The 56322-nt window shown below is 72.7% G+C and carries 51 protein-coding genes (1 of these 51 only partly in view); 26 read left to right on the top strand and 25 right to left on the bottom strand.

All coding sequences use genetic code 11. The features are described from left to right. Positions 1 to 230 precede the first annotated feature (230 nt). The 5 genes from EBN88_RS01530 to EBN88_RS01550 all read left to right on the top strand — a co-directional run bounded on the left by EBN88_RS01530 (position 231) and on the right by EBN88_RS01550 (position 8188). Complete coding sequence (locus EBN88_RS01530; protein WP_122181948.1) at positions 231 to 1826, top strand: sugar ABC transporter ATP-binding protein; 1596 nt, start codon at positions 231 to 233, stop codon at positions 1824 to 1826. Next, a complete protein-coding gene (locus tag EBN88_RS01535; RefSeq protein ID WP_122181949.1) occupies positions 1823 to 2857 on the top strand; it encodes an ABC transporter permease in 1035 nt (344 codons plus the stop codon). The genes EBN88_RS01530 and EBN88_RS01535 overlap by 4 nt, the downstream gene beginning before the upstream one ends. Next, positions 2847 to 3929 carry an ABC transporter permease gene (locus EBN88_RS01540; protein ID WP_122181950.1) on the top strand — a complete coding sequence of 361 codons (1083 nt, stop codon included), beginning with the start codon at positions 2847 to 2849 and terminating at the stop codon, positions 3927 to 3929. The genes EBN88_RS01535 and EBN88_RS01540 overlap by 11 nt, the downstream gene beginning before the upstream one ends. Next, complete coding sequence (gene rhaS, locus EBN88_RS01545) at positions 3926 to 5026, top strand: rhamnose ABC transporter substrate-binding protein (RefSeq protein ID WP_122181951.1); 1101 nt, start codon at positions 3926 to 3928, stop codon at positions 5024 to 5026. The genes EBN88_RS01540 and rhaS overlap by 4 nt, the downstream gene beginning before the upstream one ends. Positions 5027 to 5167: 141 nt before the next feature. After that, the gene (locus tag EBN88_RS01550) at positions 5168 to 8188 is read left to right on the top strand and encodes a CHAT domain-containing protein (protein WP_122181952.1); all 3021 of its coding nucleotides are present in this window, start codon (positions 5168 to 5170) and stop codon (positions 8186 to 8188) included. Here the strand turns inward: EBN88_RS01550 and EBN88_RS01555 are convergent, their stop codons facing one another. The 4 genes from EBN88_RS01555 to EBN88_RS01570 form a co-directional block, all read right to left on the bottom strand. Beyond that, on the bottom strand, positions 8189 to 8647 hold the full coding sequence (locus tag EBN88_RS01555; RefSeq protein ID WP_147472618.1) for an NUDIX hydrolase: 459 nt from the start codon (positions 8645 to 8647) through the stop codon (positions 8189 to 8191). A 61-nt stretch (positions 8648 to 8708) separates the two neighbouring features. Beyond that, positions 8709 to 9056, bottom strand: a complete 348-nt coding sequence (locus EBN88_RS01560) for a DUF7848 domain-containing protein (RefSeq protein WP_122181954.1) — start codon at positions 9054 to 9056, stop codon at positions 8709 to 8711. After that, positions 9053 to 9373, bottom strand: coding sequence for a hypothetical protein (locus tag EBN88_RS01565; protein WP_122181955.1), 321 nt, complete (start codon positions 9371 to 9373; stop codon positions 9053 to 9055). Before EBN88_RS01565 ends, EBN88_RS01560 begins: the two co-directional genes overlap by 4 nt. After that, positions 9373 to 9798 carry an ATP-binding protein gene (locus EBN88_RS01570; RefSeq protein ID WP_122181956.1) on the bottom strand — a complete coding sequence of 142 codons (426 nt, stop codon included), beginning with the start codon at positions 9796 to 9798 and terminating at the stop codon, positions 9373 to 9375. The genes EBN88_RS01565 and EBN88_RS01570 overlap by 1 nt, the downstream gene beginning before the upstream one ends. 187 nt (positions 9799 to 9985) lie before the next feature. Here EBN88_RS01570 and EBN88_RS01575 point away from each other — a divergent pair, with 187 nt between their 5' ends. From EBN88_RS01575 to EBN88_RS01590, 4 genes are all read left to right on the top strand, one after another. Further along, positions 9986 to 10816 (top strand): helix-turn-helix domain-containing protein, encoded by an 831-nt coding sequence (locus EBN88_RS01575; protein WP_233580377.1) that lies wholly within the window; start codon positions 9986 to 9988, stop codon positions 10814 to 10816. Next, positions 10813 to 11016, top strand: coding sequence for a DUF397 domain-containing protein (locus EBN88_RS01580; RefSeq protein WP_122181958.1), 204 nt, complete (start codon positions 10813 to 10815; stop codon positions 11014 to 11016). The genes EBN88_RS01575 and EBN88_RS01580 overlap by 4 nt, the downstream gene beginning before the upstream one ends. A gap of 164 nt (positions 11017 to 11180) precedes the next feature. Continuing rightward, positions 11181 to 11405, top strand: coding sequence for a DUF397 domain-containing protein (locus EBN88_RS01585; protein WP_122181959.1), 225 nt, complete (start codon positions 11181 to 11183; stop codon positions 11403 to 11405). Between the two features lie 165 nt (positions 11406 to 11570). Continuing rightward, positions 11571 to 11774 carry a DUF397 domain-containing protein gene (locus tag EBN88_RS01590; protein WP_122181960.1) on the top strand — a complete coding sequence of 68 codons (204 nt, stop codon included), beginning with the start codon at positions 11571 to 11573 and terminating at the stop codon, positions 11772 to 11774. Positions 11775 to 13179: 1405 nt separating this feature from the next. Here EBN88_RS01590 and tgmC read toward each other — a convergent pair. From tgmC to yczE, 5 genes are all read right to left on the bottom strand, one after another. Further along, positions 13180 to 14301, bottom strand: coding sequence for an ATP-grasp peptide maturase system methyltransferase (gene tgmC, locus EBN88_RS01600; protein WP_122181961.1), 1122 nt, complete (start codon positions 14299 to 14301; stop codon positions 13180 to 13182). Further along, positions 14298 to 15281, bottom strand: a complete 984-nt coding sequence (gene tgmB, locus EBN88_RS01605) for an ATP-grasp ribosomal peptide maturase (protein WP_122181962.1) — start codon at positions 15279 to 15281, stop codon at positions 14298 to 14300. Before tgmB ends, tgmC begins: the two co-directional genes overlap by 4 nt. 13 nt (positions 15282 to 15294) lie before the next feature. After that, positions 15295 to 15516, bottom strand: a complete 222-nt coding sequence (locus EBN88_RS01610; protein ID WP_122182025.1) for a putative ATP-grasp-modified RiPP — start codon at positions 15514 to 15516, stop codon at positions 15295 to 15297. Positions 15517 to 16775: 1259 nt separating this feature from the next. Continuing rightward, complete coding sequence (locus EBN88_RS01615; RefSeq protein ID WP_122181963.1) at positions 16776 to 17342, bottom strand: NADPH-dependent FMN reductase; 567 nt, start codon at positions 17340 to 17342, stop codon at positions 16776 to 16778. A gap of 88 nt (positions 17343 to 17430) precedes the next feature. After that, complete coding sequence (yczE, locus tag EBN88_RS01620; protein ID WP_233580379.1) at positions 17431 to 18048, bottom strand: membrane protein YczE; 618 nt, start codon at positions 18046 to 18048, stop codon at positions 17431 to 17433. Between the two features lie 46 nt (positions 18049 to 18094). Between yczE and EBN88_RS01625 the strand changes: the two genes are divergently transcribed. Both EBN88_RS01625 and EBN88_RS01630 read left to right on the top strand, forming a co-directional pair. Further along, positions 18095 to 18622, top strand: coding sequence for a MarR family winged helix-turn-helix transcriptional regulator (locus EBN88_RS01625; protein ID WP_233580380.1), 528 nt, complete (start codon positions 18095 to 18097; stop codon positions 18620 to 18622). Between the two features lie 56 nt (positions 18623 to 18678). Then, complete coding sequence (locus tag EBN88_RS01630; RefSeq protein WP_122181965.1) at positions 18679 to 19509, top strand: methyltransferase domain-containing protein; 831 nt, start codon at positions 18679 to 18681, stop codon at positions 19507 to 19509. A gap of 69 nt (positions 19510 to 19578) precedes the next feature. Here the strand turns inward: EBN88_RS01630 and EBN88_RS01635 are convergent, their stop codons facing one another. Next, positions 19579 to 20595 (bottom strand): zinc-binding dehydrogenase, encoded by a 1017-nt coding sequence (locus tag EBN88_RS01635; protein ID WP_122181966.1) that lies wholly within the window; start codon positions 20593 to 20595, stop codon positions 19579 to 19581. A 46-nt stretch (positions 20596 to 20641) separates the two neighbouring features. Beyond that, on the bottom strand, positions 20642 to 20989 hold the full coding sequence (locus tag EBN88_RS01640) for a MerR family transcriptional regulator (protein WP_122181967.1): 348 nt from the start codon (positions 20987 to 20989) through the stop codon (positions 20642 to 20644). A 308-nt stretch (positions 20990 to 21297) separates the two neighbouring features. Here EBN88_RS01640 and EBN88_RS01645 point away from each other — a divergent pair, with 308 nt between their 5' ends. Continuing rightward, positions 21298 to 21846, top strand: coding sequence for a hypothetical protein (locus EBN88_RS01645; RefSeq protein ID WP_122181968.1), 549 nt, complete (start codon positions 21298 to 21300; stop codon positions 21844 to 21846). A gap of 102 nt (positions 21847 to 21948) precedes the next feature. Beyond that, a complete protein-coding gene (locus tag EBN88_RS01650) occupies positions 21949 to 23022 on the top strand; it encodes a sodium:calcium antiporter (protein WP_407703362.1) in 1074 nt (357 codons plus the stop codon). 96 nt (positions 23023 to 23118) lie between these two features. Here EBN88_RS01650 and EBN88_RS01655 read toward each other — a convergent pair whose 3' ends face one another. Further along, positions 23119 to 24114 carry a multicopper oxidase domain-containing protein gene (locus tag EBN88_RS01655; protein ID WP_122181969.1) on the bottom strand — a complete coding sequence of 332 codons (996 nt, stop codon included), beginning with the start codon at positions 24112 to 24114 and terminating at the stop codon, positions 23119 to 23121. 223 nt (positions 24115 to 24337) lie between these two features. On the opposite strand from EBN88_RS01655, the gene EBN88_RS01660 reads away from it, so the two are divergent. The 3 genes from EBN88_RS01660 (at position 24338) to EBN88_RS30360 (ending at position 30028) form a co-directional block, all read left to right on the top strand. Next, the gene (locus tag EBN88_RS01660) at positions 24338 to 26737 is read left to right on the top strand and encodes a ThuA domain-containing protein (RefSeq protein ID WP_122181970.1); all 2400 of its coding nucleotides are present in this window, start codon (positions 24338 to 24340) and stop codon (positions 26735 to 26737) included. A gap of 43 nt (positions 26738 to 26780) precedes the next feature. Next, positions 26781 to 27932, top strand: a complete 1152-nt coding sequence (locus tag EBN88_RS01665; RefSeq protein ID WP_122181971.1) for a cupredoxin domain-containing protein — start codon at positions 26781 to 26783, stop codon at positions 27930 to 27932. Positions 27933 to 28168: 236 nt separating this feature from the next. Next, on the top strand, positions 28169 to 30028 hold the full coding sequence (locus EBN88_RS30360; RefSeq protein ID WP_158621300.1) for a serine/threonine-protein kinase: 1860 nt from the start codon (positions 28169 to 28171) through the stop codon (positions 30026 to 30028). 26 nt (positions 30029 to 30054) lie between these two features. Here EBN88_RS30360 and EBN88_RS01675 read toward each other — a convergent pair whose 3' ends face one another. Further along, on the bottom strand, positions 30055 to 30921 hold the full coding sequence (locus EBN88_RS01675) for a peptidoglycan-binding protein (protein WP_122181972.1): 867 nt from the start codon (positions 30919 to 30921) through the stop codon (positions 30055 to 30057). A gap of 336 nt (positions 30922 to 31257) precedes the next feature. Here EBN88_RS01675 and EBN88_RS01680 point away from each other — a divergent pair, with 336 nt between their 5' ends. The 6 genes from EBN88_RS01680 (at position 31258) to EBN88_RS01705 (ending at position 38114) form a co-directional block, all read left to right on the top strand. Beyond that, a complete protein-coding gene (locus tag EBN88_RS01680) occupies positions 31258 to 31983 on the top strand; it encodes a WXG100-like domain-containing protein (protein ID WP_122181973.1) in 726 nt (241 codons plus the stop codon). Between the two features lie 3 nt (positions 31984 to 31986). After that, positions 31987 to 32763 (top strand): nucleic acid/nucleotide deaminase domain-containing protein, encoded by a 777-nt coding sequence (locus EBN88_RS01685; RefSeq protein WP_147472619.1) that lies wholly within the window; start codon positions 31987 to 31989, stop codon positions 32761 to 32763. A 38-nt stretch (positions 32764 to 32801) separates the two neighbouring features. Continuing rightward, positions 32802 to 33677 carry a nucleic acid/nucleotide deaminase domain-containing protein gene (locus EBN88_RS01690; protein ID WP_122181975.1) on the top strand — a complete coding sequence of 292 codons (876 nt, stop codon included), beginning with the start codon at positions 32802 to 32804 and terminating at the stop codon, positions 33675 to 33677. A gap of 10 nt (positions 33678 to 33687) precedes the next feature. After that, on the top strand, positions 33688 to 34233 hold the full coding sequence (locus tag EBN88_RS01695) for an SUKH-4 family immunity protein (protein ID WP_122181976.1): 546 nt from the start codon (positions 33688 to 33690) through the stop codon (positions 34231 to 34233). Positions 34234 to 34287: 54 nt separating this feature from the next. Next, entirely contained in the window at positions 34288 to 36501 is a 2214-nt protein-coding gene (locus tag EBN88_RS01700; RefSeq protein WP_147472620.1) for an ATP-binding protein, read from the top strand. Between the two features lie 176 nt (positions 36502 to 36677). Further along, entirely contained in the window at positions 36678 to 38114 is a 1437-nt protein-coding gene (locus EBN88_RS01705; RefSeq protein WP_147472621.1) for a chromosomal replication initiator protein DnaA, read from the top strand. Positions 38115 to 38155: 41 nt separating this feature from the next. On the opposite strand, the gene EBN88_RS01710 is transcribed toward EBN88_RS01705, so the two are convergent. Genes EBN88_RS01710 through EBN88_RS01730 form a run of 5 tightly spaced genes read right to left on the bottom strand, consistent with a single transcriptional unit; the run spans position 38156 to position 43670 of the window. Further along, on the bottom strand, positions 38156 to 39373 hold the full coding sequence (locus tag EBN88_RS01710; protein ID WP_122181979.1) for a CehA/McbA family metallohydrolase: 1218 nt from the start codon (positions 39371 to 39373) through the stop codon (positions 38156 to 38158). Beyond that, positions 39370 to 40470, bottom strand: coding sequence for an ABC transporter ATP-binding protein (locus tag EBN88_RS01715; RefSeq protein WP_122181980.1), 1101 nt, complete (start codon positions 40468 to 40470; stop codon positions 39370 to 39372). The genes EBN88_RS01710 and EBN88_RS01715 overlap by 4 nt, the downstream gene beginning before the upstream one ends. Continuing rightward, on the bottom strand, positions 40470 to 41363 hold the full coding sequence (locus EBN88_RS01720; protein ID WP_122181981.1) for a carbohydrate ABC transporter permease: 894 nt from the start codon (positions 41361 to 41363) through the stop codon (positions 40470 to 40472). Before EBN88_RS01720 ends, EBN88_RS01715 begins: the two co-directional genes overlap by 1 nt. Next, positions 41363 to 42310: a carbohydrate ABC transporter permease gene (locus EBN88_RS01725; RefSeq protein ID WP_122181982.1), complete on the bottom strand. Its 948-nt coding sequence runs from the start codon at positions 42308 to 42310 to the stop codon at positions 41363 to 41365. The genes EBN88_RS01720 and EBN88_RS01725 overlap by 1 nt, the downstream gene beginning before the upstream one ends. Beyond that, positions 42291 to 43670, bottom strand: a complete 1380-nt coding sequence (locus tag EBN88_RS01730; RefSeq protein WP_122181983.1) for an extracellular solute-binding protein — start codon at positions 43668 to 43670, stop codon at positions 42291 to 42293. The genes EBN88_RS01725 and EBN88_RS01730 overlap by 20 nt, the downstream gene beginning before the upstream one ends. 296 nt (positions 43671 to 43966) lie before the next feature. Here EBN88_RS01730 and EBN88_RS01735 point away from each other — a divergent pair, with 296 nt between their 5' ends. After that, the gene (locus EBN88_RS01735; RefSeq protein WP_122181984.1) at positions 43967 to 45196 is read left to right on the top strand and encodes a cytochrome P450 family protein; all 1230 of its coding nucleotides are present in this window, start codon (positions 43967 to 43969) and stop codon (positions 45194 to 45196) included. A gap of 73 nt (positions 45197 to 45269) precedes the next feature. On the opposite strand, the gene EBN88_RS01740 is transcribed toward EBN88_RS01735, so the two are convergent. The 5 genes from EBN88_RS01740 to EBN88_RS01760 form a co-directional block, all read right to left on the bottom strand. Next, the gene (locus EBN88_RS01740) at positions 45270 to 46154 is read right to left on the bottom strand and encodes an ABC transporter ATP-binding protein (RefSeq protein ID WP_122181985.1); all 885 of its coding nucleotides are present in this window, start codon (positions 46152 to 46154) and stop codon (positions 45270 to 45272) included. Continuing rightward, positions 46133 to 47194 carry a FecCD family ABC transporter permease gene (locus EBN88_RS01745; RefSeq protein WP_122181986.1) on the bottom strand — a complete coding sequence of 354 codons (1062 nt, stop codon included), beginning with the start codon at positions 47192 to 47194 and terminating at the stop codon, positions 46133 to 46135. Before EBN88_RS01745 ends, EBN88_RS01740 begins: the two co-directional genes overlap by 22 nt. After that, positions 47191 to 48249, bottom strand: coding sequence for a FecCD family ABC transporter permease (locus EBN88_RS01750; protein WP_122181987.1), 1059 nt, complete (start codon positions 48247 to 48249; stop codon positions 47191 to 47193). Before EBN88_RS01750 ends, EBN88_RS01745 begins: the two co-directional genes overlap by 4 nt. A gap of 43 nt (positions 48250 to 48292) precedes the next feature. After that, entirely contained in the window at positions 48293 to 49351 is a 1059-nt protein-coding gene (locus EBN88_RS01755) for an iron-siderophore ABC transporter substrate-binding protein (protein ID WP_122181988.1), read from the bottom strand. A gap of 237 nt (positions 49352 to 49588) precedes the next feature. Beyond that, complete coding sequence (locus EBN88_RS01760) at positions 49589 to 51160, bottom strand: MDR family MFS transporter (protein WP_122182028.1); 1572 nt, start codon at positions 51158 to 51160, stop codon at positions 49589 to 49591. 157 nt (positions 51161 to 51317) lie between these two features. On the opposite strand from EBN88_RS01760, the gene EBN88_RS01765 reads away from it, so the two are divergent. Together EBN88_RS01765 and EBN88_RS01770 are read left to right on the top strand one after the other, a co-directional pair. Next, positions 51318 to 51905, top strand: coding sequence for a TetR/AcrR family transcriptional regulator (locus EBN88_RS01765; protein WP_122181989.1), 588 nt, complete (start codon positions 51318 to 51320; stop codon positions 51903 to 51905). Between the two features lie 771 nt (positions 51906 to 52676). After that, positions 52677 to 54167, top strand: coding sequence for a glycoside hydrolase family 76 protein (locus EBN88_RS01770; protein WP_122181990.1), 1491 nt, complete (start codon positions 52677 to 52679; stop codon positions 54165 to 54167). A 219-nt stretch (positions 54168 to 54386) separates the two neighbouring features. Here the strand turns inward: EBN88_RS01770 and EBN88_RS01775 are convergent, their stop codons facing one another. Continuing rightward, positions 54387 to 55049 (bottom strand): lytic polysaccharide monooxygenase auxiliary activity family 9 protein, encoded by a 663-nt coding sequence (locus EBN88_RS01775; protein ID WP_122181991.1) that lies wholly within the window; start codon positions 55047 to 55049, stop codon positions 54387 to 54389. 262 nt (positions 55050 to 55311) lie between these two features. Further along, positions 55312 to 55746, bottom strand: a complete 435-nt coding sequence (locus EBN88_RS01780; protein ID WP_122181992.1) for a cold-shock protein — start codon at positions 55744 to 55746, stop codon at positions 55312 to 55314. A gap of 329 nt (positions 55747 to 56075) precedes the next feature. Here EBN88_RS01780 and EBN88_RS01785 point away from each other — a divergent pair, with 329 nt between their 5' ends. Beyond that, positions 56076 to 56322: the 5' portion of a glycoside hydrolase family 5 protein gene (locus EBN88_RS01785; RefSeq protein WP_122181993.1), read on the top strand. The gene runs 860 nt beyond the window's last position; the window shows 247 of its 1107 coding nt (coding positions 1-247); the start codon lies at positions 56076 to 56078; its stop codon lies off the right edge, out of view.

Raw genomic sequence — 56322 nt, forward strand, 5'->3', positions numbered from 1 at the left:
CGCCCGGCGAGCCGCCCCGCCCCCGCCCGGCGGGCCGCTCTGACCTGCCCGGTGAATGGACACCCGCCGGCCGGGGAAGGCATGGGTACCAACCTTCCCAGACCTGCTCCGGGGCCCCAACCGCCCCCACGACCCGCGCCCCTTCCCGCACGCAGTCCCCCACACCACCCACCCCACGGTCCAAGTCGTGTCATGCGCACGGCATGAATCGATTCACGAGTGGAGGGTCCATGGCCGCCTCCCGCCCCGCCGACCCGGACGACGCCCCCGTGGTCGCCCTGCGCGACGTGTGGAAGAGCTTCGGCGCCGTCGCCGCCCTGCGCGGCGCGCACCTGGCGCTGCGCGCCGGTGAGGCGCACGCCCTCGTCGGCGAGAACGGCGCCGGCAAGTCCACGCTGATCAGGGTGCTCGCCGGGGTGCACCGCCCCGACCGGGGCGTCGTCGAACTCGACGGCGCGCCCGTCGAGTTCAGGAACCCGCAGGACGCGCGGGCCGCGGGGCTCGCCGTGATCCACCAGGAGCCGGGCCTCTTCCCCGACCTGACCGTCGCGGAGAACGTCTTCGTCGGCCGGCAGCCGCGCGGCCGGTTCGGCCGGATCGACGAGCGCGCGATGCGCGCCGAGGCCGGCGCCGTGCTCGCCCGCCTCGGCGTGCCGCTCGACCCGCGCCGCCCCGCGCGCGGCCTGTCGATCGCCGACCAGCAGATCGTCGAGATCGCCAAGGCCGTCTCCCTGAAGGCGCGCGTGCTGGTGATGGACGAGCCGACGGCCGCGCTGTCGGGGCCCGAGGTGGAGCGGCTCTTCTCGGTGGTCGAGGCGCTGCGCGCCCAGGGCGCCGCCGTGCTGTTCGTCTCCCACCGCTTCGCCGAGGTCACGGCGCTGTGCCAACGGGTCACCGTGCTGCGCGACGGCGCCCATGTCTCCACCGCTCCGCTCGCCGAGACCACCGTGGACCGGCTGGTCGAGCAGATGGTGGGCCGCGAGCCCGACGCGCTCCTCGTCCGGCGGGACTCCCCGGACGTCCCGGACGCCCCGGGACAACACCCGCCCGGGGCCCCGGCGTTGGAGGTGAAGGGCCTGAGCCGCGCCGGCGTCTACCGGGACGTCGGGTTCGAGGTCAGGGCCGGCGAGATCGTCGCGCTCGCCGGGCTGGTGGGCGCCGGCCGCTCCGAGGTGGCGCGCGGCATCTTCGGCGTGGACCCGCGCGACGGCGGAACGGTCACGGTCGCCGGCCGGGTGCTGCCGCCGGGCCGGCCCCGGGCCGCGATGGCCGCCGGGCTGGCCCTCGTTCCCGAGGACCGGCGCCAACAGGGCCTGGTGCTGGCGCTGTCCGTCCAGCGCAACGCGACGCTGCCGCGCGCCCGCCAGCTCTCCCGCTTCGGCTTCCTCGTCGGCGGCGCGGAGCGGCGCGCCGCCCGCGAGTGGGCGGAGCGGCTGCGCACCCGCTACGGCGACCTGGACGATCCCGTGGGCACGCTCTCCGGCGGCAACCAGCAGAAGGTGGTCCTCGCCAAGTGGCTGGCCACCGGACCCCGGGTGCTGATCGTGGACGAGCCGACCCGGGGCATCGACATCGGCACCAAGGCCGAGGTGCACCGGCTGATCGCCCAACTCGCCGCCGACGGCGTGGCGATCCTGCTGATCTCCTCCGAGCTGCCGGAGGTGCTCGGGATGGCCGACCGGGTGCTGGTGATGCGCGAGGGCCGGCTGGTCGCGGAGCTGCCGCGCGCCGAGGCGACCGAGGAACGGGTGATCCGCGCAGCGACCGGTCACGAGACGCCGGCCGGTCCGTCCCGGGCGGCGCCCCGTGGGGAGGTGACCGCGTGACCGTCGCCGGGAGGCCGCCGGAGCGCGAACGCGGCGGCGCCGCGCTGCTGGACGCGGTGCTGCGCTTCCGCGCGCTGGGCCTGCTGGTCGCCCTGGTGCTGCTGGTCGCGGTCACCTGGCTGGCCAACTCCCGTTTCCTGTCCGCCCAGTCGATCCGCGACATCCTGCTGGCGACAGCGCTGACGCTGCTGCTGGCCTGCGGGATGACGATGGTGGTCGTCGGCCGGGGCATCGACCTGTCGGTGGCCTCGGTGCTCGGCCTGTCCGCGTTCGGCACGGCGACGGTGCTCGCCGACCACCCCGGGCTGCCCGTTCCGCTCGCCGCCCTGGTCGGGCTGGCCATCGGCGCGGCCTGCGGCACGGTCAACGGGCTGGTCATCGCCTACGGCCGGGTGCCCGCGCTGGTGGCGACGCTCGGCACGCTCTATGTCTTCCGTGGCCTGGTCTACTTCCTCGCCGGCGGCTCCCGGATCAGCGCCGGCGAACTCCCGCGCGGCTTCCTGGACTTCGGCACCGCGCGGGTGCTGGGCGTGCCCTGGCTCTTCCTGATCGCGGTGGCGGTGCTGCTGGCCGTCGGGGAGTTCCTGCGCCGCCACCGGGCCGGCCGCGACCTGTACGCGATCGGCTCCCACGAGGAGGCCGCCCGGCTCGCCGGGCTGCCCATCCCCTCGCGGCTGCTGCTGGCCTATGTGGTCTCCGGCACCCTCGCCGGGCTCGGCGGCGTGCTCTACGCGGCCCGCTACGGAACGGTCGACGCCTCCGCCGGCTACGGGATGGAGCTGGACATCGTGGCGGCCGTGGTGGTCGGCGGCGTCGCGATCTTCGGCGGCAGTGGCAGCGTCTACGGCGCCGCGCTGGGCGCACTGCTGCTGACCGTGATCAACAACGCGCTGCCGGTGCTGGGCGTCGACCCGTTCTGGCAACGGGCCGTCGTCGGCGCGCTGATCATCGCGGCCATCGCCCTGGACCGGCTGGTCGCGCTGCGCGTCGCGGCCTCGCTCCGCGGAAGGGACGACGCCCATGTCCACTGAGAACGCCGCGCGTTGGCCCCGCCTCCCCCGACGCCTCGCCGGCTGGGACGCGGCGGTCGTCGCGCTCACCGTGCTCACCCTGCTCGTCGCCTCCGGCGCGGTCGACGAGTTCGGCACGACGCGCAACGCGACGTTCCTGATCCTCGACCTGGCGCCCGTGCTGCTGCTGGCGCTGCCGATGACGCTGATCGTGGTCAGCGGCGAGATCGACCTGTCGGTGGCCAGCACGGTCGGCCTGACCAGCGCGCTGATGGGTGAACTCTGGGCCGGGGGGCTGCCGTTGGAGACCATTGTGCCGCTGGCGGTGCTGGCCGGCGCGGTGCTCGGCGCGTTCAACGGGCTGCTGGTGACCGTGCTCGGCCTGCCCTCGCTGGCCGTCACCATCGGCACGCTCGCCCTCTACCGTGGCCTGGCCTATGTCCTCCTCGGCGACACGGCCGTCGCCGACTTCGCGCGGGACTACACCCGTTGGGCCAACGGCTCGCTGGGCGGCGGCTGGGTGCCCAACGTCGTCCCGCCGATCCTGCTGCTGGTGGTGGCGTTCGCGCTCGCCCTGCACGCCACGCCCGTGGGCCGGGCGATCTTCGCGATGGGCGCCAACGACACGGCCGCCGCGTTCGCCGGCATCCCGGTGGAGCGCACCAAGTTCTTGCTCTATGTGGTCTCCGGCGCGGTCGCCGGGCTGGTCGGCGTCTACTGGACGCTGCGCTACTCCACCGCCCGCGCCGACAACGCGGAGGGCCTCGAACTCACCGTCGTCGCCGCCGTGTTGCTCGGCGGGGTCTCCATCTACGGCGGGCGCGGCACGCTGCTGGGCGTGGTCGCCGGCGTCGTGCTGCTGACCTCGCTCCAGAACGCGCTCCGCCTGGCGAAGGTCTCGGCCGACGCGCTCACCGTCATCACCGGCACGCTCCTGATCCTCTCCGTGCTGCTGCCCAACGTCTCCGCCGCGCTGGGCGCCCGCCTCCGCCGCCGCACGCCCGCACCGCCGCCGTCGCCGTCGCCCCCAACGCCCGCCGCCCGCACCGCCGTTCCGCTTCCCGAGCCGACACGAAGGGATGGCCGACCATGACCCGCACCCCAGCCCCGACCACGAAACCGGGCAGAACCCGTGCCCGCCGCGCCGCGCTCGCCCTCGGCCTGGCCCTCACCCTCGCCGCCTGCGGCGGCACCACCCGGGACAGCGAGGAGGAACGCGACGACGCCCCCGCCGGCGACGCCACCGCCGACCCGGACGCCGCCTACGCGACCGACCTGAGCGTCGCGATGCTGCCCAAGTCCGTCAACAACCCCTACTTCGAGGCCAGCAGCGAGGGCGCCGAACGCGTCGTCGACGAACTCGCCGGCTCCTACGAGTACACCGGCCCCTCCGACGCCTCCGCCTCCTCCCAGCTGTCCTATGTCAACACGCTCAGCCAACAGGCCACCGACGTCGTGCTGTTGTCCGCCAACGACCCCAACGCGCTCTGCTCCGCGCTGGAACAGGCCCGCGCGCTGGAGACGACGGTCGTGACGTTCGACTCCGACGTGGCGCCCGAGTGCCGCGACGTCTTCGTCAGCCAGGTGGACGGCGCCGAGGTCGGCGGCGCGCTGCTGGAGATGACGGCCGAACAGATCGGCGGCGAGGGCGAGATCGCGATCCTGTCGGCCACCGCCAACGCCACCAACCAGAACGCCTGGATCGACACCATGGAGGCCGAGCTGGCGGAGAACCCCGACTACGCCGACATCGAACTGGTCGCCGTCGCCTACGGGGACGACGAGGACGAGAAGTCGTTCCGCGAGACACAGGGCCTCCTGGCGGCCCACCCCGACCTGGCGGCGATCGTCTCCCCCACCACCGTCGGCATCGCGGCGGCCGCCCGTTACCTCCAGGGCTCCGAGTACCGGGGCGAGGTGGCCCTGACCGGGCTGGGCACGCCCAACCAGATGCGGGAGTTCGTCGCCGACGGCACGGTCACGGAGTTCGCCCTCTGGGACCCGACCGCGCTCGGCGAACTCGCCGCCTACGCCGGCGCGGCCGTCGCCTCCGGCATCATCACCGGCGCGGAGGGCGAGACCTTCACGGCCGGCGAACTGGGCGAGTACACCGTCGGCCCCGACGGCGTGGTCACCCTGGGCCCGCCGACCCGCTTCAACGCCGACAACATCGACGACTACGACTTCTGAGACGGGGGCGGGTGAGCTGGGGCCGGCCGGTCAACTTCCGGTGCCCGCCCGGCCGTTGCCCGGTCGACGCAGGCCGGGCGACGGGCGCCTGGGGCACCATCGAGGAACGGAGACGGGCGGGAACGGGGAACGGGGGCGCGGGTGGCGGAGGACGACGCGGAGCTGGCGCGGGCGGTGCGGGAGGTGCTGCGCTGGGCCTCGGACGACGTTCCGCGTTTCCGCCGGCTGCTGGGCTGGCTCTGCGCCACGGCCTACGATCCGGCCGTTCCCCGCGCCCGCGCCGCCGACGAGGCGAGTGACCTCGGGCTGGACTCGCCCGAACTCGTCGCGTTCCACGCACTGTTGACCGACCTCCGCTGCGGCGAGCCGGAGCCCCGCGCACTGGCCGCCCGGCTCCGGCTCGCCGCACGGGCGGCCTCCCGCGCATCCACTTCGGAGCGGGCCCGCGCCGCCCGCCTGCACGCCGCCCTGCTGCTGCGCGCCAACCTGGCGGCGCCCGGCACCATGGACTTCGACGAGATCGACGAGGAGGCCGTGGCCGAGCCGGACCCCGCCGCCGGCGAGGGCGGGTTCACCTGGCGAAGCCCGCTCGACGTGGAGCAGTACCTCGTCTTCCAGCTCGACATGACCCGACTCACCCAGACCGGTGACCTGAAGCGCCTGGAGCTGGGCATCGCCCGACTGCGGGCGTTGCTGGACGGCCTGCCCGAGAACGACGAACGCACCCCGGAAACCCGCCGCGTCCTCACCGCCCTGCTCACCGGTTGGCTGGAGGCGGCGGCGCAGCTGGGCGGCAGCCTGCGGCTCGGCGACGATGTGCTGGCACTCGCACGGGAGTTGGACGCCAACGGCCCCGGCCGCTCGGTCGAGGTGCCGCCGGCGCTGGCCACCATCCAGCGGGAGCGGGCCCGGGCCCAACGTGAGGGCGACCTCGACACCATGCGGCGCCTGGTCGGCGAACTCACCGAGTTGCTGGCCGCGTTGCCCACCGATCACGAGCTGCGTTTCGCGGTCCTGGGTGCCCTGGCCGCGCAGGAGCACGAACTGGCCGCCCGCGAGGGTGACCGCGAGATGACCGCCGCAGCGGCGCGCCACTACCGGGAGTTGGCCGAGACCGACCGGCGCCGGGTGCCCGCCACGCTCGCCGCGTTCCTCCCCATGCTGCGGGCCAACGCCTTCGCCTGCCTGGTCTCGCTGGCACCCGTCCGCGAGGCGGTCTCCCACGCGTTGACGGCCGCGCGCGAGGCCCTGGTCGCCCCGCATCCCCACCCGAGCAGCGAGGCCCTACTCCTGCACACCCTGGGCCGCGCGCTGCTGCACGCCGCCCGGCACCTCGACGACCGTGCGGTGCTGGAGCGTTCGATCAGTGTCCTGGCCCGATGCCGCGACCTGCTGGTCGAGGGGCGCTGCCCGCCCCACAGCGGCGAGGTGCTCGTGCAGCTGTCGGAGGCGCTGTGGCTGCGCGGCCAGTGGGGCGGCGACCGGGCCGACCGGGACCTGACCAACGCCCGAACCGTTCGCCGCGAGGCGTTGGGTGTCCTGGCTGACGACGTGCTGCTCCAGTCCGGCGCCGAGCACGGGCTGTCCGTGGCCCGCGCCGGTGCGACCCACGCGCTGTGGCTGGCGCGCGAGGCGGGGAGCGAGCCGGCCCAGGCGGTGTACGCGTTGGAGATGGGCCGGGCCCTGGTGCTGCGCGCCGCCTCCGTGGCGCGCGACGTGCCCGAGCGGTTGGAGGCGCGCGGGGAACGGGAGTTGGCGGCGCGGTGGCGCGCCGAGGCCGGGGCCGGCCCGCTGCCGGGGGCGGCGGCCGACGCGTTCCTCACGCCGGGCCTGCGCCGGCTGGCGCTGGACGCGCTGCGGGAACGGGTTCCGGGCGAGTTGCTGCGGCCGCCGGAGCCGAAGGCACTGGCCGCAGGGCTGACGGCGGCCGGCGTGGACGCGCTGGTGTATCTCGTTCCCGGGCGGCGCCCCGGCGTCCCCGGCGTCGCGTTGATCGTCCGCCCCGGCGGCGCCGCATCGCTGACGCTCCCGGAACTGGTCATGGACGAGTCGATCCCCGAACGGCTGGACGACCGCACCCCGCTGGACCGTTACCTCGACGCGGCGGCGAACCGCTCCCGCACGGGCGGCGATCCCCGCGTGCACTCCAGCTGGCGGGCCGCGTGGGAGGGCCACTGGCGGGTGGAGCTGCGCGGGCTGTGCGACTGGGCCGGGCCCGCCGTGATGGCCCCCGTCCTGAACGCCGTCGGCCGGCCTCCCGGCCGCGCGCCCCGCGTCGTGCTCGTGCCCTGCGGCCCGCTCGGCGCCGTTCCCTGGCACGCGGCCCGCGTCGGGAACGAGCACGGTGCGTATCGGTACGCCTGCCAGTCCGCCGTGATCAGCTACGCGTCCTCCGGCGCCGAGTTCCTGCGCGCCGCGCGGCGCGAGCGGCTGCCCGCCGAGGCCGGGCAGCTGCTGGTCGCCGACCCCCACCTCACCCTCGTCTGGGCCGAGATCGAGACGGCGGCGCTGCGCGCCCGCTACCCACGGGCGCTGCGCTACGGCTCGTTTCTTTCCCTCACCGACGCCGGCGACGCGGCCGGCACGCCCGAGGAGGTGCTGGCCGCGCTGCCCGGCGGCGCGGCGCCGGCCGCGATCGTGCACCTGGCGTGTCACGCGATGGCCGGGGTGCACCCGGCGCGTTCCGCGCTGCGGCTCGCCGCGCCCGAAAACGGCCCGGGCGACGGCGAGTTGACCGTGGCCGACATCCTGGACCGCGCCGGCGCGGCGCCCGGAACGACGGCCGGCCCGCTGGTCGTGCTCAGCGCCTGCGAGACGGACCTGAGCACCCGCGACCACGACGAGGCGTTGACGTTGGCCACCGCGCTGGTCAGCCGGGGCGCGACCGATGTCATCGGCTCGCGCTGGGCCATCCAAGACGGGGCGGCCGCCGTGATGATGGCCGTCTTCCACGACGCCCTCACCCGGGGCGGCCAGGCCCCGCCCGACGCGCTGCGCGCCGCCCAGCTCTGGATGCTCGCCCCCGACCGGACCCCGCCCCCCGGCCTCCCGCGCGACCTGGCCCGCGAGGCGGCGCGCCGCGACCTCGACGCGTTGCACCTGTGGGCGGCGTTCACCCACCAGGGCAACCCGGCGGGCGGCGAAGCGGCGTCGCTCGGCTGATCAGCTGAAGGCGGCCTCGGGCCGGTCGGCGTTGACCAACAGCGGCAGCCGGCGGCGCTGCCCGGCGGCGATGATCGCGTACTGGTACAACGCCGGCGGCTCGTGCAACTCCCGCATCGGCACCCAACTCGCCCCCTCCACCGGGTCGTTGTCCGGCACCTCCGGCAACACCCCACCGTCCAGCACATAGGAGAACCCGTTCAACTCCCCCTCCTCGTCCGTGGTCGGGGTGACGGCCAGCACCTCGGCGAGGGAACGGTCGCATCCGGTCCGCTTCATCAGCAGCTCCCGCGCGGCCAGGATCACGCACCGCCCCTGCGGCACCGTGCCGTGCGGCAGCACCCACCCGTCATCCATCCCCTCCCGCTTCCCCCGCACCATCAACACGTGGTTCGACGCCGTGGTCGCCAACACGTGAAAGGTGAACGGAACCGAGGAACGGACAATCGTCGTACGCATGAAGAACCCTTGTCTCGTGTAGGTGAGTTGACTTGCTTGACTTGCTTGGTTGGTTGGTTGGTCAGTAGGTGAGCGCCGGGAGGAAGCCGGCCAGGGCGGTCAGCAGGCACATCAGTCCGACGAACGCCGGCCCCAACACCCCGCCGGACTCCGGGGGTTGCTCCGGACCGGTCTCGTGCGGGCGGGGCACCACCCGCCAGTGCCGCTCCGTCCGCGCCAGAAACAACGTGTGCTCCGGGTACTCGGCCGTGTGTTGGATCGACCACACCGCCACCGGCAGCTCGTCGTCGTCGAACAGCGGCGAACGCGCCTCGCAGCTCATGCACTCCGCCCCGTAGATGCCCTCGGGCACCCCCGGCCCCCGCTCCTTGACCAGCACCCAGTCCGCGCCCCGAACGATCTCGGTCATCCCCCGCCCTGCCCCTTCGTCTCCGTTGGTTGATAGACATCGGCCAGCCGCCGCAGCCGCCGCCCGAACACCGTCCGCGCTTTGCGGTACCGGGCCTTCCACCCCGACTCCGCGAAGTCCCAGACCATCGCGTGCAGTTGATCCAGACACCCCCCACAGGCGTAGAGCGGAGCGTGCGCCCCCACCGTGGAGACCGCCCCGATCCACACCACGGCCGTCACCTGGTGACCGCAGAAGAACCAACACGGCCCGACCACCCAGGAGTTGGCCCCCCGCCGGCCCGGCAGCGGAAGCATGAACTCCCACTCGCCGCCCATCAGGTGGCCCGCCGCCCGGCGACCGGGAACCGGAACCAGACCGACTTCCCCTCCCCCGCCGGCGAGTAGCCCCACTCCTCGGCCATCTGGCCCAGCAGCCACAGCCCGCGCCCGCTCTCCGAACTCCAGTCGGGAACGGCCGCCTTGGGCACGTGGGACGAGCGGTCATTCACGGAGACGCGGATACGTTCACCCTCGCGGGTGATTTTCAGCCGGCATCTCGGGTCGTGAGCGACGTGTTTGACGACGTTGCAGAGCAATTCACTGACTCCGAGCCGCGCCAGCTCCACTGCCTCAGCGTCACCACCGAGTCGGCTCACGACGGCGCCGGCGATCGCCCGCCAACGCTCGAAATCACGCGCCCGAGCCGTTAACTGCCAGCTGTAGACGCCCAGTTCAGCAGCGGGTTGTGGAACGATGATCATGGGCACCTCCCGGAGCCTGCGCGGTTCGCGCATGAGGGTGGGCAGACAACGGCAACGCCCCGTGACCAAGCGAGCGCTCCGTGTCGTGAGACACAATGACGCAGAGACACCCCATCGCGCAATCCTGCCTCAGCGTGAAATTGCATCTTCCTCAAACGGGCCGTCAGTTCATGGCACACTGCCGTGCATGATGACTGCGAGCCCGGTGGTTCGGCGCCGCCGACTGGGACAGGAACTGAAGCAGCTGCGCGAGGACGCGAAGCTGACCGCCGCCGAGGTAGCACGGCAGGTGAAGTTCTCGCCTTCGAAGATGTCCCGCCTGGAGGCGGGACGCGGCGCTCCGGCAGTGGCCGACGTGACCACGATCCTCGACTTCTTCGAGGTGCAGGGTGAACGGCGGGACCAGTTGTTGAAGCTGACCCGCGAGGCCCGCAAGAAGGGGTGGTGGCAGCTCTACAGCGACATCCCGTACTCGACGTACATCGGTCTCGAAGCCGAGGCGAAGATGATCCTGACCTACCAGCCCGTCGTTCCCGGCCTGTTCCAGACCAGCCGCTACGCCGAGGCCATCAACCGTTCCACCGTCCCGGGCATGAGCGATGACGCGGCCGAGCAGCAGCACGATGTGCGCTTGCAGCGCCAGGAGTTGCTCAACCTGGCCAACCCGGTCCAGGTGCGGGCCGTGATCGACGAGTCGGCGATCGCCCGGGTGGTCGGCGGCCCCGAGGTGATGAAGGAACAGCTCGGCCGGCTGCTGGAACTGGCCGCCCAACCCAACATCCTGCTCCAGGTGATCCCCTTCTCCAACGGGGCCCATCCGGGGACACTGGTAGGGCCGTTCGTTATCCTCCAGTTCGATCATCAGGAGGACGCGAACGTGGTGTATGTCGAGTCCAACAGCGACCCGTACGTCCGCAACACCGAGCGCTACGAGTTGATGTTCGACAACCTGCGTGCCAACGCGGTCAGCGTCCCCGAGTCGCTGGCACTCATCAAGAACAGGATGTCCGAGCTATGAACAGCGAATTGGGCCGGGTCTCCGACCTCGCCCACGCCGCATGGCGCAAGCCCCGCCGGAGCCAGGGCAACGGGGAGTGCGTCGAGGTCGCCGACGGCTTCCCCGGCGCGGTCCCCGTCCGCGACAGCAAGAACCCGGGGCCCGCACTCGTCCTGCCCACCCCGGCCTGGACGACCTTCATCGACCACCTCAAGCACTGAAGCACCCCCGGCACCACCCACCCCCCTCCCGAACCCCGCCGCCCCAACAGGCGCCGGGGTTCGCCCCTTTCGCCCGCCGTGCGCCCTCCCCGGACGTGCCTGCGGATGAGATCCTGCACGCGGCGGAGACACTTCACCACGGCGCGACACCGAGGAGGACGGCCATGCAGAAACCCGAGTTGTACGCGACCGATCCCAGCACCCTCGTCTGGCAGAAGAGCAGCCTGACCGCCAACAATGGTCAGTGCTTCGAGCTGGCCCCGCTGCCCGACGGCGGTGTCGCGTTGCGCGACTCGAAGAACCCCGACCGCCCGCACCTCTGCTTCACCGCAGGCGAGTGGGCCGCCTTCAAGGGCGGCATCGCCAAGGGCGACTTCGACAACCTCTGACCGACCCGAGACAGCCGGCCCGACCAGCCGGCCTCTCCCCCTCCCGAACCCCGCCGCCCCAACAGGCGCCGGGGTTCGCCCCTTCTCCGGCGCCGGCCATCCGGGGACACTGGTGAGGCGCGCGTCCGCCAGCCTGACACTCGTCACGAACAGGAAGGCCGAGCCATGACCATCGCATCGGGTCGGATCACCGACCTCGCCCACGCCGCATGGCGCAAGCCCCGCCGGAGCCAGGGCAACGGGGAGTGCGTCGAGGTCGCCGACGGCTTCCCCGGCGCGGTCCCCGTCCGCGACAGCAAGAACCCGGGCCCCGCACTCGTCCTGCCCACCCCGGCCTGGACGACCTTCATCGACCACCTCAAGCACTGAAGGCCAGCGCCGAATAGTCGGGCACGCCGAGGAGGGGATGGGCTTTTGTCCACGATGCCGGTTTCCGCGAAAGTAAGTAAAACCGCCCTCCCCGCTGAGGAGACCGCAGGTCAGCTTCTCTGCTCCCCGCGTACGCAGGGATGGTCCCGCCTCAACAGCCAGCACCCCGAAGCTCCCAAGGTGGTCCCCGCGCGCTCGGGGTGAGTGCGGGTGGCGTGTGTGTCCGGTCTGTCTGCGGGCCGGTGGCCGGTGCGGGGCAGCCCGTTGCTCGGTTGGTTCGTTGACGAAACGCGTTGTGCGGGGTTGGGGTTGTGGCGCGGACCACGACGTGCGGCCTACATGGCGGGTGGATCGGCCGGGTGCGGGCGTAACGAATGACTGTGAGGGGCTGGCTGGGAGGGGGAGGGGCGTCTTCCGGAGGGTCGATTCGTTGTCGTCGGGGGTGGTCGGGAGTGGCGACCGTGCCCTCCGGGCGCAGGGACCGCGCCGAGTTCGAGGGCCGGTTGGCCACTGGGGGCGTGCGTGGCGCGCACCGGCTTCGCCGGCCTGCCCCGGCGGATGGCCCGTCTCGGAGTGTGGCCGAGCGTCGGGCGTCTCACGGGGACGGTGCCGGTTGGTCGCTGAAGGGTGCGGTGAGTGGTGGGGTGGGGTCAACGACCACGCTGCCGCGCGAACAACGCCTCCCGTCGTCATAGCCCGTGCCCCGTCGACTCCCGAAACGGGCGCCGGGGGTGGGGGACTCTTTTTCTAGGTGCCCGTTTGGAAGTGAACAGTTCGTTCAACACCCCCAGCCCGCACGGCCTTTGCTCGGACGCCGTCATCCGCAGGGCACCCGGCTGTGCTACCGCCCCGGGTCTGACAGCACAGCACGGCGGGCCTCGGTCTGGGGTCATGTCTATCGGGGCCGACGTACAGCCACATACGGTCGGCAGGTGGGCGCCCGCCCCTCTGCCACCGCGTGACGCGCTCGGTGATCTCGTCCCACAAGCGTGCCGAGCCGCCGCCCTGCCGGACCATCCACCGTTCCCCGTCTCGAAGGGCGCGCCCAAGGCCGGCATCGCCAAGGCGACTTCGACAACCTCCGACAGCCCCAAGACCACCGCCCCAACCACCCATCAGCACTCCTCGCCCCAAAAGACCCAGAGGGCCGCCCCCTTCACGCGGAACACCCCCGCCCGAACACTCCACCTCGGTATGGTGGCCGGCGTCGAGCAGTGCGGAACATCAAGGAGGGGATGGGCTTTTGTCCACGATGCCGGTTTCCGCGAAAGTAAGTAAAAACCGCCCTCCCCACCGATAAAACCCCAGGTCAGCTTCTCTGCTCCCCGCGCACGCGGGGATGGTCCTCTCGGCCAAGGCACCGCCCGGGCCTGACGTCACAGCACAGCGCAGGTCCGGCCCGATGTCACGGCCAGGTGAGGCGTTGTCCGTCGGGGCCGACGTGCAGGCGCATACGGTCGGCGGGCGGGCAGCCGTCCCGCTGCCATCGCGTGACGCGTTCAGTGATCTCGTCCCACAGGCGTGCCGTGCCGCCCTGCCGGACGAACCACCGTTCCCCGTCCCGGAAAACGACCGCCCACGCCTCGGCGTCCACGTCGATCACGACGTGTTCCGCCCGGCCGTCACGTTCCAGCGTGAGTCGCTGTGCGCGCGGTACCGCGAACTGCGCCACGAAACGAGCGGTCCAGTCGTCGAGCACATCCGCGCCCAGCTCTGCGGGCACCGCGTCACCCCCGCCCAGGTTCGGCAAGATGCCCAGCGGGGCCGGAAGGTGAGGGCGGGCCAACATGAACGAGACCCCTCCGCCAAGGACCGGACCGCTTGCCGTTCCGTCGTCGGCGACGGTGAGCCGTACGAGTTCGGAGGCGTGCATCCATCCGCCCACGGTGACCAGGATCTCCCCGCCGGGGCGGGTCTGCGTGAGCCAGTCGGCCGGCACGGTGTGGACGCCGCATGTGGCGATCACGCGGTCGTACGGACCGCCGTCCCCGTCGCCCGCCAGGCCGTCACCGACCACGCGGGTGGGCCAGTAGCCGGCACCCGCGAGCGCGATCCCGGCACGGGCGGACACCTCGGCGTCAACCTCGACGGTGGTTACGTTGTCCTCGCCAACGACCCGACACAGCAGGGCGGTTGAGTAACCCGTGCCCGTGCCGACCTCCAGCACACGCGTCCCTTCCGTCACCCGCAGGTCTTCGAGCATCCGCACGACCAGACTCGGCAGAGTGGACGAGGACGAGGGCGCCGCCGCGATGCGCCCCTCCACCTGATCGGGGAAGACGCCACCGGCCACCTGCGTCACGAAGGTGTCGTCCTCGTAGATCCGCGCGAGCCCTTCTGCCGAGTCGCCTGCCGCAGGCCGGTACCAACCGTCTTCCTCGTACTCGAACCAACCGCGCGAAAGGAACGCTTCGCGGGGTACGGACAACACGGCCGCTTCCCATGCCGGACTGCGCAAAGCACCGGTCTTTGACAGGCGTCGCGCGAGGTCCGCTCGTAGGTGCTCCGAGGGCAGGGGTTCACTCATGCCGACTCGTCTCCGTTCTCCAACAGGTCTGCGATGGCGGTGGTGATCGGCAGCCCGGCAGCGTCTTCGAGCCACGCCCACTGGCCGTTGGGATTGCACTCCAGGAACCACCATCCGCCGTCGGCGGTCACAGCGAAGTCGAAGGCGCCGAAGTTCAGCCCGAAGGCGGCCAGGAACCGTACGAGCGCCCGCTGTATCTCCTCCGGACAGGCAACCGGTTCATAGGTGAGGCTCTGGTACTCGGCTCTCCAGTCCACGACCCCGGGCGGCGCGGTGATGCGGGCACTGAACGCCTGCTTGCCCACGGCGACCACGCGAACATCCGCCACCTTGTTCACCTGCGCTTGGAACAGGTGAGCGCTGTGGCTCACCGCACTGTCAACCTCGTCCGATTCGACTGGGGCGGCCCAGATTCCGGCGGGCTCGCCTTCAACCTCGTATGCCCCCGCGTGCAACGGCTTGTAGATGGTCGGCTGTGCAGCGCAGAACACCCTGGCCTCCGTCGGATCGTTGGTGATCAGCGTGGCGGGAACGGTGAACCCGGCCCGGAGCGCCACAGACAACTGCGTGGGCTTGTACTCCGCTCGCGCGATGGCCTGAGGGTGACTCAGGTACAGGCATCCCGGCAGCGCGCCCAGCACGCCACCCAGACCGCGCCAGTTCTCCCGCGCGGCGAACCGGACTGCCTGCTCGCCACTACCCGTCGAGTACGGACTGGGCCGGCGGTGGTACAGAGCACGGACGGCGGACAGATCCGCTGTACGCGCCCCCGTCGACAACCACCCATCCCAACCCTCCACAGACGTCTCCCCGGATGCACCCCGACCCGCAATGCGCGCGGCGAGCAGCACGGTCGCCGGGAAATCGCGTCCCGGGTCGAACCGGAGAACGGGCACCCGGCGCCGGTTCAGTTCCGCGATGACCAGATCAGCGGTCGCATCCTCGGCCTCCGTGCAAACCAACACCGGGCGTCCGTCCATGGGCTCTGACCTCCTAATCCTGTGTCGCGTCGTGGCCGGAGTCACCATCCATCTTGCCGTCCTTACCGACCTGGGTGGGCGGGTAGGTGTTCACGCTCGTGCCGTGCTTGCCGAGTTCGGCTGGCGTCATCACTCCGTCTTCCCCCACCCATCGGCCCGTCTGGGTGGTCGGATCGATGCCCGCGTACCGCCACAGCGAGTGAGAACCGTTGCGCAGCGGAGCCATGCGGCGCATCCCCCACGGGATCGGTGCGACGGTCTCGGTGCGTGTGAACCTCGTCTGCACATCTCCTCCTCGTTCACTTCGTACGGGGCGCCACCCAACCGGAGCAGGCGCCCCAACTCGACGGCATCCATGCCCTCGACAGGAGCCGTTGCATACCCAATGCAACACGGAGTGGCGAGATATCAGGCATCATGGCAAAAATCAGCAGGAAGATATCTGTTGGGCAATTGGAACTCGCCATTCCAACGGACCCGATGCGGAGCCAGGCGCCTGCGGCGGAGAAGGTGAATTCGCCGGGGCACCCGAACCAGCCATTTTGCGCCGCCCCGTCCGTGAACCAGTAATCCTTTGACCGCGTACAGCAGGCGCAGCTGGCCTCCGTTGCGCGATCTCTGGTTCGTGGCAGACCAGCGGGCTGCGCCCATGACCGGCATGGTTATGGCGACTTCGACAACCTCCGACAGCCCCAAGACCACCGCCCCGACCAGCCAGCGCTCTTAAACCGCCCTCCCCACCGATAAAACCCCAGGTCAGCTTCGCGATCCCCGCGCACGCGGGGGTGGTCCCCGGGCGCCGTAGACGCTGAGCTTTTCCTGGGCGTGATCCCGCGCACGCGGGGATGGTTCTTTGGCGGAGGCGGTGCCCGGGTCTGATGCCGCAGTTCGCCGGGTGTCAGGCTTGGGTCAGGCTCAGGTGGGGCGTTGTCCGGCGGGGGGCGCGGGGGACTCCCGCCTCCGGGCGCGTTCGCTGCGGGAGTCGGCGGGGCGCGGACTACCAGGACGGCAGGCGTTGTTCGCGCGGCAGCGTGGTCGTTGAGCGAACGCAACACCCACCGGCCCGCCCCACACACGACCGGCACCGTCCCCGCGAGAAGCCCGACGATCCGCCACATCCGGGACAGGCCACGCGCCGCAGCAGGCCGGCGAAGCCGGTGCGCGCTACGCACGCCCCCAGCGGCCGGCCGGCCCGCAAAGAACGCCGCAGTCCCTTCGCCCGGAGGGCACGCACCGCCACTCCCCACCACCCCGACGGCAACGAACTCACCTTCCGGGAGACGCCCCTCCCCCTCCCAGCCAGCCCATCACAGTCATTCGTTACGCCCGCACCCGGCCGATCGTTCGCCACGTAGGCCCGGCGTCGTGGTCCGCGCCCGAGCCTCAACCACCATGCCCACACCACTCGTCAACAAACCAAACGACCAGTCGGGCTGCCCCGCACCGGCCACCGGCCCGCAGCCAGACCGGTCACAACCCACTACCCGCACCCACCTACCGCCGCCCCGACCCCGCCACCGCCACCGTCGTCACCTCGTCCAGCAGCCCGTCCAGCGCCGCCGCGATCCCCGGCGTGGGGCGGAACCCGGTCTCCTTGTCGACAAGTTCCTCGATGCCCGGCAGCGCCACCGGCTCGCCGGTGAGGCGCATCCCCAACCGTTCCAGCACCGGCCGCAGCGCCTCGGCGGCCGGGGCGCCGCCGGAGGCACCCGCGCTGTAGCTGACCAGCGCGACCGGCTTGTCGCGCCACTCCGCGTAGAGAAAGTCCAGCGCGTTCTTCAACGCGGCGCCGTAGCCGCCGTTGTACATCGGCAGCACGATGAGGAACGCGTCGGAGGCGTCGATCAACGCGCTCCAGTTGCGGGTGTGTTGGTGGCGGTAGCGGCCGGTCGACGGATGCTCGGGCTCGTCGAGGAACGGGAGGCCGACCTCGGCCAGGTCCACCAGGCCCACCTCGCCGAACGGCTCCCGTTCCGAGGCCCGGCGGAGCAGCCAGGAGCCGACGGGGAGGCCGTTGGAGCCGGGGCGGTTGCTGCCGACGATGATGCTGAGTCGAGGCACGGTGTGGTTCTGCTTTCTCTGAAGTCTCTCCGGCGGGGCGGGCGGCCGGGCCGAAGACCGGCGCACCGTTGCACACGGTATGCGAACGCTAGACCCGGAGTGATGAGCCTGCCGCCGCCCGGGGTGCCGGCGGCGGCAGGCTCAGCCAGGTGAGGGCGAGCTGGGTCAGCGGGCCGATGGTCAGCGCGTAGAGCACCGTGCCCAGGCCGACCGGGCCGCCCAGCAGCCAGCCGACGGCGAGCACGCCCAGTTCGATCCCCGTGCGGGCCCGGCGGATCGACAGGCCGCGCCGGGCGAGTCCGGTCATCAGGCCGTCGCGCGGGCCCGGGCCCAGGCCGGCCCCGACGTAGAGGCCGGTGGCGACGGCGCCGGTGCCGACGCCGGTCGCCAGCACCGCCCAGCGCAGCGGCAACGCGTCGAGCGTCGGCACCAGTTCGAGCGTGATTTCGGCGGCGATGCCGACCAGCAGCACGTTGCCGACGGTGCCGACGCCCGGCCGTTCCCGCAGCGGTATCCAGGCCAGCAGCACCAGCACGCCGACCAGCGTGACGACCAGGCCGAGCGGGGCGCCGGTGCGTTCGGCGAGGCCCTGGTGCAGGACGTCCCAGGACGGCAGGCCCAACTCCGCGCGGACCAGCAGGCCGAGCGAGCAGCCGAAGAGCGCGAGCCCGAGCAGCAGGGTGGCCAGTCGACGCGGGAGGGACACGGGTTTATATGACACGTCATGCACAGGGAGAACGTACCATGCCTGCATGACGCGTCAAGAAAACCAGGGGGAGACGGTCGCCACGGGCGAGGGCCCGCGTTGGCTCAGCCCGGAGGAGGACCGCGCCTGGCGCGGCTGGCGACGGATGCGGCTGCTGCTCACGGCCCGGATCTCCGCCGACCTCGCCGCCGACAGCGGGCTCTCCGACCCGGACTACGACGTGCTCTCCAAGCTCTCCGAGGCCGGCGGCGAGCTGCGGGTCACCGAGCTGGCCGGCTCGATGCTCTGGTCGCAGAGCCGGATCTCGCACCATCTGGTGCGGATGGCGCGGCGCGGCCTCGTCACCCGGGACAGCTGCGCCGAGGACCGCAGGGGAACGGTCGCCCGCCTCACCGACGAGGGCCGGGCGGCGATCGAACGGGCGGCGCCGGACCATGTGGCCTCCGTGCGCCGCCATCTGATCGACCGCCTCACCCCGGCCCAGCTCGCCGCGCTGGCCGAGATCGCCGAGGCGGTGACCGAGCCGCTGCTCGCCGACGGTCGGGAGGAGGCACCGGCAGACGACAACGGATGAGGCGCCGGGCGATCGCGCTTGACCTCAGGTCGACCTGAACTCGCACCCTTGCGGGCATGAACCACACGACAGACGCCCACACGCCCAACGATCACCCGGCCAACGATCACGCGCCCACCACGAACGGTCACCCGGAACGGCCCCCCGCGCTGCTCGCCCGGCTGGACGCCGCCGACCGGCTGCCGGGAGCGGCCGAACTGCGGTCCTGGTCCTACGCGTTGCTGGCCCCGGACAGGCAACGGGCCGCCGCCACCGTCGTGGACGTCGGCTGCGGCGGCGGGCGGGCGGTCGCGGAGCTGGGGGAACGCGGGGTGCCGGCGGTCGGCGTGGACCCGGACGAGCGGATGATCGCGGCGGCGCGGGCCCGTTTCCCCGGCGCCGACCTGCGGATCGGCGACGCCTACGCGCTGCCGCTCCCGGACCGCTCGGCCGGCGGCTACCGGGCGGAGAAGGTGTTCCACGAACTGGCCGAGCCGGAACGGGCGTTGGCCGAGGCCCGCCGGGTGCTGGCGCCCGGCGGGCGGATCGTGCTGCTGGGCCAGGACTGGGACACCCTTGTCATCGACTCCGACCACCCGGCGCTGACCCGCACCCTGGTGCACGCGCGCGCGGACCGGGTGACCGAGCCGCGCGCGGCGCGCCGTTCCCGTGCGCTGCTGCTGGACGCGGGGTTCGCGGACGTTCGCCTCGCGGTGCGCACCCTGGTGCTCACCGGCCCTGACGCGCTGCCGGTGCTGCTCCCGCTGGCGCGGGCGGCGGCCGAAACCGGCGCGGTCACCGCCGAGGAGGCGGACGCCTGGACCGCCGACCAGCGCCGCCGCGCGGAACGGGACCGCCTGCTGCTGGCCCTCCCGATCCTGGTCGCCTCGGGCACGGCCCCCGCCTGAACGGCCGGGCGGCCCCCGGGCGGGAACGGGCCGGCCCGGCGCCGGCCCGGCGGCCCGGGAAGCGCGACCTCAGCGCCAGGGGTCGAGGGCGTGCTTGCCCCGGGTGGTGCCGGCCGCCAACGCGCGGAGCAGCGCCGGGCCTTCGGCCAGCGGGTGGACCTCGGGGGCGCCGGGCGGGTAGACGCCCCGGTCGATGAGCGCGCGCAGCTCGGTGAGGAGCGCGCGATAGGTCGCGGGCGCCTCCCGCGCGAGGGTGCCGATGTGCAGGCCCCTGATCTGGACCGGGTGGCGGAAGACGAGGTCGTGGGTGCTGACGCTCGCGTCGCCGGAGGCCGCGCCGTAGACCACCACCCGCCCGGTGACCGGCCGGGCGGCCGCCAGGCTGGCGGCGAACGTGGCCCGCCCGACCGACTCCAGCACGAGGTCGACGCCGCCGGTCAGGCGGCCGATCTCCTCGGCCAGGTCGGGGCGCCGGGCGTCGAGGACGTCCTCGACGCCCAGCGCGCGCACCGCCGCGTGCTTGGCCGGCGAGGCGGTGGCGATCACCCGCGCCCCGTGGTGGCGGGCCAGGCGGACCGCCGCCTGGCCGACGCCGCCGGCCGCCGCGTGGATCAGCACCGTCTCGCCGGGGGCGATGTCACCCAGCGGGCGGAGCGCGGCCAGGGCGGTGGCCCAGTTGAGGACCAGGCCCAGGGCCTGGGCTTCCGTCCAGCCGGGCGGAACGGGCAGCGCCTCGGCGGCCGGCATCGTCATATAGGGGGCGAACGCGCCGGGCCCGGCGCCGATCACCCGGGAGCCGACCGGGAGCGGGTCCCCGACGTCGGGACCGATGGCGACGATCTCGCCGGCCGCCTCGAAGCCGGCGACAAAGGGCGGCGGGGGCCCGCCGGCGTAGGTGCCGCGCGCCCGCAGCACGTCGGCGAAGTTGACGCCGGCCGCGCCGACGCGGACCAGATAGGCGCCGGGTTCCGGCTCGGGGCGGGGGTGGTCGGGTTCGAGTGCCAGCGCCTCTGGCCCCCGGAGGGAGCGCTGGACCAGCGCCCGCATCCTCGCTGGGCCTGCGGCTGGGTGTGCGGTGGTTGCCATGGTGCGGACGGTAGAAGCCTCACGCCGGCGTGAGGGTCAAGCGCCGTCACTCGGCCGCTCGTTGGAGGAACGCGTCGAGCGCCGCCTGTCGGGCCTGGAGCGCGGCGATGTGGGCGGCGAGCCGGTCGCGGTAGGCGGCGATCTCGGCGAGGAGTTCGGCCGGGGGCGCGGTCGGCGGCGCGGCGTCGGGGCCGGCGAGGGCCTCGCGGACCAGGCGGAGCGGCAGCCCGCTCGCGAGGAGTTCGCGGACGGCCAGGACGCGGCCGATGGTCGGCCGGCAGTAGTCGCGGTAGCCGTTGGCCAGACGGCCGGGGACGATCAGGCCCTCGTCCTCGTAGTGCCGCAACGCCCGCACGCTCACGCCGCTGACCCGAGCGGCCTCCCCGATCCTCATGAGCGGGACAACGCGCCGGCGCGCGCTCCTCTTCCGCGCGCCCGCAACGCGCCACCCCGGCGCGCCCCCCGCCCGCCGCTCCCCTGCCAACTCCCTGGCATATGCGGCGGCTTGACTGTCCCCGAACAAGAAAGAACCGACCCGCCCTCTGGCGAACGCGCGTAGATCTCGGGCACCATCCTGTTCGCACGGCGGCATCGCGCCGTCGTCCGCGACCAGTCCGTACCCGCATGGCCCGTCCGCGTTCACCAGCCGACCGTCCCCGGGCACAGGGGGCGGTTCCCCACACCACTGAAGGGTTCCCCCACATGCGCATTCGTTCCGTGCTCGGCGTGCTCGCGCTCGCCGGCGCCTCGTTGTTCGCCGCCCCCTCGGTCAGCGCGGCGGCCGAGAGCGACCCGGCGGCGGTCGTCGAACCGGCGGCCGCCGAGACCGTGGCGCCGCTGGTCACCAAGATCACGCACGCCCAGGCGACCTCGCGGTTCTCGTCCTCCGGCATCACCTGGTCGTCCTCCGGCGGCTGTTCCGACCGCAACGTCCCCACCTGCACCTCGTTCGAACAGCTGAACCTCGCCTCGGCGCAGGGCGCGCAGACCCTGAAGTCGGCCAGCGGCTGCCCGTTGAACATCACCGGCGGCACCGAGACCGGGCACGCCGGCGGGACCTACAGCCACTGGAACGGCTACAAGCTGGACTTCGGCCTCAACAGCTGCCTCAACTCCTATGTGACCAGCGCCTTCACCTACATCGGGCAGCGCGGTGACGGCGCCGCGCTCTACGAGTCGGCCTCCGGCAACATCTACGCCCGCGAGAGCAACCACTGGGACGTCACCTACTACAACTGCGGCGGCTGCTGAGCCGGCGCCCGCTCCCCCGCCGGCCGAGCCGCCCGGCTCGGCCGGCACACCGGCCCCGCCGCCTCCCGCCGTCGGCCACCGCGACGGGTCAGGATGCGCTCTATGTCCGAGACCGCGTCCGAGATCGTGTCCGAGATCGTGTCCGAGATCGTGACCGGCCAGTGGCCGCTGGGGTGGAGCGTGGCGCTCTTCCTGGCCGCCGGCCTGCTGACCGTGGTGGGCAGCATCCGGCTGGCCATGCTGGGCGATGTGCTCGCCGACCGCACCGGGCGGGGCGAGGCGCTGTTCGGGGCGGTCTTCTTCGGCCTGGTGGCCTCGCTCTCCGGGATCGTGATGACGGCGGTGAGCGCGGCCGACCACCACCCGGACCTGGCGTACAGCAACGCGGTGGGCGGCATCGCCGCGCAGACCCTGGCGGTGGCGGCCGCTGACGCGGCCTACCGCCGGGTGAACCTGGAGCACGCGGCGGCCTCGCTGCCCAACCTGCTCTTCGGCTGTCTGCTGATCGGGCTGCTGGGCCTGGCGTTGATGGGCAGCTTCAGCCCGGAGGTCACCGTGGCGGGGGTGCACCCGGTCTCGGTGGTGATGGTGGCGTTCTACTGGGGCGGGCTGCGGCTGATCAGCGACCGCTCGCGGCCGATGTGGGTGGCGGTGCGCACCAGCGACACGGTGCCGGACCGGCCGCAGGCCGAGGAGGCGACGCGGGGGCGGCGCACCGGCTCGCTGTGGGCCGAGTTCCTGGGCATCGCGGGCGCTGTGGTGGTCGGCGGCTGGGTGGTGGCCCGGGCGGCGGAGACGTTCGTGGCGCTGACGGGCCTGCGCGCCGGCTTCGTGGGCGCGGTGCTGATGGGCGTGGTCAACGCGCTGCCGGAGACGGTCACCGCGATCGCGGCGGTGCGCAGGGGCGCGGTCACGCTCGCGATCGCGGCCGTGATCGGCGGGAACTGTCTGGACGCGCTGAACCTGGTGGTCGGAGACCTGGCGTACCGGGGCGGCTCGCTCTACCACGCGGCCGAGCCCGACCAGCTGTTCCTGACGGCGGGCGCGCTGGTGATGACGACGGTGCTGCTGGGCGGCCTGTTGGTGCGTCAGGAGCGCGGCTGGCTGCGGCTGGGCTTCGACGGGGTGCTGCTGATCGCGCTCTATGCCGCGACGGTGGTGGTACTCGCCTTCTGACCCGGCACGCCCTGGCGAGGTCTCGCCGGGTCAGAAGACGATTTCCGGCCACGCACGCGTCACCCGGTGCCGGGGGTGACGCGCGGGACCCGGTCTCTAGTGATGCGACGAACCGCCCTGCGCCTCGGGCTGGTTGCCGGACGGCTCGGCGTGGTGGCCGGGGTCGCCCGGGGCGTTGCCCTCGGCGTCGGAGACGATCAGCATCCCGGCCATGCCCATGTCGGAGTGCGACTGGACGTGGCAGTGGTACATCCAGTGGCCCGGGCCGACGTGCTCGCCGGCGATCACCTGGAAGCCGAAGGACTCGGCCGGGCCGCAGATCTTGGTGTCGATGATCCGGCTGGGGTCGCTCTCGCTCTCCAGCAGCCCGGTGCGGTTGTCGGCCCAGCGGTGACCGTGCAGGTGGAACGTGTGGTAGAACTCGCCGTGCGTGATGGAGACGAACTCCACGCGCTCGCCGAGCACCGCCTCGAAGTCGGGCCCGGTCTGGAGGTTGTTGGTGGTCATGTCGTTGAAGACGACGGTGAACGTCCTGTCCGGCAGCACGTCGCCCTCGCGCCGCACCACCAGCGGGCCGTAGAGCCCGCGCTGGAGGCCGCCGGTGCCGTGCTCGGTGCCGACGATGTGGTCGTGGTAGTGCCAGTAGCCGGCGCTGCCCGGTATGAACGTTCCGTCCTCGCGCACGCCGGGGGCGTGGGTGGTCCAGGTGTAGACGCGGCTCTCGCCGGGTGGCACGGTGCTGTTGGTGTGCGCGGTGCCGTCGTTGTCGATGGTGTAGTCAACCCCGTGCACATGGAGGGACACATCCACGTCCATGGTGTTGACCAGTTCGATCTCGTAGGTGTCGCCCTCGTACATCTCCAACAGGGGCCCGGGGATGGTCGCCTGACCGGGCTCCAGACCGTAGCCGGCCTGCCCGTCGGCGACCTCCTCGGCGTAGAGGGTGATCGTTTTCACCTCGGCGGGGCGGGGCTCGCCGCTGGCCCGGCCGGCCGTGACACCCACGGCCGTCGCGGCAAGCCCGGCCGGGGCTAGGGCGGCGGCGGCCGCGCCGGTGGTGAAGATTCGCCGGGAGACGCCTGGTCGACGCATGTGCGGAGCCTTCCTCGCTCATCGGTCAACGACTCTGATGGCGCCTCATGGTATGAGCACGACAAGAGTTTGCCCACCCTCAGGACAAAGTTTCCTCGATTCCGGTCATAGCCATTGGCGTCTCGGCAAAAGAGGTCTAGCTTCCTTGGGCGTTGCTCCAGCTTCAGTTCTCCACGCAGGACCATCACGCAGGATCACCACCCAGGAGGGGCGGGCGAGCTTCATGGGCCGCAAGCCACAGATCGTCGCACTTGCTGCCACCCTGTCGATCGCGCTGCTGGGGGCCTCCCCAGCGGCCTCAGGCAACGAGGAGGGAACGGGACAGTCAGCCGTACTACCAGGGGCCGCCGATGCCCAGGTGCTCGTCTTCCACGCGGCGGACGCGCCAACCGACCGCACACAGGCGGCCGTTGAGGCCATCCAGGCCATCGGGGCCGAGGGCCCGACCGAGGAACAGTTCGACGTCCAGGCCACCGACGACCCCTCGGTCTTCGAGCCCGAGGGGCTCCTCGCCTACAACGCCGTGGTCTTCCTCTCCGCCGACGGCGCGGTGCTCGACGCCGACCAGGAGGCCGCGCTCCAGGGCTATGTCCAGGCGGGCGGCGGCTTCCTCGGCGTGCACGACGCCGCGTCAGCCCAGCCCGACTCGTCCTGGTTCACCGGCCTGATCGGGGCCAGGCCCGACGACGGCAGCCCAACGGAGGCCGAGCAGGCGGTCGTTGAGGTGGGCGACCAGCTCAACCCGGCGACGGCGGGGCTGCCCCTGGAGTGGGAACGCACGGACGTCTGGTTCGACTGGGTGGACAACCCCAGCGGCCAGGTGCACACCGTCGCCCGCGTCCGGGAGGACAACCTGGAGAACTGGGACCACCCGATCTCCTGGTGCCGCGACTACGACGGCGGGCGCTCGTTCTACACCGGCATGGGCGGCACGGTCGAGAGCTTCGCCGAGGACGAATTCCGCGCCCACCTGCGCGGGGCGCTGCTCTGGACCAGCGCGCTGACCAGGGCCGACTGCCAGGCGACCATCACCGACAACTATGTCGCCGAGCGGATCACCGAGCCCAACCAGCCCGGCGAGCTGGACCAGATCGGCGAGCCGCACGGCCTGGACATCGCCGACGACGGCCGGGTGTTCTACATCGGGCGCGCCGGCGGCTGGGCGGACGACCCGGTCGTCACCGACTGGGAGGACCCCAACATCGGCCTGGGCCAGGGCACGGTGCACGTCTACGACCCGGCCGACGACTCCGTCACCCTCGCCGCCAACCTGGAGGTCTTCGGCAACAAGGGCGGCGGGGACGAGCTGACCAAGACCGAGGAGGGGCTGCTGGGCATCGCCCTGGACCCGGACTTCTCGGAGAACGGCCACGTCTACCTGTACTGGATGCCGCACGAGACCATCGACCGGGAGGCCCGGATCGGTGAGCGGCGGATCTCCCGCTTCACCTTCGACGAGGAGTCCGGCACGCTGGACCTCGCCTCCGAGGTGCCGGTGCTCAGCTGGGACGCCCAGATCCACAGCTGCTGCCACGCCGGCGGCGGACTGGACTTCGACGCCGAGGGCAACCTCTACATCGCCACCGGGGACAACAACTCCTCGGGCTTCTCCGACGGTTACTCGGGGAACAACCCGGAGCCCAACTTCCAGGGCCTGTCCTTCGCCGACGCCCGCCGCACCTCGGGCAACACCAACAACCTCAACGGCAAGATCCTGCGCATCCACCCCGAGCCGGACGGGAGTTACACCATCCCGGAGGGCAACCTCTTCACCGGCGAGGAGGAGGGCGGCGGCAAGACCAGGGCCGAGATCTACGTGATGGGCGTGCGGAACCCGACGCGCCTCGCGGTCGACCCCCAGACCGGCTGGGTCTACACCGGCTGGGTCGGCCCCGACGCCGGCGGCCCGAGCACCACCTGGGGCCCGGCCAAGTACGACACGTTCGCCGTCATCACCGAGGCGGGCAACCGGGGTTGGCCCTACTGCATGGGCAACAACCAGCCCTACCGGGACCGCAACCTGCCCGACCCGTCGCTGCCGCTGGACTGGTACGACTGCGAGAACCCGGTCAACGAGTCGCCGCACAACGACGGCCTGGTGGAGCTGCCGCCGGTCACGCCGAACAACATCTGGTACTCGCCCCAGGGCGGCGCGCCGGACTACCCGCGTGACGAGAACGGCGTTCCGACCTACGAGGAGGACGACCAGACCTTCCTGCTGCCCTGGCTCCAGGGCGGCGGTCAGGCCACGATGAGCGGCCCGCTCTACCGCTACGACGAGGCCGCCGCGAGCGATGTCGCCTGGCCCGCCTACTGGGACGGCAAGTGGTTCGTCGGCGACCACTACGACGCCGACCAGCCGCGCCACGCCGTGGTGATGGACCCGGACAACGCCGGCGCCGGCGGACTGCCGGTCCACGCCGAGTCGTTGGACGACATCATCCCGGCCGGGAACGGCGGCATCCGCAACCTGATGGACTGGAAGTTCGCCCCCGACGGCTCGCTCTACGTCCTCGACTACGGACGCGGCTTCTTCAACCTCACCGAGGAGTCCGCCCTCTGGCGCGTCACCTACACCGGAGGCCCGGCCACCCCCCTGCCCGAGCAGCTGGCGAACCAGTGACAGCGGTGACGGCGGGGTCCCCCACAGCAGGAGGTAAGGAACGATGACAGACACCGGCACGGACGGGGAGCTGACCATCCCCGCGCCGCGCGGGCACCGGGCGCTCGCCCGGGGCTGGCGACCGTTGGCCACGCTGCTGACGCTGTCGCTGGCCGGGCTCGGCCTGGTCGCGCTGCCCAGCGCGCAGGCCCAACAGACCGGCCAGGCCACGGCCGTTGACGCGGCCGACGCCGAGCCCGAGGCGGCCGACCAGGTGCTGACCTGGACGGCCGACGACGACCTCGACTCCTACGAGACGGCGCCCGTGGAGGCGGTCGCCGGACCCGCCACGCTGGTCTTCGAGAACAGCGAGGCGACCGGCAACACCACGGGCATGGCCCACACGCTCACCTTCGACGTCTCCAACTCCCAGTACAACAACGACGTCCGGGTGAACATCCTGGCCAACCCGAACGACGCCAACGACGGCCGCCACGAGGTCGAGGTCGAGCTGACCCCCGGCACCTACCGCTACTTCTGCACCATCCCCGGTCACCTGGCCATGCAGGGCACCCTCGTGGTGACCGAGGACGGCGGCGGCGAACCCGGCGACGACACCACCCCGCCCGAGGTCAGCGCCGAGGTGACCGGCGAGCAGGACGCGGACGGCGCCTATGTCGGCGGCGCCACCGTGGAGTTGACGGCCACCGACGACGACTCGGGCGTGGACAGCATCGAGTACGCGGTGGGCGCCACGGCGTTCCAGCCCTACGAGGAGCCCATCGTCCTGGACGAGCCGGGTACGCACGAGCTGACCTACCGGGCGACGGATGTCGCGGGCAACGTCTCGGAGAGCCAGACCGCCACGATCGAGGTCGTCGAGGGCGAACCCGGCGGCGGGGATGACGACACCACCCCGCCCCAGGTGGCCTCCGACGTCACCATCGAGGTGGCGCCGGCCACCGACCCCGAGGGCACGCTGACCGGCATGGCGACGGTCGAACTCACCGCCACGGACGAGGAGTCGGAGGTCGCCGGCATCGAGTACGCGCTGGACGGCGCCGAGGAGTTCACCGCCTACACGGAGCCGTTCATGGTCCACGAGCTGGGCGAGACCACGGTCACCTACCGCGCCACCGACGCGGCGGGGAACGTCTCCGACGACGCGCGGGTGACGTTCACCGTCGTGGAGGCCGAGGCCCCGGCGCACCACTGAGCCGGGAGACGAACCACCGCCGAGACCCCCCACAGGGTGTGGCCCACCGCCGCCTCGCGCGGCGGTGGGCCGCGCCGTGTCGGCGGCGGGTTTGCCGCCGGGCCGCGCCGGGGCAGTCCTGGTACGGGAGTTGACGGCCGGCGGCGATGCGCGGCGGGCCACACCGGGTCGGACCCACACCGGGTCAGGCGGGGACACATCGGGGCCACAAGGGGTCACAGCGGGGAGGGGACGGGATGGTGCGGCCGTTACGCCAGGGACAGCCGACGGGCATCGGGCCCTACCGGCTGCTCGGGCAGCTCGGCGCGGGCGGCATGGGCCGCGTCTTCCTGGGCCGCTCCCCCGGCGGTCGGCTGGTGGCCATCAAGCTGGTGCACGACGAGCTGGCCGCCGACCCCGCGTTCCGCCGCCGCTTCCGGCACGAGGTCGCCGCCGCCCGGCGGGTGGCCGGCGACTGGACCGCGCCGGTGCTCGACAGCGACACCGAGGCCGCCGTGCCCTGGGTCGCCACCGGCTATGTGCCGGGACCGGCCCTGGCGGCCGTCGTCGCCGAGCACGGCCCGCTGCCACGGCCCAGCGTCTGGTCCCTGCTCCACGGGCTCACCCTGGCATTGACCGACATCCACGCCCACCAGCTGGTCCACCGCGACCTCAAGCCGGCCAACATCCTGATCACCCTCGACGGGCCGCGCGTGATCGACTTCGGCATCGTGCGGGCGGCGAACGGAAGCAGCCGGGCCACCCGCACCGGCTCGATGGTCGGCTCCCCCGGCTACATGGCGCCGGAGCAGATACGCGGCGAGACCGTCACCCCCGCCACCGACGTCTTCGCCCTGGGCGCCGTCCTCGCCTACGCCGCCACCGGCGTCTCCCCGTTCGCGCCGGACCGGCCCGCCCTGCCCACCGTCCTCTACCGCGTCGTCCACGAGGAACCCGACCTCGGCGCCGAGGACGGCCCGTTGACCGGCCCGCTGCGCGAACTGACCGTGCGCTGCCTCGCCAAGGCCCCGGCCGAACGCCCGCCGCTGGAGGAGATCCGCGCGCTGGCGGCGCGGCAGGTCGACGACGAACGGGTGTGGCTGCCGCCGCACCTCACCGCCCAACTCGGGCGGGAGGCGGCGGAGTTGCTCGCCCTCGACGCCCCGGGTCCGCGCGGGGCCGGCGAGCCCACGACCGCCGCGCCGGCCGGCCGCTCCCGGCGGACGCTGGCCGCCCTCGCCGCCGGCGCGGCCGTGGCGCTGGTCGCCGGGCTCACGCTGCTCGTCAACCAGCCCTGGAACAACGGGACCTCACCCGAGGCCGGCGACACCACGGGCCCGGCCGGCGCCGACCCCACGCCGACGGCACCGGCCTGGGAGGGCGAGACGCTCACCGTTCGCCTCGGCACCTGGTCCTCGCCGCTGTCCTTCGCCGGCCCGGACGGCGAGGCGGTCGGCGTCGAGCCGGACATCGCGCGCGCCCTCGGCGAGGTCCTGGGCGTGGAGCTGGAGATCGAGACCGTTTCTGACTACAACGAGCTGGTCCAGGAGGTCTCGGCGAGCGGCGCCGGCGACGAACCGGTGATCGGCCTGGGCGCGTTCCGCGACACGGCGGCCAAGCGGGCTGAGCTGGACGTCGCTTATGTCGACCACTTCCACGAGGGCCTGGCCGTCCTCACCCGGGGCGGCCCGCCCGACCTCACCCTCGCCGACCTGTGCGGGCAGTCCGTCGTCACCTGGGACGCGGACGACATCCTCGCCGCGCTGGAGGCGGCCAACGCCGGCTGCGACGAGCCGTTCGCCGTCGCGACCCTGGGCACCCTCGACGAGATGGAGTACGCCATCGGCCGGGGCGAGCACACGGCGGCCGTCATCCCCTACGCCACGGCGCAACACTTCCTCAACGGCCACCCGGACAGCCCGCTGTCCATGGCCGAGACGCAGCTCGCCGTCGAACCGCACGGCATCATGCTCCCCGCGAACCAGGAGTCCCTCGCCGAGGCGCTGCGCCAGGCGCTCCAGACGCTGATCGACGACGGCACCCACGCCGCGATCCTCGCCGAATGGGGCGTCCCGGAGCTGGCCCTGACCACGGCCACGATCAACGCCGGCGACTGACCGGTGCGTTGGGCCCGGCCGCGCGGCTACACGTTCGGTACCTTCAGCCTGGTCCAACTCGTCTCGCCCGGGATGCCGTCGGCGTCCGCGCCGGAGTAACCGAGCTTGCGCTGCCAGGCGGCGTAGGACTCCTGGTCCACGGACGTCCACTCGGGTCCCGGGCCGACCTGGTAGCGGCCGCAGCCCTCGGCGACCAGGCGGTGGCCCATCGCCGTGATGATCGGGCTGTTCCGGCCGGGCGCGAAGAACGCGGCGCCGGGGAACGGCTCGTACGTCGGCTGCCCGCCACCACTGTCCGGGGGCGCGCCCAGCCGGCGGCGCACCCGTTCGCGCATCGCGTCCATGGTGAAGCCCCTGGGGTCGATCTTCCCCGGCTGCCACTCCAGATGGCCGATGACCGAGCGGTGGTTCCAGCCGTGGGCGCGGCAGATCGCGGCGGCCGCCCGTTCGATCGCCAGGAGTTGGGCCTCGGGCCACGGGTCCTTGCCGTCGCCGAGGTTGACGCACTCGAAGCCGTAGAAGTGCGGGTTGCCGTCGGTGTCCGCCTCGTTGTCCGGCGGCAGCGCGCGTTCGGCGATGACGGCGGCCAGCACGTCGCCGTCCCCGGCGCCCGCGTGGTTGGCCCGGCCGTGGCCGACGAGGTGCACGGCCCCCGACTTGTCGATCACACCGTGGCACAGCGGCCCGGGCAGGGTGGAGTGCCCCTCGTAACAGAGGCGGACGGACGCCTCGGTGCCGCTGGTCACGGTGTGGTGAATCATCACGCCGTTGACGGGGCCCCAGGGCCCCTTGTGGTTGCGGTTGTTGGTGCGCCAGCTGCGGTACTCGTGCACGGTCAGTCCCTCGTCGCGGAGGGCCTTCAGCAGCCGGTCGGCGCTGAGTGGGGTCGCCATCGAACGGCCTCCTTCGGTGGGGGTTGGCACGGCGCGGGAACGGTTCCCCCCACTCCGCCCGCCGCCGGGGCCGAAGAGCGTCGCCCGCCGCGTTCGGGCGGACAACGGGAGCGTACCCGGCCAAGGGCCGGATCAGACCCGAGGGTTGGCGCCAACTCTCCTCCGTTGTAAGTGACTTGGCGGATTCACAGCTGTGTCACGGTGGTGCGACAGCCAGGCCCACCCCCCTTGGTGTCGCTGGGCGACCGTCCTACGCTGACGAAGAAAAGGTAAGGACAGGGACGGGAAACAACTCTTCGACACATAGTGGGATATCACGTATCCGGGGGGGTACAGATGTCGATCACCTTGCCCGGCTGGTTAGCCGAGGTCGTGGACTGGCTCGGCTTCAACTGGCCCGACATCGACGAGGACGAACTCCGCGAGGCCGCCGACGGCTTACGCGCCTACGCCCAGGACTGCCAGGACTCGATGGACACGACGACCGGCGTCGTCGGCAACGACCTGGAACGGGTGTACCAGGCCCAGTCGTACGGCGCGCTGGCCGAGTCCTGGGGGCAGCAGTCGTCCCAACACATGCGCGCGCTCGTCGACGGCTGCGAGTTGCTGGCCGACGGTCTTGACGCCGCCGCCCTCGCCGTCGAGGGCATGAAGGTCAGATGCATCGCCCAACTGGGCATCGCGGCCGGCCAGATGGCCGCCGCGCTGGCGGCCTCGGCGGCCACCCTGGGCGTCGCCTCCGCCAGCGCGGTCGCGACCCAACAGCTCCAACGGCGACTGGTCAACGAGATCGTCGAGCGCTTCGAGGAGGAGGCGATCGGCGCCCTGGTGGACGGCGTGATCGGCCCGGTGCAGGACCAGATCATGTCGGCGGTGGGGCAACTGCTCCAGGAGGAGGCCGCCGAGATCGCCGCCGGCGAGCCGTTGCCGACCATCCGTCTGAACACCGACGAGATGCGCGCCTTCGGGGACACGATCCTGGGGCAGGCGGAGGCCAGCCTCTCCTCCGGCGAGCTGTTCTCGTCGAAGGTGTCGGGCCTGACCTTCACCACGGGGGGCTGAGGGGTGGCCGGCTTAGGACAGCGCATCGCGGAACCCGTCAGGGAAGTTCTCGGCGAGGTCGCCCGAGCGGTCCCCGGCGGGATGGAGCGGGCCCACCGGAGGGCCGCCGAACGCATCCGGAGAGCGGCCGACCGCTTCGACGAGTCCGAACGGCGGCTGGCCGACAGCGTGCCGACGTACACCGTCGACCGCAAGGGCAACGTGCGCCGCCTGATGCCCGACGGCAGCAGTCGGCCGGTGGACCAGTCCGACCCGGCCAGCGTGCGGAAGCTGGTGGACCAGGACGGGCGTGTCCCGGTCAAGAAGAAGAACGACCAGTACAACCTGAGCAACACGAACCGCCCCCGGCGGAGGGTGAGTTCGGACAGGGTCGCGTGGGACCGTGGCGCCCTCCAGTGGGCCACCCAGCGCGCGAGACTGGCCGCGAACGACCGGGGTGGCTCCAACTACGCCGCCTACCGGTACGAGGGCGACGACGGGGACTTCATCCTGGTCGGCAGGAGCCACTCGCGCGGCGGGCACAGCGAGCAGAACGCCGGAATCCCCTTCGACGCCGCCCGAAACCGGCTGGATGGTTGGGTCACCGGATTACACAGTGAACGAGAACCCTGCCACGGCCCCGGGATGCGGAAGTGCGACGAGTGGGTCGGAACGTTCGTCCAGGGAGAGGACGAGGAGTTACCCACCACCCACTCGACCCCCTACGGGGACACGCGAGAGCGGCGACGGCAGGACAACGCCGTCCACCGGCGGTATCGCGACTGGCTGTTCGGGCCGTAGGGCCCGCTTACGATGAGACACGAGGGAGAGGTGGCACGATGAGCACGGGACAGGAAGACCTGCCGGGCCGGCTCATGGCTCGGTTCGGCAGGGAGGGGCTGCGGCGGATCGCCGTTCCCGAGGGCACCGCGTCGCCGGCGGACAGCGTGCTGTTGACCGAGGTCGGGGTCCCGCGACAGGTGGGCCCCTACTTCACCTCCGCCGCCGAGGCCCCAACCCAGCTCGGCCCGTTCTGCGCCTCGATCGGCGTGGACGCGCCCGAGGAGGCGAAGGCCCGCTGGTGCCGCCTCGGCGGGGACCGGGGCGCACAGCTCTGCCTCGACGAACGAGGCGGCGTGCGGGCCGAGTTCGTGGACGCCGAGGAGCCGGGGGCAGCGGTCAACGTGTCGCTCACCGCGTTCCTGGAGTCGTTACTGGCTCTGGACGAAGGGCTGTCCTCGCTGGCCGCGACGGAATCGATCGAGGAGCGCGCCGAGTTGGTGCGCGCGCTGATCCGCCGGCTGGCCGTGGCCGACCGGGAACCGGCCGAGTCGCCCGACTCCTGGTGGCAGACGGTGCTTCAGGACATCCGGCACACGATGTCCTGTCCGGGCTACACGGCGTTCGAGGTCGAGGAGCCCGACGGACGGAAGCAGGTCATCACCAGTGCGGGCGGGCTCTGTGTCCACCCGGAGGAGCGGCTGTGGGGCGAGTTGGAGGCGTCGGGAGTGGCGCCGGAGCAGGTGACCCGGATCTACACCGAGCTTGAGCCGTGCTTCCTGCCGGGGCACTACTGCGCCCTGTGGCTGGCCGACGTGTTCCCCCGGGCCGCGTTCTCGCACTCCTTCCCCTATCAGGGGAGCGCCGACGAACGCGAGGCCGGCTTTCTGGCGATGATGCGGGAGACGGCGGCTTCCAGCGGTTCGGAGCGGTAGGGGGACGGGCATGGAGCAGGCCATCACGCGTGCGGAGTTGGCGGCGACGTTCAGGGCCAGGCGACTGGTCACGGTGCCGGAGGAGCGCCTCAACCCGCGCGTGGTCCACCCGCTCAGCCGCCGCTTCCTGAGCGAGGTCGGCCTGCCGGTCCTGCCCGACTTCGTCTACGACCCGATGGACGACCTGACCAACGGGCTGCCCTCGGCCGTGGACACACAGGACAACCTGCACATGTTCGACAACCTGCCGGAGTCCGTGGAGAGTTGGGTGCGGCTCGGGCTCTTCCACCACGAACCGGTGTTCCTGGACGGCACCACGGGGGCACTGTGGGAACTGCTCGGCGTCGCCATGGTCAACAGCCGGATCGACCGCTTCGCCCGCTGCCTCCAGGCGCTCCACCAGCACCGGCGCGGCTACGCCCGCTGGAGCCCCGGCCGGGTGCGTCAGGCCACCACGGACCGGCTGATGGAGACGTTCGCCGCCGTGGACCCCGAGGCCACGACCCGGCCCGAGTGCTACTGGAACGGCGCGCTGGCCGACCGCGAATGGAGCTGACCGGGGCCCGGCACCCGCACCCAACCCTTCTCACAGGCGACGAGGGAGTCCGCCATGCCGAAAGTCGATTTATCACCCGAAGACCTCCTTGACCAGGCCCCGTTGGGGGCGGGGCGCGCCCCCGCCGGACATGCGCTGCTCGACTGGGCCACGCGCCAGGAGGGGCCGCGCCTGTGCCTGATCGCCGGCGCGCGCGGCACCGGCAAGAGCCATCTGCTCGCCTGGCTCGTCGCCCACGGCGCCGCCCACCCCGCCACCCGCGTGCACGCCCTGGTACCGGCGGCCGACCAGTCCCCCTCCCCCGTGCTGTGGGAGCTGGCCCACCAACTCGGCTGGGCGGCCGGCACGCTGCCCGAGTTGCTGGCCCGCCTGGACGTGGACCCGCGCCCGCTGCTGATCGGCATAGCCGACCTGCACCGGGCCTCCGCAAGGGAACGGCGGACCGGGCTGCGGCTGGTGCCGGACCTGCTGGAGCCGCTGCTCCAACGGCCCTGGGTGCGGCTGCTCGTGGAGGTGGGGCCGCTCGCCGCCAACCCGTTTACCGGCGAGGCGACCGTCCTCGACCTCGACGACGAGCGGCTGACCGACCGGGAGGCGTTCGCCGCCTGGTACAGCGGGCTGCCCCGGGAGGAGAACGCGCCCCCGCCCACCGCCGTCCCGCCCGTTCCGGTGCTGGGCCGGCTGGCGGCCCAGCTTTCGGCAGGGGCGATCCCGGACCGGGACGGCACGGCCGAGGCGCTGGTCGACGCCTGGTGGGAACGCCAAGGCCCGGATGTGCGGCGGGCGTTGGGGACGCTCGGGCGTCTGGGTGGGCTTGTCGACCTGCCCACGTGGCGAGCGGTGCACGCCGCCCTGCACCCGGGGGTGCCGGACGCGGTGGCGGAGGTCGCGGCAGCCGCGGAACGGCTGACCTGGGCCAGCGGGGAGCGGACGGCGGGACCGTACCGGCTCCCTCTGCCCGCCCTGGCCGCCCACGCCGAACGCGCGGCGGCCGGGGTGAACGGCGGCCAGGCACCCGGCGACGTCTTCGAGGCGCTGCTGGGACTGGTGCCGAGGAACGACCGCGACATCCCCGAATGGGGCCGGGCGCCCGACTTCGTCCGCGAACACCTCACGGACCATGCGGCGACCGACGAGCAGGTGATGCGGCTGCTGAGCGACCCGGGGTTCCTCGTCCACGGATCGGTCGACGCGATCTGCCGGCTGCTGGACCGGCCCGGGGTGCGCGTCCCGCGCTCGCTGCGCTCGGCATGGCGCGCGGCCGCGCCCGTGTTGACGCACGCGGGCCACGACACGGCCGAGCGCGCGGCGATCCTGCACGCCGCCGCGCTGGACCCGGCCCCACGGCTGGCGGCCCTGCTGGCGCCCGCCGCCGAACGTCATCCGGTCGTCGCCCGCTGGACCCGGGTGCGGCGTACCGTCACCGTCGCCAGCGGCCCGGCGAGGGGCGAGCGCTGGCCCGGCGCGGTGCGCGCGCTCGCGCCAGGCGCCCGGACCCCGTCCGAGCCGCCGTGGCTGCTGGCCGCCGACCCGCTGGGGCAGCTGCGTCGCATCGCCATCGACACCGGACGGATTCTCGGGCGGATCGTCAACGAGACACGGGCGGCGGTGAGCGGGCTGGCGCGTCTCGACGGCGACACGTGGGCGGTACTCACCGACGCCGGTTCGGTGCGCCTGCTTCCGGGTGGGGACCAACTGCCGCCGTCCCCCCACCACGTGCTGGCGGCGAACCAGGCTCCGGTCACCTGCCTCGGCGGAGATCCAGGAGGCGGGCTGCTGGTGCTGGGCGACGACGCGGGCACGGCGTGGCTGTACGCCCAGGACAACTCCGTTCTGACGTTGGCGGGTTCGGCGCGACTGGCGGAGGCCCCGCTGCGAGCCGTCTGCGGTGTCCGGCTGGGGAACGAGCGCACCATGATCCTGGGCGCCACCGCCGACGGGCGGGTGGTCCTGTGGGGTCCCCCCAGGGCGCCGTCGAGCGCCCCGATGCTGATCCGCGCCGCCGTGCCGACGGCGCTCGCGGCCACTCCCACGGCGGGCGGAGCGGTGTGCGCGGTCGCATGGGCGGACGGGCGGATCGACGTGCTGAGCCCGCACGACGAGAGAGAGCTGTCGTTCCGTTCCCACCACCCGGTGTCCGCCCTGGCGATCACCTCCGACGGCCTGCTCGTCGGCGCGGGCGACGAGGCCGTCACCGCGTGGCGCTGCGACCTCTCCCGCCCTGCTCGCCCGACCGGCACGGCCGGGGCGAACACGCCGACGACCTGAGCCCACTCCTCCGCACCAACTCCCCTCAGCCGGCGGGCACTTGGCGACGGTGGCGCGTTTCACCAATGTGTCACCGTGGCGTGACGACCCGGTACACCCCTTCTGCTCCGTCCGTGCCCCTCCCTACGCTTTATGACGAAGGGGGCACAACCAAGCAGAGAACGACATTTCCATGGATGGCACACATCGCGTACTGGGGGGTTCGCATGTCCATCACCCTGCCCGACTGGGCCGTCGAGACAGCCGACTGGCTCGACTTCGAATGGCCCGACATCGACGAGGACGAACTCGGCGAGGCCGCCGACGCGTTATGGTCCTACGCCCGGGCGTGCGACAACGCCACGGACACCACGAGTCGGGTCGTGATCGACCTGGCTCCCGCCTACCAGGCTCCTTCGTACCTGGCGCTGAGGGCGTCCTGGGACGTGCGGCTCACCCCGCACATGCGGGAGATCATCGTGAACTGCCTGTGGCTGAAAGGCGAACTGGATGCCACCGCCGACGCCGTCGAGGAGATGAAGCGCGACTGCCTCGCCGAGCTGCGCGTCGCGAAGGCGCACCGGGACGGTGCCGGGCCCCGCCCGGGCGAGGCGTCCGGCCCGGGCGAGGCGTTCCGCCCACTCCACCGACACCGGCTCGAAGGGAGCGTTCGGCGCTTCGAGGAGGAGACGGGGCGCCCCCTGGTGAGCGGCGTGATCGACCCGGTGGAGGACCGGACCACCTCGGCGGTCAAGGGGCTGTACATGGAGGAGGCCCCCGACAAGCCCTACGACGACTCGATGCCGGGCCTGCACCTGAACACGGACGCCATGCGCATCGCCAGCAAGATGATCACGGAACAGGCGAACGGCAGTCTCGACGCGGGCTCGGTGTTGGCCATGCGGGTGTCCGGGCTGACCTTCTCCACGGGGCCCGGGGGAACGAGCGGCTCGCTCGCGTACATCACCCAACCCGTCGTCGAGGTCCTCGCGTTGATCGCCCGCATGCCCCCTCCCGCCATGGACCACGCCCATCGTCTGACCGCCCGGCGCATCCTCTCCGCGGCCCACGCCTTCGACGCGACGGAGGAGGACCTCGCCGGCCGGGCGCCGGCCCTCGCCGGGGCGGAGGGGGGCCGCGCCGGGGCGGAGGAGGGCCGCGTCGGGGCGGAGGGGGGCCGCGTCGGGCACGCCGCGCCCAACGACCGGGCGGAGTCCGCCGGTCGGCAGGTCCCGCCGGTCGCTCGGCGCCAGCCGGACCGGGTGGAGCCCCCGCCGAGGGAACGGGACAAGTGGCGGGATATCCCCACCGTTCCCGACCCCGGACGCCCGCCCAAGGATCCGGGGTACGACGCGGACACGCCCACCGTTCCCGACCCCGGACGCCCGCCCAAGGACTCCGGACGCGACGCCGACATCCCCGCCGGCCCCGGCCCCGGGTACCGACCCGCGCCGGAGAAGCGACCGCCCGGGGAGGCGGCGCGCCCCTGGGACCGGCCCCCGGTCCTCCCCGACCCCGTGCCGCCCGTCGGGGCGTTCCCGCGTCCCCCTCGGGACCCGGACGACCACGACGCGCCCGATCGGGCGAAGCCCGAACCAGGCCCCGGGAAGCCCCGACGGCCGCGCGGCCGGTAGCCGCGCCGAAGCCGGCGCCGCCGACCCGACGGCGCCGGCCGTCACCACACCAGCGCCAGCACCTCGTTCTCCCAGGTCTCCAGCCGGTGCGGCCCGGGCTCCGCCGGCAGCGCCGCGCGGTCGCCGTGGACGGCCTGCCGGCTGCCGTCGGGGCGCACCAGCGCCGTGCCCTCCGCGTCCAGGGCCAACAGGCCGTCGGCCACCCGCAGCAGCAGCGGAGCGCGCGGCCCCGCCGAGACCGCGACGCGGCCGGCGGCCAGCGCCGCCAACACCGCGTCGGGCGAGGCGTCCTCGGCCAGCACCCAGGTCGTGGGGCGGCCCGGCAGGGCGTCGTCGCCCAGCCGGTGGAAGTCGCTGCCGCCGAGCGCCACCACGTCGGGCCGCCAGGCGGCGGCCCACGCCAGCGGCGCGCCCCAGCGGCGGTCGAACCAGCCGGAGTGCCACACCTCGACATGGCGGGGCCGGTCGGTCAGCGGGTTGCGCCAGGCGCAGTCGGCGCCCAGCGGGTGGTTGATCGACAGCAGCCCGCCGTGCCGTCTGGCGTGCGCGAGCCAGTGGTCGGCGGGGCGTCGGAAGTCGACCCAGCCGACGTCGCCCAGCACGTTGGCGTGCCCGGTGTCGGTGGTGACCTCCTGCCCGGGCAGCAGCGCGATGCCGTAGCGGGCGGCGACGGCCGGCAGGTGCGGGTGGTGGCTGGTGGTGTTGTGGTCGGTGACGGCGAGGAAGTCGAGGCCCTGGGCGGCGGCCAGCGCCGCCAACTCGGCGGGCGTCAGGGCCCCGTCGCTGTGTGTGGTGTGGCTGTGGCAGTCGCCGGCGAGCCAGCGCAGCCCGTCGACCTCGGGCAGCGGGCGGCGGGGCGGGCGTTCGGGCACCGGCGGTTCGGGCGGCGGCGCGGGCGGTTCGGGCCGGCCGCCGGTGGTGGTGATCCGCAGCTGGTACTCAAGACCGGTGGGCGGCACCCGGTGCAGCCGCAGCAGCACCCGCCACTCCCCCGGCTCCGGCTCGCCCGGCAGATAGCCGGGCGTGGCCCAGTCGGCGGCGATCGTGTAGCCGTCGCGGGCGCCGCCCGACCAGCCCCGGTAGCCGGCGGGGCCCAGGCAGCCCAGGTCCAGCACGCCGGCCTCGCGCTCGTAGGACAGCTCGACGGTGACGGCGGCCGTGCCGCGCGGCACCTCGAACGGCAGCTCGCGCAGGGCCTGTTCGAGCCGGTCGGCCAGGGTCCAGCGGCCCCGGTGGACGGTGTCGGTGGCGGGTGTCACGGGACCTCCGCTCTGGGCCCGGTGGGGTGGGCGGTGGGGGTGAGCAGTTCGCCGTCACGGTAGACCAGGGCGCGGTCGGCGCGGGGCAGCGCGTGGCCCGTCGCGCCCGGGGTGACCTCGGTGTCCTCGTCCACGACGACCTGCACGGGTCCGGCCGGGCCTTCGAGGGTGACGAGTTGGGCGCTGCCCAGGTTCTCCACCACCCGCACCTCGCCGCCGAGCGCGCCGGGGGTGGGGCGTTGGTGATAGGTGAGGTACTCGGGCCTGATGCCGTAGGTCAGCTCCTCGCCGTCGGCCAGGTCGAGGCCCTCGGGGGTGGGCAGCGCGAGGTCCGCGACGTGGACGGCGCCGCGCGCGGCGGTGCCGGGGAGCAGGTTCATCGGGGTCGAGCCGATGAACGAGGCGACGAAGGTGTTGGCGGGGCGGCGGAACACCTCGGCGGGCGTGCCGAGTTGGCGTATCCGGCCGTGTTCCATGACGGCGATCCGGTCGGCGAGGGCCAGCGCCTCGGCCTGGTCGTGGGTGACGAAGACGGTGGTGACGCCCAGCTCGCGCTGGAGCCGCTTGAGGAAGGTGCGGGCCTCCAGGCGCAGCCGGGCGTCGAGGTTGGAGAGCGGCTCGTCGAAGAGGAACGCGCGCGGGCGGCAGGCCATCGCCCTGGCCAGCGCGACCCGTTGCTGCTGCCCACCGGAGAGCTGGTCGGGGCGGCGCGCGAGGTAGTCGCTCAGGCCGAGTTCGGCGGCGGTCTCGGCGGCCCGTTCGCGTCGTTCGCCGCCCGGCACCTTCCTGATGCGCAGCGGGTAGGCGATGTTGTCGGTGACGGTCATGTGCGGGAAGAGGGCGTAGTCCTGGAAGACCATCGCGACGTCGCGGCGGCCCGGCGGCAGCGCGGTGACGTCGGTGCCGCCGAGGACGACGGAGCCCGAGGTGGCGGTCTCCAGGCCGGCGAGGGTGCGCAGCAGGGTGGTCTTGCCGCAGCCGGAGGGGCCGAGCAGGGCGAAGAACTCCCCGTCGGCGATGGTCAGGTCGATGGCGTCCAGGGCTCGGACGCCGCCGGGGTAGACCTTGCTCAGGGCGGCCAGGGCGATGTCGGCCATCAGCGTTTGATCCCTCCGTGGAACCGGAAGCCGTACCGGGAGCTGACCAGCAGGAACATCAGCACCACGGGCACGGAGTAGAGCAGCGAGAAGGTGGAGATCAGGGCCAGGTCGGGCTGGCCGCCCTCGGTGTAGAAGGTGTACATGACCACGGCGGCCGGCGACTTCTCCGGGGAGCGGAGCAGCAGGAACGGGATCAGGAAGTTGCCCCAGACCTGGGCGACGGACCAGACGGCGATGGTGGCCAGGCCGGGCCGCACCAGTGGCACCACCACATGGCGCATCACCTGGAGCGGGGAGGCGCCGAAGACCTGCGCCGACTCCTCGTAGGAGCGGGGGGTGCCGTCCATGAAGTCCTTGAGGATGAAGACGGCCGAGGGCAGCAGCCCGCCGGAGAGGACCAGGATGACGCCCAACTGGGAGTCGATCAGGTCGAGTTCGTAGGCGAGGTTGAACAGCGGCACCATGGCGGCGGTGCCGGTGACGATGGAGGAGAGCAGCAGCAGCACGTAGAGCAGCGCGTCGCGGCCGGGGAGCCGGACGCGGCTGAGCGCGTAGGCGGCGAGCGCGGAGCAGACCACGACCAGGGCGCCGGTGCCGGCGGCGAGGATGGTGGAGTTGCCCAGGGAGCGGAGCGCGTAGCGGTTGTCCAGCAGCGTCTCGAAGTTGTCCAGGGTGAACGAGGGCAGCGAGGCGGTGATGGAGGGGGTGTCGTCGAACGGGGCGCTGGCCAGCCAGAGCAGCGGCACGGAGAAGAACGCGAGGACCAGCGAGCAGAAGGTGTAGAAGCCGACGGTGCCCAGCAGGCGGCGGGCGCCGTCGAGGCCGGCGGCGTGCCGGTCCCCGGGCCGTTCGCCCGTCTCTCCGGATGTTTCGGCGGGTGGGGCGTTCATCAGGCCGGGTCCTTCCGCCTGCGCAGCAGCCGGACGTAGACCACCGCGATCACCAGGTTGATCAGCAGCATCAGCACCGAGATGGCGGCGCCGAAGCCGAGTTCGCCGCCGAAGAGCGCCGTCCGGTAGATGAAGACCGGCATGATCTCGGTGCGGTCCTCGGGCCCGCCGCCGGTGAGCAGGAACGGGGTGAAGTCGTTGAACGTCCACAGGCTGATCAGCAGAAGGTTGGTCAGCACATGCCCCCTGATCCGGGGGAAGACCACATCGCGCAGCTGTTGCGGGGAGGAGGCGCCGGCCAGGCGGGCGGTCTCCAGGTGGGAGGGCGGGACGTTCCCGAGGGCGGCGGCGTAGAGCATCATCGAGAAGGCGGTGCCGCGCCAGATGTTGAAGACCACGATGGAGAGCATCGGGTGCTCCAGCAGCCAGGCCGTGCCGGGCGTGGACAGCAGCGCGTTGAGGGTGCCGTCGTCGCGGTCGAGCAGCGCGATCCACAGGAAGGCGATGACGCTGCTGGGCAGAATCCACGCCAGCAGCACCATGGCCTCGATCAGCCGGCGGCCGAAGCCGCGCCGGTTCCGCAGCACCCAGGCGATGGCGAAGCCGAGCCCGGCCTGGCCGATCACGGCGGAGCCGACGACGAACTGGAGCGTCAGGCCGAGGGAGTTGGTGAACCCGTCGTCGTCCAGGGCCCGTTCGAAGTTGTCCAGGCCGACGACCTGCGGATCGACGGCGGCCAGGCCGGTGAGCCGGTAGTCGGTCAGGCCCAGGTAGATGGTCCACAGCGCGGGGAAGACGAGGAACGCGGCGATCAGCAGCAGCGCGGGCACGACAAACGCCGCCGCCCGGGCCCGCCCCAGCCCCGCCGCGTCCCGTTCGGGCCTCTCCCCCCGGCCGGCGCGCTCCTCGCCGGCCGGGAGCGTCGGGTCAGGGGGCGACGTCGCCATCCACGACCTCCTCCAGGGCCTCCTGGTAGTCGGCCGCCGCCTGCCCCGGGTCCTCGCCGTCGACCACGGCGGCGGTCGCCTCCTGGAGAAGGACGGAGACCTGCGGATAGACCTCCAGCGCCGGCCGGAAGGAGGTGATGGGCAGGACCTCCTCGTTGACGAAGGTGAGCATCGGGTCGTCGCCGAGGAGCTGCTCGTTGACGTCGGCGCGGGCGGTGATGCGGGGGTCGTCGCCGACGGCGGCGGTCAGCGCCTCGGCGGAGTGCATGAAGGTGAGCAACTCCCAGGCCAGGTCGGCGTGGTCGCTGGCCGGGTTGACCACCCGGACGTTGCCGCCCGAGGTGCTGACGAAGTCGGCGCCGTTCACGCCGGCGCCGGGCTCGGCGGCCGGGATCAGGGCGTAGCCGACGGCCTCGTCGCGGTTCTCCATGGGCGCGACGCCGTTGTTCGGGTTGACCACGGAACGCCAGAAGTAGTCGCCCTCCAGCAGGATGCCGATCTCGCCGGCGGCGAACTCCTCGAAGGACTTGTCGCGGCCCTGGGTCTCCTGCTGGAGCTGTGGGTCGCCCAGGCCGTTGCCGTAGATCTCGGCGTAGAGGCCGAGGACCCGCTCCAGTCCCTCGGTGGCGCCGGTCCAGCCGGCGCCCTCGGTGTGCACCTCCTCGCCGGCGCCGGCCAGCAGCGGCAGCACGCCCTGCATGGTGGTGGCCTCGCCCATCGCGGTGCCGGCGTTGAGCTGGACCGGGGTGACGCCGTCGACGCCGGCGAGGGCCTCGGCGGCCTCGGTGATCTCGGCCCAGCTGGTCGGCTGCCAGTCGGTGGGCAGCCCGGCCTCGGCGAACAGCTCACGGTGGTAGAACAGCACCCGGCCGTCGGTGCCGGCGGGTATGCCGTAGAGCGCGCCCTCGAAGGTGGCCAACTGCTGGACGGCCTCGGGGATCTGCTCCCAGCCCTCCCAGGAGGCGAAGTCGGGGGTGGTGTCCTCCAGCGGCTGGACGTAGCCGGCCTGGGCGAACTCGCCCAGCCAGATGCCGTCGAGCGCGTAGACGTCGGGCCCGGAGCCGGACTGGAGGTCGAGCGCCAGGCGGGACTTGTACTGTTCGTCGTCCACGCCACTTGGCTCGAAGGTGACCTCGACCGCGACGCCCGCCTCCTCCTGGGCGGCCTCGAAGCGTGGGATGAGCCACTGCTCGATCCAGTCGGCCTCGGCGGCGTTCTTGCCGCCCGAGATGGCGTTCATGCTGATGGTGAGTTCGATGGTGCCGGAGTCCCCGTCCCCGTCGGAGCCGCAGCCGGCGACGGCACCCGCCAGGGCCAGCGCTCCGGTCAGGGCGACAAGCCGTCTGGTCAGCACTCGCATTGAGTCATCCCCTCGTGAGGTTCGCTCCGGGAGAGTGACATAGCGCACGGGGGAAGAAAAGGGTCCGTTGTCCCAACGTTCGCTGTCTTCCCAGGGGTTACTCACCCAGGGTCACCGAACGGCGCCGTGGCGCCGTGCGGGGTCACGGTTGGTCACCCCGCGCGCGCGGGGGCGTGGAACGGCGCGAAGAGGCCCCCTGGGGCGCGGATTGCCCTCGGGGGTCGCTGGGGAGAATCGGGTGGGCGCGGGGGCGGGGGTCGCCTTCGGCGAACGCCCCTGTCGCGAAAGGCGGTTCGATGAGCCAGGTCAAGCCCCTGATCCTCAGCCCCACGGGCTCCGAACGCCGCGCGGAGGAGGCCGCGTTACAGAGCGGAGGCCCGGCCGTGCTGGTCGACCTGCTGGGCGTCACCGCGTGGGCGGTCAGCGACCCGGACCTGCTGCGGCGGCTGCTGACGGACTCCCGGGTCTCCAAGGACCCACGGCAGCACTGGCCCGACTACCCGGAGCGGATCGTCGGGCGGTGGCCGCTCGACGTGTGGGTCACGGCGGACAACATGTTCACCGCGTACGGCCCCGACCACCGCAGGCTGCGCCGGCTGGTGAGCCCGGCGTTCACGACCCGCCGGGTGAACGCGCTGCTGCCCGGCGTCGAACGGATCACCACCGAGCTGCTGGACGCCGTCGCCGCCGTGCCGCCCGGCGAGCCGGTGGACCTGCGGGCGGCGCTGGCGTACCCGCTGCCGGTGCGGGTGATCAGCGAACTGATGGGCCTGCCCGAGGACATGGCGGCCGACTTCGCCCGCCGGGTCAACGGCATCTTCGACACCACCCTCACCGCCGAGCAGGCCACCGCCAACACGGTGGCGTTCCACGAGCTGTTGGCCGCGCTGGTGGCGCGGAAGCGCGCCGAGCCGGGCGACGACATGACCTCGGTGCTGATCGCGGCCAGGGACGAGGAGGGCGACGGCTCGCGGCTGACCGAGACGGAGCTGGTGGACACGCTGCTGCTGGTGGTCAGCGCGGGCCACGAGACCACCACCAACCTGCTGGACCACGCGATCGCCGCGCTGCTGGCGCACCCGGAGCAGCTGGCGTTGGTCCGTTCCGGCGGGGTGAGTTGGGGCGAGGTCATCGAGGAGGCGCTGCGGTACGAGGCGCCGGCGGCGCATCTGCCGCTGCGCTACGCCGTCTCCGACATCCCGCTCCCGGACGGCGGCGTGATCCGCGCGGGCGAGCCCATCCTCGCGGCCTACGCGGCGGCCGGCCGGCACCCGAGGGTGCACGGCGAGAGCGCCGGCCGGTTCGACGTCACCCGGGTCCACAAGGAGCACCTCGCCTTCGGCCACGGCCCGCACTACTGCCTGGGCGCGCCGCTGGCCAGGGCCGAGGCGGCGATCGCGCTGCCCGCGCTCTTCGACCGCTTCCCGAACATCCGACTGGCCGTGCCGGCCGAGGAGTTGGACGCCGTCCCCAGCCTGATAGCCAACGGCCACCAGGCCCTGCCGGTTCTCCCCCACGGCGCGTAGCCGCCCCGGGCCGGCGGGCGGGGCCGGCCGCTCCAGGTCGTCAACGGGCCCGGCGAGACTCCGCGGACCCGGCCTACCCCTCCACCGGCAGCGGCTCCCCGTGGGCGGCGGCCGGGTGGCGGGCGTGGGGCACGACCATCGGAGTCGCGGTGCGCGGGTCGGGCACGATGTCGCAGGGCAGGCCGAAGACCTCGGCGACCATCCCGGCGGTCATCACCTCGGCCGGCGGGCCCTCGGCGACGACCCGGCCCTCGCGCATGACCACCAGGTGGGTGGCGAACCTGGCCGCCTGGTTGAGGTCGTGCAGCACCGCCACGACGGTGCGCCCCTCGCGGTGCAACTCGCCGCACAGCTCCAGCAGTTCGTACTGGTGCGCCACGTCGAGGAACGTCGTCGGCTCGTCCAGCAGCAGGAGTTCGGTCTGCTGGGCGAGCACCATCGCGATCCACACCCGCTGCCGCTGCCCGCCGGACAGCTCGCTGACCCGGGCCTCGGCCAGCTCGGTCAGCCCGGTCCGCTCCAGCGCGAACGCGATCGCGGTGTCGTCATCGGGCGACCACTGCCGCAGCAGCGTGTGGTGCGGGTAGCGGCCGCGCCGCACCAGGCCACGGACGCTGATGCCCTCCGGCGCGATGGGGCTCTGCGGCAGCAGCGCGATCTCGCGCGCCACCGTGCGGCCCCTGTAGGCGCGCAGGTCGGTGCCGTCCAGCAGGATGCTGCCCGCGTCCGGCTTGATGGCCCGCGCCATGGCCTTGACCAGGGTGGACTTGCCGCAGCCGTTGGGCCCGATGATCATCGTCAGCCCGCCGTGCGGCACGTCCAGGCTCAACTCCCGCACCACGGGCGCGCCCCCGTAGGACAGGGTCACCCCCCGCACGCTCAGCCCCCTGTGCGCGGCAGCGCCGGACGCGGTCGCGCCGGCCCGCTCGTCGGTGGTCACAGTCGTCCCCTCCTCCATTCGCGGGTCAGCAGATAGCCGAGATAGATGCCGCCGATGGCCATGGTGTAGATACCCACCGGCATGTCGTCCAGCGGGAGTTGCTGGGCCGCCAGGTCGGCGAGGACCAGCAGCAGCGAGCCGAGCAGCGCGGAGAGCACCAGGTGGGCGCCCCAACCGCCGGTCAGCCGGCGGGCGATCTGCGGCGCGGTCAGCGCGATGAACGCGATCGGCCCGGCGACGGAGATGGCGGCCGCCGACAGCAGCACCGACAGCAGCACCGCCCGGGACCGGGTCCGCTTGGGCTCGGCGCCCAGCGCGGCCGCGATCTCGTCGCCCATCTCGCCGATGTCGAGGCGGCGCGCCAGCGCCAGGGTCAGCGGCAGCAGCACCAGCAGCGCCAGCCCGATCTCGCGGGCGTCGTCCCAGGAGCGGGCGGCCAGCGAGCCGTTGACATAGGCGGTCAGCGCGATGGCCCGTTCCCGTTCCACCGCGTAGACCACGTACTGGGTGATGGCGATGGCGATGGCGGCGACGCCGATGCCGGCCACGATCAGCCGGCCGGGGTCGCGGAAGCCGCTGCCGGTGGAGAAGTAGACCAGGGTGACGGCGGCGGCGGCGCCGATCAGCGCGCCCAGCGAGACGGGCACGCCCTCGGGCATCTTCAGCGCGACGACGGCCGCCCCGGCCCCGGCGCCCGCGCCGAGCCCGATGACGTCGGGGCTGCCCAGCGGGTTGCGGGTGACGGACTGGAAGAGCGCGCCCGAGATCCCGAACGCGGCGCCGGCCGCGATCGCCACCACCAGCCTCGGTCCGCGCAGCCGGTCCAGCACGAAGAGCGTCTTGCCCTCGGCGCCGCCGGTGAGCGCGGTGGGCAACTCGCTCAGCGGGACGCCGAGTCGGCCCATGGACAGGGTCGCGACCGAGGCGACCACGAGGGCCAGCACGGTGCCGACGCCCGCCAGCAGCGCGGCCCGGCTCACCGGCAGCGCCAGCCGGCGCCCGATGACGACCATGCCCCGGGGGCGTGCGCCCCGGGCGCGTTCCACGGTGGCGGTCATGCCGTCCCCCTCATCCGGCGCACCGCGTAGAGCAGCACGGGCGCCCCGACGAACGCGGTGACCACGCCGACCATCAGCTCCGATGGGCGCATCACCACCCGGCCGATCACGTCGGCCAGCAGCAGCAGGGTGGGCCCGAACAGCGCGGAGAACGCCAACTGCAACCGGAAGTCGATCCCCACGACCGCCCGCACGATGTGCGGAACGGCCAGGCCGACGAAGGCGATCGGGCCGACGGAGGCGGTGGCGGACGCGGCGAGCAGGGTGGCGGCGATCAGCCCGCCGGCGCGGATCGCCGTCGGGTTGGCGCCGAGCGCGTGCGCCGAGTCGTCGCCCAGCGCCAGCGTGTTGAGCCCGCCGGAGACCAGCACCGCCATGGCCAGGCCGACGGCGGCGAACGGCAGCGCCGTCCAGAAGATCTCCATCGGCCGCCCGCCGAGCGCCCCCACCACCCAGTAGCGGTAGCTGTCGAAGACCAGCGGCTTGCTGAGCGTCACCAGCTGGATGTACGCGGCGAGCACGGCGGACACGACGGCGCCGGCCAGCACCAGCCGCACCAGCCCGGTGGAGGCGCCGGCCGAGCCGATGGCATAGACCAGCAGCCCGGCGAGCAGCGCCCCGGGCAGCGCCCACCAGACCGCGCCCGACTGTCCGCCCGCGCCCAGGAACGCCGTCGCGGTGACGACGCCGGCCGAGGCGCCGGCGTTGACGCCCAACAGCCCGGGATCGGCCAGCGGGTTGCGGGTGATGCCCTGCATCAGGGTCCCGGCGACCGCCAGGCTGGCCCCGGCCAACACGCCCAGCGCGGTACGGGGATAGCGGCTCTCGACCACCGTGGCCACATAGTCGTCGGCGTCGCCGGTGAGCGTGGCGAACACGTCGCCGAGCGAGGTGGTCCTGGCGCCGAAGACGACGCTGGCCAGCATCGCCAGCGCCAGGGCCAGCAGGCCGAGCAGCAGGAAGCCCACCAGCCGGGCGGCGCCGGCACCCGCGGTCCGGGTGCCGGCACCGCCGGCCGGCGGCGTCAACGTGCTCGCTTCTCTGGTCGCGTTCATCGCGTGCGCGCCCGTGGTGGGAAGGGAACGGTCAAGGGAACGGTCAGTTGTCGAGGGTGGCGATCGCCTCGTCGATCAGCGGCAGATACCGGTCGATGCTCCACGGCACGGTGAGCGGGTTGATGATCGAGGAGGCGGTGACGAACGGGGTGTCGTCGCTGGCCACGATCGCGCCGCGCTCGACCGCCGGGATGGCGGCGTACAGCGGCTGCGCCTCGATCTCGGCGCGCGTCTCCTCGTCGGTGTAGAAGGTGAAGACCAGGTCGCTGTCGGCGAGTTGGTCCGCGTTCTCCAGGCCGATCAGCGCGGAGTCGGTGCCCTCAAGCTCCTCGAAGGTCTCCACCACCGGGTCGACGGTCAGGCCCAGCGAGGAGACCATCTCCACCCGCTGCTCCTCCGGCATGAAGACGCCGAGCGTGCCGGGGCCAGAGGTGTAGATGTAGGAGAAGGTGACGCCCTCGTACTCGGGTCGGGAGGCGGCGGCCTCGGCCAACTGGTCGCGGATGTCGCCGATCAGCACCTCCGCCTGGTCGGGCTGGCCCAGCGCGGTGGCGATCAGCTCGATCTGCTCGTCCCAGTTGGTGGACCACGGCAGGTCGGGGTAGCCCACGGTCGGCGCGATGTCGTTGAGGATGTCGAACTGCTCCTGGGTGATGCCGGACCAGGGCGCCAGGATGACGTCGGGCTCCAGCTCCAGGATGGTGTCGAAGTCGATGTCCTCGCCGCCGGCGAACTGGGTGGGCAACTCGTCGCCGCGCTCCGTCACCGCCTCGTGTATCCAGGGCAGATAGCCGCTCTCGTCGCTGCCCCACTCGTAGGACTCGATGCCGACGGGGGTCTGGCCCAGGGCGATGGCGGTCTCGGCCGAGCCCTGCCCGAGGGTGACGATCCGCTCGGGCCGCTCGGTGATCTCGGCGTCGCCGAGGGCGCTCTCGATGGTGACGGGGAACGCGTCGCCGCCCCCCTCCCCTTCGGCCGACGACGGCTCGGCGGGCTCCTCGTCGTCCGAGGACGAACAGCCGCTGAGCACCAGCGCCGCTGCGGTGGCCACGGCGGCGAGGGCGAGACGCTGACGACGCGCGCTGAGGAAGGTGGACGGCATGGACGTTCCTTCTGTAGGAGTGATCGGCCTGTACGAGTGATCGACCTAGCTTAGGTAAGCCTAAGCTTAGACCACGCCTCGACCCCGGCCCGCCCCCGAGGGGCGCCGCACCCGGTTCAACTCCCGGACGCCGCGCGGAGCACGGCCCCACGCGGCGTCAACCGACCTTCTCCACGCACCCGTTGACCCAGCGGACGGGCGAAGGGGCGGCGCGGGCCGCCTCCGTCGCCCGCCACATCACGGTTTGGCGACGGCCGGCGTCGGCTCCTCCACCGCGGCCTCCCCGGGCCCTTCGCCCTCGGTGGCGGGCGCCAGGTCCATGGAGTCGCGGAGCCTGGTCGGGGTGAGGAAGAGCGTGGCCACCACGCCAACCACCGCGATCGCGGCCGAGAGCAGGAAGATGTGGCCGGTCGCGTCCCCGTAGGCCGCGCGCACGACCTCCTGGACGGCCGGCGGCATGGCCGCGACATTGAGCGTCGAGCCGTCCCCGCCACCGCCCGAGGTGTCGATCCCGGCGGCGGTCAGCCCCTGGGAGATCTTGGTGGACACCTGGTTCGCGAGCACCGCGCCCAGGATCGAGACGCCCATGGTGCCGCCCAGCGAACGGAAGAACGTCACGGCCCCGCTGGCCGCGCCGACCTCGTTCAGCGGCACGGTGTTCTGCACCACCAGCAGCAGGTTCTGCATCGACATGCCCACGCCGACGCCCACCAGGAACATCCCCGCGCCGACCAGCGTCAACGAGGTCTCGTGGTCGATGGTGGACAGCGTCAGGAAGCCCAGGGTGAGGGCGATGACGCCGGCGACGATGAACGGCTTGACCCTGCCCGTGCGGGACACCAGCCGGCCCGAGACCGCCGCGCTGATCAGCACCCCGGCCATCATCGGTATGGTCAACAGGCCCGCCTCGGTGGGCGAGTAGCCGCGCCCGACCTGGAAGTACTGGCCCAGGAAGACCGCGCCGCCGAACATCGCCATGCCGACCGCGAGGCTGGCCACGATCGCCAGCGCCGGGTCCCTGCGCCGCACCACGTGCAGCGGGACGATCGGCTCGCGCACCCGGTTCTCCACCACCACGGCGGCCACGCCCAGGACCACGGCGGCGCCGACCATGGCGCCGGTCTGCCAGGAGATCCAGGCGAACTCGGCGTCCACGAAGGTCACCCAGAGCAGCAGCACGCTCACGCTCACCGCGATGAGCGAGGCGCCCAGGTAGTCCACCCTGGCGTCCGGGCGCGGCACCTCGACCAGCTTCAGCGTCCGGGAGAGCAGCACCAGGGCGAGCAGGGTGAACGGGACGCCGACGAAGAAGCACCAGCGCCAGCCCAGCCACGACACGTCGGTGATGGCCCCGCCCAGCAGCGGGCCGCCAACGGTGGCCACGGCCATCACGCCGCCGAGGTAGCCGTTGTAACGACCGCGCTCCTTGGGGCTGACCATGGCCGCGATGATCACCTGGACCAGCACCTGGAGGGCGCCCAGGCCCAGGCCCTGCACCGCGCGGAAGCCGATCAGCTGCCCGGCGCTCTGGGCGAAGCCGCAGGCCAGCGAGGAGAGCGTGAAGATCAGGATGCCGATGGTGAGCAGCAGCTTCTTGCTGAAGAGGTCGGCCAGCTTGCCCCACACCGGCGTTGAGGCGGTGGACGTCAGCAGGGTGGCGGTGACCACCCAGGTGTACTGGGACTGGGTTCCGTTCAGCGAGCCGATGATCTGGGGCAGGGCCACCGAGACGATGGTGGAGCTGATCATGGCCATGAAGAGCACGATCAACAGCCCGCTCATGGCGCGCAGGACCCGTCCGTGGTCCATGGGCGCGGCCTGGGAGGGCGAGACGGTCTGTGCGCTCACGCGCGACCTCCAGCGGAGACGTTCCTGAGATGGCGACGAAGGACCGTTTCACTCTACATGCACATTGGGCATATTTGCTCAGTGGGTAATTTTGCCCACGGGGTAGGATCTCGAAGCCATGGAGAGCATCACGGGACTGCGGGAGCGCAAGAAGGCCGCCACCCGACAGGCGGTGCACGAGGCCGCGCTGCGCCTGACCGTCGAGCGCGGGATCGAGAACGTGACCGTTGAGGCCATCGCGGACGCCGCCGGCATCTCCCGCCGGACGTTCTCCAACTACTTCTCCTCCAAGGAGGACGCGCTGCTCTTCGGCGAGGAGCAGCAGACCAGGGCGCTGGTCGAGACGCTGCGGCAGCGCCCGCCCGAGGAGTCCGCCTGGACCGCGCTCATCTCCGCCGCGCGGTCGCTGTCGCTGCGGACGGGGACGCCGGAGGAACGGGCCTGGGAGGCCCGCAGCCGGCTGGCGATGCGCCATCCCTCGCTGCTGGCGCGGCAGATGGGCAACCATGTGGCCCTGGAACGCGACCTGGTCGCCGCGATCACCGGCCGCCCCGGAACGGAACGCATCCGCCCCCAGGTCTACGCCGGCGCGTTCCTCACGGCGCTGCGCATCGCCACCCGCCGCTGGGTGGAGGAGGGCGGCTCCGGCGAACTGATCGACATCCTGGGCGAGATCGAACGCGAGATCGCGCAGCCCTTCGACTAGGGCCTGGCCGGCCGGGCTTTCCGGACGCCCCGGCCCTGGGGGCCGGGGCGGGGTGCCCTGGCCGGGGGTGCCCTGGCCGGGCGGGCCGGCGGTTCGGGTGGGCCTTCCGGCAGGCAGGCCGGGTGGGGTTGGCTGACGGGGCGAGACCCGGCGGCCAGTCGGGCCTGGTCAGGCCGCGCGGGCCCGGCCTGACCCCCGGCCGGCAGGCAGGGGCGGGGTGAACGGCCCCGGTGGGCCGGGCGGGAAGAGGTAGGACGGGGTCGTGTCCGCCCGGGACCGGGCATGTGCGCTCGGCGCGGCGAGCGGGCCAACGAGGCCGAGGTTGGACAGCCCCGGCAGGGCGAACGGCGGAACTGGTCGGAGACGACGCCGAGTTGCCCGGACACCGCTCCGGCGGGCACCTGGCTTCTCCCCCGCCGTGAACCGCCGAGCACGGGCAACGCCATCGGGCGCCGCGGACAAGCGCCCCCGGTGCCCCCGCCACCTCGCGGTCGTCGAACACCACCGCACCCACCCGGCGTTCCGTACCTCGGGAAGCCCCTCGGCGCCCGGCCGCCCCGGCCGCCCCGCCGGCCAGGCGAGCGCGAACGCGAACGCGAACACGAACGCGAACGTCACCGACGCACCAACCCGCCCGTCCGCCCGGCAAGGGCCCCACCGCCGGCGTTGACGGCGCGGCCCAACACGACTACTGACTATGGGAGAGCGTTCTCCGCCGAGGTGCCGCGGCGGGTGCGCCGCCCTACCCCCCACGAGAGAGCCGTCATCTCCATGTCATTCTCGTCGCGCCTTCCCCTGCGCCGTCGGTGGCCGGCCGCGCCGCTCGGCGCCGCGTTGCTGCTGTTGCCGCTCGGACCGGCGAGCGCCGGCACCGAGGAACCAGCGGCCGCGCCACCCGTCCTGCCGGCGGCCGTCGTCTGCAACGACCACTGCGACGGCCGCGACGCCGCCGAGGCCGGCGGCGACCGTCTCGCCGTGACCGCCGAACTCCACGGCCGCACCGCCGAGTTGCGGTTCGACGACACCAGCGCCATGGGCTGGGCCACCCTCGCCGGCGGTTCGGCCGGCGACCAGCTGTGGCTGGACCGTTCCTTCGACGGCGGCGCCACCTGGGCCGGCGACAGCCGCATCGGCGAGGTGTCCGTTCCCGAGGGCGCCAACAGCGCCACCACCACGATGTTCAACGTGGACGACTGGGCCAACCTCGGCGTCGGCGCCCTGCGCGCCTGCCTCCAGGCCGCCGGCCAGCCCGAGATCGCCTGCACCGACTGGGCCAGGACGACCTGGAACGCCGACAACCCGGCCAACGCGGCGGCCACCGCGTTGATGACCCTCTACGACCTGGACAACGGCCTCTTCCAGAACCACTGGTGGGTCGGCGCCAATGCCACGACCGCCATCATCCAGAACATCCAGGCCACCGGGATGCGCTCCTACGAGTACGCCATCGCCCACACCCACGACAGCCAGCTGGACGCGCACGACGGCCAGTTCCGCAACGAGTACCTCGACGACACCGGCTGGTGGGGCCTCGCCTGGGTCGCCGCCTACGACGTCACCGGCGACGAGCGCTATCTGGAGACCGCCCAGGCCGACGCCGAGTGGATGAACGACTACTGGACCGACCTCTGCGGCGGCGGGGTCCAGTGGAAGGTGGACAACCCGTACAAGAACGCCGTCACCAACGAGCTGTTCATCCAGCTCAACGCCGCCCTCCACAACCGCCTCTCCGGCGACAACCCCTATCTGGAGCGCGCCGAGGCGGGCTGGGCGTGGCTCTCGGGCAGCGGCATGATCAACGACGAGGGGCTGATCAACGACGGCCTCGACGCCGACGCCGGCTGCGTCAACAACGGCCAGACGACCTGGACCTACAACCAGGGCATCATCCTGGGCGCCCTGGCCGAGCTGAGCACCGCCACCGGTGACGCCGGCCTCCTGGACGAGGCCCGCGCGCTGGCCGACGCCTCGACCAACGCCCCGGGGCTCCACCAGGACGGGGTGCTCACCGAGCCCTGCGAGCCCGACTGCGGCGCCGACGGCCCCTCGTTCAAGGGCGCCTACGCGCGCGGGCTCGGCGCGCTCAACGACGCCCTGCCCGACGCCCCCTACTCCGACTACCTCCGGGCCCAGGCGGACGCGGCCTACACCTCGGCGCGCACCCCGCTGGACATGTACGACCTGTCCTGGCGCGGCCTCGCCGGCAGCTACGGCGTGGGTCAACAGCACAGCGCGCTGGACCTGTTGAACGCCGCGCACTGAGCGGCACGCGCGCCGGTTCGCACGCCGGCGCGCGGCCCCGCGCGCGAACCGCCCCGCGCACACGAACGAGCCCCGCCGGATGTGGTGGAATCCGGCGGGGCGTTCGTTGAGCCGGGGTGGGTCGGCCGTCGGCCGACCACCGCGAGGCGGCGGCCGGCCGGCGGCTCAACCGGCTGTATCGGTGGCGAACGAGGTCAACTCAGCCGAGACCAACGGAGGTCAGCCGAAGTTCACGTCGCTGCACAGGTAGTACGACTGGTCCAGGTGCGAGGCCTGCCAGATGGTGTAGACGACGTGGTGCCCGCTGCGGCCCGGGGCGCTCACGTCGAAGGAGATGTTCTGCGCGGGCGGGTAGGAGCCGGTCTCCTCGACCAGTTCGAGGGCGCCCCACGTCAGCGGCTGGGTCGTCGGGTCGTAGCCCTGCCTGGTCACATAGACCTGGAAGTAGTCGGCGCCGTGGCTGGCCTGGTCGAACAGTTCCACCGTGAAGGTGGAGCCGACGTTCGTGGTCTTCCAGGGCCCGACGGCGTCCAGCGAGTCGTAGCGCCCGCCCTCGGTGTTGCCGCCGCTGCACAGGGTCCCGTCCGGGATGGCGCCCCGGTGGTTGCCGTTCACGTTCTCGCGGTAGAGGCCGTTCCAGTTCCACATGGTGTTGGGGTTGGCCTGCCAGGCCTGCCAGCACATGGGGTCTTCCTGCTCCATGGCCGGGTTGAGGTGGTCGTCACCCCAGCGCTCGAAGCAGCCGTAGTTCCGCGACGCCGGGTCGACGATCGAGCCGTGGGCGGCGGCGGTGTCGGTCCAGGGGATCAGAAAGAGCATCGCCGCAGCGAGCAACGCGGCGATCTTGGCCGTGATCGGCTTTGCGTGAACATGCCATTGCATAGTGTGCGAACTCGCCTTCCGGTTATGGGGGTTGCCGGTTGGGAGCGCTCCCATCAGCCGTGGTGAGTGTACCCATGGCGCAACAGGAGTGAAACATCTCACGCGAGGCCACAGTTCGTTCGACGGCCGCGCGGGGCAGGGCCCGTCACGCCGCCGCCCCCGGCCGTCGGGGTCGGGGGCAGCGGAGGAACGTCAGCGGCTCGGGGGCCTCAACACCTCGAAAGCCCTGGGCGCCTTGGGCGCTCTGGGCGCCCCGGCGGCTTCAGGAGGCGAGCCAGCCGTGGCCACGGGCCAGGCGTTCGACGCCCTGGCGCACCTGGAGGATCTGCGCGGCGGTCAGGCTCGGGACCCCGTCCAACAGGGTCTCGGTCAGCTCAAGTCGGAACTCGCGCGGGGAGAGAACGTCGCACAGCCCGTCCTCGACGACCCCGGCGGCGCTCGACTCGGCGCGCGAGGAGGAGGCGGCCGGCCCGCTCTCGTCGGAGCCCGAGCCCTTCCGGACGACGCTCACCAGGGACGCCTTCGGGCCTCGCTCGCCCTCGGTGACATCGAACTCCACGACCGCGCCGGGCTGGTAGAGGTGCTTGTCGTCCAACAGGTCGTTCGCGTGCATGAAGACATCCTCCCCACCCTCGTCGGGGATGATGAACCCGTAACCGCGAATGTCATCGAAGCGGACAACCCTGCCCTGCGCCATAGCACACCTCACCACACGAACCAGTTAGCTCAACAGCCAATCCTCCCGGGCACACTACCAAGGCGGCCGGGGCCCGCGAGAGGCTTCGCGGAACGCCACCCGGACGCGCGGAAGGCCGTTCCCCAGCCCCCGCCGGCCCGCCGTCACCACGTCGCCGACGCCTCCGCCGGACCGCCGCCAACGCCCCGCCGCGCACGGCCCGTTCCGGCCCGGGTGGCCGCCCGAACGGTTGACGGGCTGGTCAAGTGTCCCTACGTTCGGGGCCGACCATCTCCCGCATCCCCCACCGCCGGGGTCGCCCCGCCTCGGCGCGATCGGAGACACAGGTTATGCCCACTTCGCGATCCCCCCGTTCGGACGACTCCGGCCGGCCGAGCCGCCGGCCGCGCCTCCCCCAACACCGCGCGGGCCGCCTCTGGTTGGCCGGCCTGCTGGCCGTCGGCACGGCGTTCGCCGGCGCCTCGCTCGCCACCGCCGGCGAGGACGGCGCCCCTCCCGCCGGCGCCTCGCCCGAGGCCGTCACCCCGCTCGCCGAGCACGGCGCGCTGGAGGTCTGCGGCACCACGCTCTGTGGCG

Origin of the sequence: Streptomyces triticirhizae, assembly GCF_003696235.1 — a bacterium.
Classification (GTDB): Bacteria; Actinomycetota; Actinomycetes; order Streptomycetales; family Streptomycetaceae; genus Streptomyces; species Streptomyces triticirhizae.

Bases quoted from the DNA above. Each gene is read 5' to 3' on its own strand.
- EBN88_RS01675 (WP_122181972.1), bottom strand. From the start codon at position 30,921: ATGGCGACCCCACTCAGCGCCGACCGGCTGCTGAAGGCCCTCCGCGAC.
- EBN88_RS01555 (WP_147472618.1), bottom strand. From the start codon at position 8,647: ATGCGTACGACGATTGTCCGTTCCTCGGTTCCGTTCACCTTTCACGTG.
- EBN88_RS01700 (WP_147472620.1), top strand. From the start codon at position 34,288: ATGCCGAAAGTCGATTTATCACCCGAAGACCTCCTTGACCAGGCCCCG.
- EBN88_RS01640 (WP_122181967.1), bottom strand. From the start codon at position 20,989: ATGAGGATCGGGGAGGCCGCTCGGGTCAGCGGCGTGAGCGTGCGGGCG.
- EBN88_RS01715 (WP_122181980.1), bottom strand. From the start codon at position 40,470: ATGGCCGACATCGCCCTGGCCGCCCTGAGCAAGGTCTACCCCGGCGGC.
- EBN88_RS01635 (WP_122181966.1), bottom strand. From the start codon at position 20,595: ATGGCAACCACCGCACACCCAGCCGCAGGCCCAGCGAGGATGCGGGCG.
- EBN88_RS01745 (WP_122181986.1), bottom strand. From the start codon at position 47,194: ATGACCGCCACCGTGGAACGCGCCCGGGGCGCACGCCCCCGGGGCATG.
- EBN88_RS01590 (WP_122181960.1), top strand. From the start codon at position 11,571: ATGACCATCGCATCGGGTCGGATCACCGACCTCGCCCACGCCGCATGG.
- EBN88_RS01580 (WP_122181958.1), top strand. From the start codon at position 10,813: ATGAACAGCGAATTGGGCCGGGTCTCCGACCTCGCCCACGCCGCATGG.
- EBN88_RS01625 (WP_233580380.1), top strand. From the start codon at position 18,095: ATGACGCGTCAAGAAAACCAGGGGGAGACGGTCGCCACGGGCGAGGGC.
- EBN88_RS01610 (WP_122182025.1), bottom strand. From the start codon at position 15,516: ATGCGCCGCATGGCTCCGCTGCGCAACGGTTCTCACTCGCTGTGGCGG.
- EBN88_RS30360 (WP_158621300.1), top strand. From the start codon at position 28,169: ATGGTGCGGCCGTTACGCCAGGGACAGCCGACGGGCATCGGGCCCTAC.
- EBN88_RS01780 (WP_122181992.1), bottom strand. From the start codon at position 55,746: ATGGCGCAGGGCAGGGTTGTCCGCTTCGATGACATTCGCGGTTACGGG.
- EBN88_RS01725 (WP_122181982.1), bottom strand. From the start codon at position 42,310: ATGGCGACGTCGCCCCCTGACCCGACGCTCCCGGCCGGCGAGGAGCGC.
- EBN88_RS01560 (WP_122181954.1), bottom strand. From the start codon at position 9,056: ATGACCGAGATCGTTCGGGGCGCGGACTGGGTGCTGGTCAAGGAGCGG.
- EBN88_RS01565 (WP_122181955.1), bottom strand. From the start codon at position 9,373: ATGGGCGGCGAGTGGGAGTTCATGCTTCCGCTGCCGGGCCGGCGGGGG.
- EBN88_RS01730 (WP_122181983.1), bottom strand. From the start codon at position 43,670: ATGCGAGTGCTGACCAGACGGCTTGTCGCCCTGACCGGAGCGCTGGCC.
- EBN88_RS01735 (WP_122181984.1), top strand. From the start codon at position 43,967: ATGAGCCAGGTCAAGCCCCTGATCCTCAGCCCCACGGGCTCCGAACGC.
- tgmC (WP_122181961.1), bottom strand. From the start codon at position 14,301: ATGAGTGAACCCCTGCCCTCGGAGCACCTACGAGCGGACCTCGCGCGA.
- EBN88_RS01650 (WP_407703362.1), top strand. From the start codon at position 21,949: ATGTCCGAGACCGCGTCCGAGATCGTGTCCGAGATCGTGTCCGAGATC.
- EBN88_RS01575 (WP_233580377.1), top strand. From the start codon at position 9,986: ATGATGACTGCGAGCCCGGTGGTTCGGCGCCGCCGACTGGGACAGGAA.
- EBN88_RS01655 (WP_122181969.1), bottom strand. From the start codon at position 24,114: ATGCGTCGACCAGGCGTCTCCCGGCGAATCTTCACCACCGGCGCGGCC.
- EBN88_RS01760 (WP_122182028.1), bottom strand. From the start codon at position 51,160: ATGGACCACGGACGGGTCCTGCGCGCCATGAGCGGGCTGTTGATCGTG.
- EBN88_RS01695 (WP_122181976.1), top strand. From the start codon at position 33,688: ATGGAGCAGGCCATCACGCGTGCGGAGTTGGCGGCGACGTTCAGGGCC.
- EBN88_RS01765 (WP_122181989.1), top strand. From the start codon at position 51,318: ATGGAGAGCATCACGGGACTGCGGGAGCGCAAGAAGGCCGCCACCCGA.
- EBN88_RS01705 (WP_147472621.1), top strand. From the start codon at position 36,678: ATGGCACACATCGCGTACTGGGGGGTTCGCATGTCCATCACCCTGCCC.
- EBN88_RS01750 (WP_122181987.1), bottom strand. From the start codon at position 48,249: ATGAACGCGACCAGAGAAGCGAGCACGTTGACGCCGCCGGCCGGCGGT.
- EBN88_RS01665 (WP_122181971.1), top strand. From the start codon at position 26,781: ATGACAGACACCGGCACGGACGGGGAGCTGACCATCCCCGCGCCGCGC.
- EBN88_RS01530 (WP_122181948.1), top strand. From the start codon at position 231: ATGGCCGCCTCCCGCCCCGCCGACCCGGACGACGCCCCCGTGGTCGCC.
- EBN88_RS01755 (WP_122181988.1), bottom strand. From the start codon at position 49,351: ATGCCGTCCACCTTCCTCAGCGCGCGTCGTCAGCGTCTCGCCCTCGCC.
- EBN88_RS01585 (WP_122181959.1), top strand. From the start codon at position 11,181: ATGCAGAAACCCGAGTTGTACGCGACCGATCCCAGCACCCTCGTCTGG.
- EBN88_RS01630 (WP_122181965.1), top strand. From the start codon at position 18,679: ATGAACCACACGACAGACGCCCACACGCCCAACGATCACCCGGCCAAC.
- EBN88_RS01720 (WP_122181981.1), bottom strand. From the start codon at position 41,363: ATGAACGCCCCACCCGCCGAAACATCCGGAGAGACGGGCGAACGGCCC.
- EBN88_RS01570 (WP_122181956.1), bottom strand. From the start codon at position 9,798: ATGATCATCGTTCCACAACCCGCTGCTGAACTGGGCGTCTACAGCTGG.
- rhaS (WP_122181951.1), top strand. From the start codon at position 3,926: ATGACCCGCACCCCAGCCCCGACCACGAAACCGGGCAGAACCCGTGCC.
- tgmB (WP_122181962.1), bottom strand. From the start codon at position 15,281: ATGGACGGACGCCCGGTGTTGGTTTGCACGGAGGCCGAGGATGCGACC.
- EBN88_RS01775 (WP_122181991.1), bottom strand. From the start codon at position 55,049: ATGCAATGGCATGTTCACGCAAAGCCGATCACGGCCAAGATCGCCGCG.
- EBN88_RS01660 (WP_122181970.1), top strand. From the start codon at position 24,338: ATGGGCCGCAAGCCACAGATCGTCGCACTTGCTGCCACCCTGTCGATC.
- EBN88_RS01740 (WP_122181985.1), bottom strand. From the start codon at position 46,154: ATGGAGGAGGGGACGACTGTGACCACCGACGAGCGGGCCGGCGCGACC.
- EBN88_RS01680 (WP_122181973.1), top strand. From the start codon at position 31,258: ATGTCGATCACCTTGCCCGGCTGGTTAGCCGAGGTCGTGGACTGGCTC.
- EBN88_RS01770 (WP_122181990.1), top strand. From the start codon at position 52,677: ATGTCATTCTCGTCGCGCCTTCCCCTGCGCCGTCGGTGGCCGGCCGCG.
- EBN88_RS01540 (WP_122181950.1), top strand. From the start codon at position 2,847: ATGTCCACTGAGAACGCCGCGCGTTGGCCCCGCCTCCCCCGACGCCTC.
- EBN88_RS01645 (WP_122181968.1), top strand. From the start codon at position 21,298: ATGCGCATTCGTTCCGTGCTCGGCGTGCTCGCGCTCGCCGGCGCCTCG.
- EBN88_RS01690 (WP_122181975.1), top strand. From the start codon at position 32,802: ATGAGCACGGGACAGGAAGACCTGCCGGGCCGGCTCATGGCTCGGTTC.